This window comes from Pseudomonas xanthosomatis (genome assembly GCF_019139835.1).
GTDB classification, from domain to species: Bacteria; Pseudomonadota; Gammaproteobacteria; order Pseudomonadales; family Pseudomonadaceae; genus Aquipseudomonas; species Aquipseudomonas fakonensis.
In genome coordinates, this window is the sequence record NZ_CP077075.1 from 5,930,001 (window position 1) to 5,987,104 (window position 57,104).

Annotated in this window: 49 protein-coding genes and 1 pseudogene; 26 read left to right on the top strand and 24 right to left on the bottom strand. The window is 65.6% G+C overall.

Going from position 1 to position 57,104, the window contains the following annotated elements:
* Nucleotides 1-516 precede the first annotated feature (516 nt).
* Together KSS93_RS26175 and aptA are read right to left on the bottom strand one after the other, a co-directional pair.
* Entirely contained in the window at nt 517-2,010 is a 1,494-nt protein-coding gene (locus KSS93_RS26175) for a CoA-acylating methylmalonate-semialdehyde dehydrogenase (RefSeq protein WP_217886611.1), read from the bottom strand.
* A 71-nt stretch (nt 2,011-2,081) separates the two neighbouring features.
* Nucleotides 2,082-3,428 carry an omega-aminotransferase AptA gene (gene aptA, locus KSS93_RS26180; protein WP_217886612.1) on the bottom strand — a complete coding sequence of 449 codons (1,347 nt, stop codon included), beginning with the start codon at nt 3,426-3,428 and terminating at the stop codon, nt 2,082-2,084.
* Nucleotides 3,429-3,546: 118 nt separating this feature from the next.
* Between aptA and KSS93_RS26185 the strand changes: the two genes are divergently transcribed.
* From KSS93_RS26185 to KSS93_RS26205, 5 genes are all read left to right on the top strand, one after another.
* Nucleotides 3,547-4,464 (top strand): LysR family transcriptional regulator, encoded by a 918-nt coding sequence (locus KSS93_RS26185; RefSeq protein WP_217886613.1) that lies wholly within the window; start codon nt 3,547-3,549, stop codon nt 4,462-4,464.
* Between the two features lie 91 nt (nt 4,465-4,555).
* Complete coding sequence (locus KSS93_RS26190) at nt 4,556-5,218, top strand: TetR/AcrR family transcriptional regulator (protein ID WP_217840453.1); 663 nt, start codon at nt 4,556-4,558, stop codon at nt 5,216-5,218.
* A gap of 9 nt (nt 5,219-5,227) precedes the next feature.
* Nucleotides 5,228-5,812 (top strand): IMPACT family protein, encoded by a 585-nt coding sequence (locus KSS93_RS26195; protein WP_217886614.1) that lies wholly within the window; start codon nt 5,228-5,230, stop codon nt 5,810-5,812.
* A 373-nt stretch (nt 5,813-6,185) separates the two neighbouring features.
* Nucleotides 6,186-6,872, top strand: coding sequence for an SDR family oxidoreductase (locus KSS93_RS26200; RefSeq protein ID WP_217886615.1), 687 nt, complete (start codon nt 6,186-6,188; stop codon nt 6,870-6,872).
* 108 nt (nt 6,873-6,980) lie between these two features.
* The gene (locus tag KSS93_RS26205) at nt 6,981-7,928 is read left to right on the top strand and encodes an adenosine deaminase (RefSeq protein WP_217886616.1); all 948 of its coding nucleotides are present in this window, start codon (nt 6,981-6,983) and stop codon (nt 7,926-7,928) included.
* Here the strand turns inward: KSS93_RS26205 and KSS93_RS26210 are convergent.
* Complete coding sequence (locus KSS93_RS26210) at nt 7,925-8,641, bottom strand: ArsR/SmtB family transcription factor (RefSeq protein ID WP_217886617.1); 717 nt, start codon at nt 8,639-8,641, stop codon at nt 7,925-7,927. The two genes, KSS93_RS26205 and KSS93_RS26210, sit on opposite strands and share 4 nt — an antisense overlap.
* 451 nt (nt 8,642-9,092) lie before the next feature.
* On the opposite strand from KSS93_RS26210, the gene KSS93_RS26215 reads away from it, so the two are divergent.
* Nucleotides 9,093-9,290, top strand: a complete 198-nt coding sequence (locus tag KSS93_RS26215; RefSeq protein ID WP_217886618.1) for a hypothetical protein — start codon at nt 9,093-9,095, stop codon at nt 9,288-9,290.
* On the opposite strand, the gene KSS93_RS26220 is transcribed toward KSS93_RS26215, so the two are convergent.
* From KSS93_RS26220 to KSS93_RS26230, 3 genes are all read right to left on the bottom strand, one after another.
* Complete coding sequence (locus KSS93_RS26220) at nt 9,241-10,422, bottom strand: multidrug effflux MFS transporter (protein WP_217886619.1); 1,182 nt, start codon at nt 10,420-10,422, stop codon at nt 9,241-9,243. The genes KSS93_RS26215 and KSS93_RS26220 overlap by 50 nt on opposite strands.
* A gap of 295 nt (nt 10,423-10,717) precedes the next feature.
* Nucleotides 10,718-12,049 carry an IS110 family RNA-guided transposase gene (locus KSS93_RS26225; RefSeq protein WP_217886620.1) on the bottom strand — a complete coding sequence of 444 codons (1,332 nt, stop codon included), beginning with the start codon at nt 12,047-12,049 and terminating at the stop codon, nt 10,718-10,720.
* A 534-nt stretch (nt 12,050-12,583) separates the two neighbouring features.
* A complete protein-coding gene (locus KSS93_RS26230) occupies nt 12,584-12,790 on the bottom strand; it encodes a heavy-metal-associated domain-containing protein (RefSeq protein WP_217886621.1) in 207 nt (68 codons plus the stop codon).
* Nucleotides 12,791-12,947: 157 nt separating this feature from the next.
* Here KSS93_RS26230 and KSS93_RS26235 point away from each other — a divergent pair, with 157 nt between their 5' ends.
* The 5 genes and pseudogenes from KSS93_RS26235 to KSS93_RS27085 all read left to right on the top strand — a co-directional run bounded on the left by KSS93_RS26235 (nt 12,948) and on the right by KSS93_RS27085 (nt 18,416).
* Nucleotides 12,948-13,334 carry a hypothetical protein gene (locus tag KSS93_RS26235; protein WP_217886622.1) on the top strand — a complete coding sequence of 129 codons (387 nt, stop codon included), beginning with the start codon at nt 12,948-12,950 and terminating at the stop codon, nt 13,332-13,334.
* 54 nt (nt 13,335-13,388) lie between these two features.
* Complete coding sequence (locus KSS93_RS26240; protein WP_217886623.1) at nt 13,389-15,785, top strand: heavy metal translocating P-type ATPase; 2,397 nt, start codon at nt 13,389-13,391, stop codon at nt 15,783-15,785.
* A complete protein-coding gene (gene cueR, locus KSS93_RS26245; protein WP_217886624.1) occupies nt 15,782-16,186 on the top strand; it encodes a Cu(I)-responsive transcriptional regulator in 405 nt (134 codons plus the stop codon). The genes KSS93_RS26240 and cueR overlap by 4 nt, the downstream gene beginning before the upstream one ends.
* A gap of 286 nt (nt 16,187-16,472) precedes the next feature.
* A pseudogene (locus KSS93_RS27080) lies at nt 16,473-17,558 on the top strand (HAMP domain-containing protein); the annotation flags it as partial.
* Nucleotides 17,559-17,687: 129 nt separating this feature from the next.
* Nucleotides 17,688-18,416, top strand: coding sequence for a methyl-accepting chemotaxis protein (locus KSS93_RS27085; RefSeq protein WP_369992292.1), 729 nt, complete (start codon nt 17,688-17,690; stop codon nt 18,414-18,416).
* A 71-nt stretch (nt 18,417-18,487) separates the two neighbouring features.
* Here KSS93_RS27085 and KSS93_RS26255 read toward each other — a convergent pair whose 3' ends face one another.
* Nucleotides 18,488-19,765 (bottom strand): acetyl-CoA C-acetyltransferase, encoded by a 1,278-nt coding sequence (locus KSS93_RS26255; RefSeq protein WP_217886626.1) that lies wholly within the window; start codon nt 19,763-19,765, stop codon nt 18,488-18,490.
* Nucleotides 19,766-19,880: 115 nt separating this feature from the next.
* Between KSS93_RS26255 and KSS93_RS26260 the strand changes: the two genes are divergently transcribed.
* The 7 genes from KSS93_RS26260 to KSS93_RS26290 all read left to right on the top strand — a co-directional run bounded on the left by KSS93_RS26260 (nt 19,881) and on the right by KSS93_RS26290 (nt 26,696).
* Complete coding sequence (locus KSS93_RS26260) at nt 19,881-21,230, top strand: 3-oxoacyl-ACP reductase (protein ID WP_217886627.1); 1,350 nt, start codon at nt 19,881-19,883, stop codon at nt 21,228-21,230.
* A gap of 1 nt (nt 21,231) precedes the next feature.
* Nucleotides 21,232-22,083 carry a MaoC family dehydratase gene (locus KSS93_RS26265; RefSeq protein ID WP_217886628.1) on the top strand — a complete coding sequence of 284 codons (852 nt, stop codon included), beginning with the start codon at nt 21,232-21,234 and terminating at the stop codon, nt 22,081-22,083.
* A 168-nt stretch (nt 22,084-22,251) separates the two neighbouring features.
* Nucleotides 22,252-22,557 carry a MazG-like family protein gene (locus KSS93_RS26270; RefSeq protein WP_217886629.1) on the top strand — a complete coding sequence of 102 codons (306 nt, stop codon included), beginning with the start codon at nt 22,252-22,254 and terminating at the stop codon, nt 22,555-22,557.
* Nucleotides 22,554-23,303, top strand: coding sequence for a methyltransferase domain-containing protein (locus KSS93_RS26275; RefSeq protein ID WP_217886630.1), 750 nt, complete (start codon nt 22,554-22,556; stop codon nt 23,301-23,303). The genes KSS93_RS26270 and KSS93_RS26275 overlap by 4 nt, the downstream gene beginning before the upstream one ends.
* A 20-nt stretch (nt 23,304-23,323) precedes the next feature.
* Nucleotides 23,324-23,953 carry a DUF4136 domain-containing protein gene (locus KSS93_RS26280; protein ID WP_217886631.1) on the top strand — a complete coding sequence of 210 codons (630 nt, stop codon included), beginning with the start codon at nt 23,324-23,326 and terminating at the stop codon, nt 23,951-23,953.
* Between the two features lie 19 nt (nt 23,954-23,972).
* Nucleotides 23,973-24,533, top strand: coding sequence for a DUF4136 domain-containing protein (locus KSS93_RS26285; protein WP_217886632.1), 561 nt, complete (start codon nt 23,973-23,975; stop codon nt 24,531-24,533).
* Nucleotides 24,534-24,755: 222 nt separating this feature from the next.
* Nucleotides 24,756-26,696: a pilus assembly protein TadG-related protein gene (locus tag KSS93_RS26290; RefSeq protein ID WP_225917264.1), complete on the top strand. Its 1,941-nt coding sequence runs from the start codon at nt 24,756-24,758 to the stop codon at nt 26,694-26,696.
* Here KSS93_RS26290 and KSS93_RS26295 read toward each other — a convergent pair.
* A complete protein-coding gene (locus KSS93_RS26295) occupies nt 26,681-29,314 on the bottom strand; it encodes a PAS domain-containing sensor histidine kinase (RefSeq protein ID WP_217886633.1) in 2,634 nt (877 codons plus the stop codon). The two genes, KSS93_RS26290 and KSS93_RS26295, sit on opposite strands and share 16 nt — an antisense overlap.
* The gene (locus KSS93_RS26300; RefSeq protein ID WP_217886634.1) at nt 29,311-29,754 is read right to left on the bottom strand and encodes a TadE/TadG family type IV pilus assembly protein; all 444 of its coding nucleotides are present in this window, start codon (nt 29,752-29,754) and stop codon (nt 29,311-29,313) included. Before KSS93_RS26300 ends, KSS93_RS26295 begins: the two co-directional genes overlap by 4 nt.
* Nucleotides 29,755-29,829: 75 nt before the next feature.
* Between KSS93_RS26300 and KSS93_RS26305 the strand changes: the two genes are divergently transcribed.
* Complete coding sequence (locus KSS93_RS26305) at nt 29,830-30,300, top strand: A24 family peptidase (RefSeq protein ID WP_217886635.1); 471 nt, start codon at nt 29,830-29,832, stop codon at nt 30,298-30,300.
* Nucleotides 30,301-30,421: 121 nt separating this feature from the next.
* Nucleotides 30,422-31,198 (top strand): response regulator transcription factor, encoded by a 777-nt coding sequence (locus KSS93_RS26310; protein WP_225917266.1) that lies wholly within the window; start codon nt 30,422-30,424, stop codon nt 31,196-31,198.
* Nucleotides 31,199-31,457: 259 nt separating this feature from the next.
* Here KSS93_RS26310 and KSS93_RS26315 read toward each other — a convergent pair whose 3' ends face one another.
* From KSS93_RS26315 to cpaB, 8 genes are all read right to left on the bottom strand, one after another.
* Entirely contained in the window at nt 31,458-31,718 is a 261-nt protein-coding gene (locus KSS93_RS26315) for a DUF3613 domain-containing protein (protein ID WP_217886637.1), read from the bottom strand.
* A 15-nt stretch (nt 31,719-31,733) separates the two neighbouring features.
* Nucleotides 31,734-32,438, bottom strand: coding sequence for a tetratricopeptide repeat protein (locus KSS93_RS26320; RefSeq protein WP_217886638.1), 705 nt, complete (start codon nt 32,436-32,438; stop codon nt 31,734-31,736).
* A gap of 91 nt (nt 32,439-32,529) precedes the next feature.
* Nucleotides 32,530-33,417: a type II secretion system F family protein gene (locus tag KSS93_RS26325; RefSeq protein ID WP_217886639.1), complete on the bottom strand. Its 888-nt coding sequence runs from the start codon at nt 33,415-33,417 to the stop codon at nt 32,530-32,532.
* 2 nt (nt 33,418-33,419) lie between these two features.
* Complete coding sequence (locus KSS93_RS26330) at nt 33,420-34,301, bottom strand: type II secretion system F family protein (RefSeq protein WP_217886640.1); 882 nt, start codon at nt 34,299-34,301, stop codon at nt 33,420-33,422.
* Nucleotides 34,298-35,554, bottom strand: a complete 1,257-nt coding sequence (locus KSS93_RS26335; protein WP_217886641.1) for a TadA family conjugal transfer-associated ATPase — start codon at nt 35,552-35,554, stop codon at nt 34,298-34,300. The genes KSS93_RS26330 and KSS93_RS26335 overlap by 4 nt, the downstream gene beginning before the upstream one ends.
* Nucleotides 35,551-36,750, bottom strand: a complete 1,200-nt coding sequence (locus KSS93_RS26340) for a CpaE/TadZ family protein (protein ID WP_217886642.1) — start codon at nt 36,748-36,750, stop codon at nt 35,551-35,553. The genes KSS93_RS26335 and KSS93_RS26340 overlap by 4 nt, the downstream gene beginning before the upstream one ends.
* On the bottom strand, nt 36,747-37,973 hold the full coding sequence (locus KSS93_RS26345) for a type II and III secretion system protein family protein (RefSeq protein WP_437182080.1): 1,227 nt from the start codon (nt 37,971-37,973) through the stop codon (nt 36,747-36,749). Before KSS93_RS26345 ends, KSS93_RS26340 begins: the two co-directional genes overlap by 4 nt.
* 17 nt (nt 37,974-37,990) lie before the next feature.
* Nucleotides 37,991-38,935, bottom strand: a complete 945-nt coding sequence (cpaB, locus tag KSS93_RS26350) for a Flp pilus assembly protein CpaB (protein ID WP_217886643.1) — start codon at nt 38,933-38,935, stop codon at nt 37,991-37,993.
* 285 nt (nt 38,936-39,220) lie between these two features.
* On the opposite strand from cpaB, the gene KSS93_RS26355 reads away from it, so the two are divergent.
* The 3 genes from KSS93_RS26355 (at nt 39,221) to KSS93_RS26715 (ending at nt 40,034) form a co-directional block, all read left to right on the top strand.
* Nucleotides 39,221-39,403, top strand: a complete 183-nt coding sequence (locus KSS93_RS26355; RefSeq protein ID WP_217840483.1) for a Flp family type IVb pilin — start codon at nt 39,221-39,223, stop codon at nt 39,401-39,403.
* Between the two features lie 18 nt (nt 39,404-39,421).
* The gene (locus KSS93_RS26360) at nt 39,422-39,823 is read left to right on the top strand and encodes a response regulator (protein ID WP_437182081.1); all 402 of its coding nucleotides are present in this window, start codon (nt 39,422-39,424) and stop codon (nt 39,821-39,823) included.
* Nucleotides 39,824-39,908: 85 nt separating this feature from the next.
* Nucleotides 39,909-40,034 carry a hypothetical protein gene (locus tag KSS93_RS26715; RefSeq protein WP_263975040.1) on the top strand — a complete coding sequence of 42 codons (126 nt, stop codon included), beginning with the start codon at nt 39,909-39,911 and terminating at the stop codon, nt 40,032-40,034.
* A 9-nt stretch (nt 40,035-40,043) separates the two neighbouring features.
* Here the strand turns inward: KSS93_RS26715 and KSS93_RS26365 are convergent, their stop codons facing one another.
* The 4 genes from KSS93_RS26365 to pbpC form a co-directional block, all read right to left on the bottom strand.
* Nucleotides 40,044-40,670 carry a hypothetical protein gene (locus tag KSS93_RS26365; protein WP_217886644.1) on the bottom strand — a complete coding sequence of 209 codons (627 nt, stop codon included), beginning with the start codon at nt 40,668-40,670 and terminating at the stop codon, nt 40,044-40,046.
* Nucleotides 40,671-40,756: 86 nt separating this feature from the next.
* Nucleotides 40,757-42,427: a ShlB/FhaC/HecB family hemolysin secretion/activation protein gene (locus tag KSS93_RS26370; RefSeq protein ID WP_217886645.1), complete on the bottom strand. Its 1,671-nt coding sequence runs from the start codon at nt 42,425-42,427 to the stop codon at nt 40,757-40,759.
* 91 nt (nt 42,428-42,518) lie between these two features.
* A complete protein-coding gene (locus KSS93_RS26375) occupies nt 42,519-43,961 on the bottom strand; it encodes a collagen-like triple helix repeat-containing protein (protein WP_217886646.1) in 1,443 nt (480 codons plus the stop codon).
* 324 nt (nt 43,962-44,285) lie between these two features.
* Nucleotides 44,286-46,634, bottom strand: a complete 2,349-nt coding sequence (pbpC, locus tag KSS93_RS26380; protein ID WP_217886647.1) for a peptidoglycan glycosyltransferase PbpC — start codon at nt 46,632-46,634, stop codon at nt 44,286-44,288.
* Between the two features lie 59 nt (nt 46,635-46,693).
* Here pbpC and KSS93_RS26385 point away from each other — a divergent pair, with 59 nt between their 5' ends.
* Entirely contained in the window at nt 46,694-46,987 is a 294-nt protein-coding gene (locus KSS93_RS26385) for a hypothetical protein (RefSeq protein WP_217840487.1), read from the top strand.
* Between the two features lie 360 nt (nt 46,988-47,347).
* Here KSS93_RS26385 and KSS93_RS26390 read toward each other — a convergent pair whose 3' ends face one another.
* Entirely contained in the window at nt 47,348-52,252 is a 4,905-nt protein-coding gene (locus KSS93_RS26390) for an alpha-2-macroglobulin family protein (RefSeq protein ID WP_217886648.1), read from the bottom strand.
* Nucleotides 52,253-52,440: 188 nt separating this feature from the next.
* On the opposite strand from KSS93_RS26390, the gene KSS93_RS26395 reads away from it, so the two are divergent.
* Together KSS93_RS26395 and KSS93_RS26400 are read left to right on the top strand one after the other, a co-directional pair.
* The gene (locus KSS93_RS26395; protein ID WP_217886649.1) at nt 52,441-53,778 is read left to right on the top strand and encodes an MATE family efflux transporter; all 1,338 of its coding nucleotides are present in this window, start codon (nt 52,441-52,443) and stop codon (nt 53,776-53,778) included.
* 141 nt (nt 53,779-53,919) lie between these two features.
* Nucleotides 53,920-54,369: a hypothetical protein gene (locus tag KSS93_RS26400; protein WP_217886650.1), complete on the top strand. Its 450-nt coding sequence runs from the start codon at nt 53,920-53,922 to the stop codon at nt 54,367-54,369.
* 47 nt (nt 54,370-54,416) lie between these two features.
* Here KSS93_RS26400 and speA read toward each other — a convergent pair whose 3' ends face one another.
* Complete coding sequence (gene speA / locus KSS93_RS26405) at nt 54,417-56,330, bottom strand: arginine decarboxylase (protein ID WP_217886651.1); 1,914 nt, start codon at nt 56,328-56,330, stop codon at nt 54,417-54,419.
* A 150-nt stretch (nt 56,331-56,480) separates the two neighbouring features.
* Nucleotides 56,481-56,852, bottom strand: coding sequence for a translation initiation factor Sui1 (locus KSS93_RS26410; protein WP_217840492.1), 372 nt, complete (start codon nt 56,850-56,852; stop codon nt 56,481-56,483).
* Nucleotides 56,853-57,104: the final 252 nt, after the last annotated feature.

Genomic DNA, 57,104 nt, shown 5'->3' on the forward strand with positions numbered 1-57,104 from the left:
GTACTCACAAGCACCCACACGAATTGCTTGATTCAAGTTGTTAAAGAGCGTTTGGTTAAGAGCTTTTCGTCTCAACCGAGGCGCGCATTATACGCTTTCCTCATTTCGTGTCAAGCGTTTATTTTGAAGTTTTTTCCGAGAAGCTCGTTTAGCTTCAACCGCTTAACTCGCTGCGATCTCTCGTAGCGGGAGGCGAATCATACAGCGTTACAACTTGCTGTCAACCACCTTTTTCACCGCTTCGATCATTCGACTGCAGCACCTCCAGAACCTTCTGAATCGCTTAACTCATTGATTCTCAAGGAGTTTCGCGTTCCGTTGTCGCTGGAAGTGGGGCGCATTATAAGGGGATCTGAAACCCCGTCAACCCTTTATTTCAAATAATTGAAATATTTGGAGAAAAGGCTGGGAGACGATCCCTCAGCGGCCCGCCCTAATCCCTATCTATATAGAAGCCAAACCCCAGAACCAAAACGGGGAGGCCTGCCGGCCTCCCCGCTCTCTCACGCAATCCCCTTACAAACTAGGGAACGCAAACTGCGAAGCCTCATGGCTGGCCCTCTGCGGCCAACGCTGGGTAATCGCCTTGCGGCGGGTATAGAAGCGCACCCCATCCGGGCCATAGGCATGCAGGTCGCCAAACAGCGAACGCTTCCAGCCACCAAAGCTGTGGTAGCTCACCGGCACCGGCAGCGGTACGTTGACCCCCACCATGCCCACCTCGATCTCGTCGCAGAACAACCGCGCGGCCTCACCATCACGGGTGAAGATGCAGGTACCGTTGCCGTACTCATGCTCGTTGATCAGCTGCATGGCCGCTTCCAGGCTGTTCACCCGCACCACGCACAGCACAGGCCCGAAGATCTCTTCCTTATAGATGCGCATCTCTGGAGTCACCTTGTCGAACAAGGTGCCGCCCACGAAGTAGCCATCTTCATTACCCGCCACCCGCAACCCTCGGCCATCGACCACCAGCCTGGCACCGGCAGCAACGCCATCGTCAATGTAGCCCACCACCTTGTCACGGGCAGCAGCAGTGACCAGCGGCCCCATATCCAGGCCACAGGAGGTACCGGCACCGATCTTCAGCGCCTTGATCTGCGGCTCCAGCTTGGCAATCAGGGCATCGGCCACCTGATCACCCACACACACCGCCACCGAGATGGCCATGCAGCGCTCGCCGCACGAACCGTAGGCTGCGCCCATCAATGCACTGACCGCGTTGTCCAGGTCGGCATCAGGCATCAGCACCGCATGGTTCTTCGCGCCGCCCAAGGCCTGTACGCGCTTGCCACGCTTGGTACCCTCGGCATAGATGTATTCGGCGATCGGGGTCGAACCTACGAAGCTCAGCGCCTTGACCTCCGGCGCCTCGATCAACGCATCCACCGCTTCCTTGTCGCCGTGCACCACGTTGAGGATGCCCTTGGGCAGGCCAGCCTCCAGCAGCAACTGGGCAATGAACAGCGTCGAGCTTGGGTCACGCTCGGACGGTTTAAGAATGAAAGCGTTACCGCAGGCGATGGCCAGTGGGTACATCCACAGCGGCACCATGGCCGGGAAGTTGAACGGCGTAATACCGGCCACTACGCCCAGCGGCTGAAAGTCCGACCAGGCATCGATGTTCGGGCCGACGTTGCGGCTGTACTCACCCTTGAGCAGCTCTGGGGCCGCACAGGCGAACTCGACGTTCTCGATACCCCGCTTGAGCTCACCCGCAGCGTCTTCCAAGGTCTTGCCGTGCTCTTCGCTGATCATCTGCGAGATCTTCGCCTCGTTCTGCTCAAGCAGTTGCTTGAAGCGGAACATCACCTGGGCACGCTTGGCAGGTGGGGTATTACGCCATGCCGGGAAGGCGGCCTTGGCCGAATCGATAGCCTGCTGCACAGTGGCGCGGCTGGCCAGTTCGACCTTGCGTACGGCCTGGCCGGTGGACGGATTGAACACATCGGTTGTGCGCTCACCCTTGGAAACCAGTTCACCGTGGATCAGGTGCTGAACGATGCTCATGCAGAACTCCCTATAAAGAAGGTAGAAGCTGGCGCGCGAAGCTCACGCGCCAGGCGTCGAAATCGGAAAAGTCAGTCGACCTTGTTCAGGGCTTCGCCCACGGCGTCGAACAGGCGGTCCAGCTCCTGCGGCTGGGTATTGAAGGTCGGCCCGAACTGCAGGGTGTCGCCACCAAAGCGCACATAGAAGCCGGCCTGCCACAGTTTCATCGCGGCCTCATATGGGCGAACAATGGCGTCACCATCACGCGCGGCGATCTGGATAGCACCGGCCAGGCCGTAGTTACGGATATCTACGATGTTCTTGGTACCCTTGACGCCATGCAGCAGCTTCTCGAAGTGCGGCGCCAGCTCGGCGGCCGACTGCACCAGGTTTTCCTTCTGCAACAGGTCCAGCGCGGCAATACCGGCGGCGCAGGCAACCGGGTGCGCCGAATAGGTGTAGCCGTGGGGGAATTCCACCGCGTACTCAGGGGTCGGCTGGTTCATGAAGGTCTGGTAGATCTCGCCAGTGGCGATCACCGCGCCCATGGGGATGGCGCCGTTGGTCACCTGCTTGGCGATGCACATCAGGTCCGGGGTCACCCCGAACGCCTCGGCGCCGGTCATGGCACCCATGCGGCCGAAGCCTGTGATCACTTCGTCGAAGATCAGCAGAATGTTGTGCTGGGTGCAGATTTCGCGCAGGCGCTTGAGATAACCCTTGGGCGGAGGCAGCACGCCGGCGGAGCCAGCCAGCGGCTCGACGATTACCGCAGCAATGTTGGACGCATCATGCAGCTCGATCAGCTTGAGCATCTCGTCGGCCAGGGCAATGCCGCCCTCTTCCGGCATGCCCTTGCTGAAGGCGTTGGCCGGCAGCACGGTGTGGGGCAGGTGGTCGACGTCCAGCAACTGGCCGAACATCTTGCGGTTGCCGTTGACGCCACCCAGGCTGGTGCCGGCAATGTTCACCCCGTGGTAACCCCGGGCACGGCCGATGATCTTGGTCTTGCTGGCCTGGCCCTTCAGGCGCCAGTAGGCACGCACCATCTTCAACGCGGTATCGCAGCACTCGGAACCGGAGTTGGTATAGAAGACGTGGTTCAGGTCGCCCGGTACCAGGTCGGCGATCTTCTCGGCCAGCTGGAACGACAGCGGGTGGCCGAACTGGAACGCCGGGGAGTAATCCAGGGTACCGACCTGGCGCGCGACCGCTTCGGTGATCTCTTTGCGGGTATGCCCGGCACCGCAAGTCCAAAGGCCCGACAGGGCATCGAAGATCTTGCGCCCCTTGTCATCCACCAGGTAGTTGCCTTCAGCCGCCACGATCAGCCGTGGGTCGCGCTGGAAGTTGCGGTTGGCGGTGTAGGGCATCCAGTGGGCATCCAGCTTGAGCTGGCTGGCCAGACCGGAATGAGCGGTTTCGGGCATGTTCATCGGCGGTTCCTCGGAAGACGATCAGGCAACGATGGATGTTGTTGCAGCTAAATTCGCACGGGGATAAAGTCCGGAAAACCCAACATTTCTAACCTTCAGTCTGCAGCGTGCTAAACATATGAGCCGACGCCCCGATCCCCTTGCCCAGGTCAGCGATTTCGACATCCGACTGCTGAAAATCTACCGCAGCGTGGTCGAGTGCGGCGGCTTCTCAGCCGCCGAGAACGTGCTGGGCATCGGCCGCTCGGCCATCAGCCAGCAGATGAACGACCTCGAGCAGCGCCTGGGCCTGCGCCTGTGCCAACGCGGGCGCGCCGGTTTTTCACTGACCGAGGAAGGCCGCGAGGTCTACCACTCGGCACTGCAACTGCTCAGCGCACTCGAGAGTTTTCGCACCGAGGTCAACGGCCTGCACCAGCACCTGCGTGGCGAACTGAACATCGGCCTCACCGACAACCTGGTGACCCTGCCACACATGCGCATCACCCACGCCCTGGCCGAGCTCAAGGACCGCGGCCCCGACGTACGTATCCAGATCCGCATGATCGCCCCCAGCCAGGTGGAACAAGGGGTACTCGACGGCAGCCTGCACGTAGGCGTGGTCCCCCAGACCAGCCCACTCTCGGGCCTTGAGTATCAACCGCTGTACAGCGAACGTTCGCTGCTCTACTGCGCCGTCGGCCACCCACTGTTCTACGCCGATGACCAGCAGATCGACGACGATCGCCTGAACAGCCAGGACGCCATCGCCCCAACCTTCCGCCTGCCCGCGGAAATCCAGGCGCATTACCAGGCACTGCGCTGCACCGCCAGCGCCTCGGACCGCGAAGGCATGGCATTTTTGATCCTCACCGGGCGCTACATCGGCTACCTGCCCGACCACTACGCCAGTGTCTGGGTGCAGCAGGGCCGGCTGCGCGCCCTCAAGCCGGCGCAGCGCTTCTACGACCTCAGCCTGAGCTGGGTAACACGCAAGGGCCGGCGGCCAAATCTGGTGCTGGAAAGCTTCCTCGACAGCCTGGCTGCGACACGCTGATGCCAGTCCGTGCCGCAAATGCTTGTCACTTCGGCACAGGCAGGTAATCTGTCCGACAATCCGTTGCCAACGACCCTGTACGGAATCGTCCATGACCCTAGAAGTCCCTGCGCATCGCCTCCTGGCCTCGGGCAAGCCCGCCGGCCGCATCCGCCAGAAGAACGAACAGGCCATCATCCAGGCCGCCGAGGACGAGTTCGCCCGTCACGGCTACAAGGGTACGAGCATGAACACCATCGCGCTCAAGGCCAACCTGCCCAAGGCCAACCTGCACTACTACTTCACCAACAAGCTCGGCCTGTACATCGCCGTGCTGAGCAACATCATCGAGCTGTGGGACAGCACCTTCAACGCCCTGAGCGTCGACGACGACCCAGGCCAGGCGCTGAGCCAGTACATCCGCACCAAGATGGAGTTTTCCCGGCGCAACCCGCAAGCCTCGCGGATCTTCGCCATGGAAGTGATCAGCGGCGGTGAATGCCTCACCGAATACTTCAGCGCCGACTACCGCGAGTGGTTCCGCGGCCGTGCCGCAGTGTTCGAGGCGTGGATGGCCGCCGGCAAGATGGACCGGGTCGACCCCGTGCACCTGATCTTCCTGCTGTGGGGCAGCACCCAGCACTATGCCGACTTCGCCACCCAGATCTGCCAGGTCACCGGCCGCAGCCGCCTGACCAAGCAGGACATGGAAGAGGCCAGCAGCAACCTTATCCACATCATTCTAAAAGGCTGCGGCATCACCCCGCCCGCCTGATCCGGACCTATGCCCTCTACCCTCCTCGAGCTCTGCGAATTTCGCGAAGAAATCCGCAAGAGCCGCTTCATCACCCTCGCCGGCCCGATCAACACCCCGGCTGAGGCCATGGCATTCATCGAGCGCCACAGCGACCTGGCCGCTACCCACAACTGCTGGGCCTGGAAGATCGGCGGCCAGTACCGCAGCAGCGACGACGGTGAGCCCGGCGGTACCGCCGGGCGGCCGATCCTGGCCGCGATCGAGGCCCAGGACTGCGACCAGGTGGTGGTGCTGGTGATCCGCTGGTACGGCGGCATCCAGCTGGGCACCGGCGGCCTGGCCCGGGCCTACGGCGGTGGTGCCAACAAGTGCCTGCAACAGGCCCCCAAGCGCCTGCTGGTGCAACGCAGCGAATTCACCTGCAGTTGCACTTTCAGCGAGCTGGCCCTGGTCAAGCTGCGCCTGGCAGAAGTAGGCGGCCTGGTGATGGACGAACAGTTCACCGCCAACGGCGTCGACCTGCACATCGCCCTGGGTGAGGCACACCTGCATGGCCTGCAGCAGCAACTGGCCGACCTCAGCCGCGGTCGCATCCGGCTGGAACGCGCCTGAGCATTGCCCACAACTACTGTGGGCGTGCCTGTGGATAAGCTTGGGGTTTATCGATGCAAGCCTTGTGCGGCAAGGGCTAGAGAGCTTTGATCATATTTTGATCACAATTGTATGACTGCCGCTCAATACGAACGGGATCAGTAAGTTATCCCCAGCCCGAATGTCCGGAGCAGTCAAAACCGCACTATTCCAAGGCGCTGCGCTTGCTCACAGTTCCTGTGGAGCAGCCTGTGGATAACCGGTGAGGCAATGCGCCTGGCCCCGTCCTACAGGGCCTTGGCCCCAAGCGATCATTTTTTAACCAATGCACGGCAGCAGCCCCGACGCTGGAGTATGCTCCTGTGCCACGCCAAACCTTTTCAGGAGCCTCGCAATGACCGTACAGAAAACCGCACTGATCATCGGCGCCTCCCGCGGCCTTGGCCTCGGCCTGGTTCAACGCCTGCACGAGGACGGCTGGAACATCGTCGCCACCGTGCGTGACCCACAAAAACCAGGCGGCCTGGCCGAGGTTGCAGGTGTGCGCATCGAGCGCCTGGAAATGAACGACACCGCGCAACTGGATGGCCTCCAGCAGCGCCTGCAAGGTGAAGTGTTCGACTTGGTATTCGTCAACGCCGGCATCATGGGCCCCCTGCCCCAGGACCTTGAAAGCGTGCAGGTACAGGCAGTCGGCGAGCTGTTCATGACCAACGCCGTGGCACCGATCCGCGTGGCCCGGCGCCTGGCCGGCCAGGTGCGCCAGGGCAGCGGCGTGCTGGCCTTCATGAGCTCGATCCTGGGCAGCGTGACCATCCCCGACGGTGGCGAAATTTGCCTGTACAAGGCCAGCAAGGCCGCCCTCAACTCGATGATCAACAGCTTCGTGGTCGACCTGCAGCGCCCCGACCTGAGTGTACTGGCCATGCACCCGGGCTGGGTGAAGACCGACATGGGCGGTGAAAACGCCGAGATCGACGTGTTCACCAGCACCCGCGGCATGCTCGACCAGATCAACGCCCAGCGCGGCAATGGCGGCCTGCGCTTCATCAACTACAAGGGCGAAGCGCTGACCTGGTAAAACCGCCACACCCGATCACCGGTTGCACCGCAGAGCCTGGCCGGGCGCATTGCCCGGCAAGGCCCTGTAGAATGTCGGCCAACCGTATCCTGATCGAGATTAGTATTTATGTATGACTGGCTGAACGCCTTGCCCAAGGCGGAACTGCACATGCACCTGGAAGGTTCGCTCGAACCCGAACTGCTGTTTGCCCTGGCCGAACGCAATAAGATCGCCCTGCCCTGGGCCGACGTCGAAACCCTGCGCAGCGCCTATGCCTTCAACAACCTGCAGGAGTTCCTCGACCTCTACTACCAGGGCGCCGGCGTGCTGCGCACCGAGCAGGACTTCTACGACCTGACCTGGGCCTACCTGCAGCGCTGCAAGGCGCAGAACGTCATCCACACCGAACCCTTCTTCGACCCGCAAACCCACACCGACCGCGGCATCGCTTTCGAAGTGGTGCTCAACGGTATCAACCAGGCATTGAAGGACGGTCGCGAACAGCTGGGTATCAGCAGCGGCCTGATCCTGAGCTTCCTGCGCCACCTCAGCGAAGACGAAGCGCAAAAGACCCTCGACCAGGCCCTGCCCTTCCGCGACGCCTTCATTGCCGTCGGCCTGGACAGCTCCGAAAAAGGCCACCCACCGAGCAAGTTCCAGCGTGTGTTCGACCGTGCCCGCAGCGAAGGCTTCGTGGCCGTGGCCCACGCTGGCGAAGAAGGCCCGCCCGAGTACATCTGGGAAGCCCTCGACCTGCTGCAGATCAAGCGTATCGACCACGGCGTGCGCGCTATCGAGGACGAACGCTTGATGCAACGCATCATCGACGAACAGATCCCGCTGACCGTCTGCCCGCTGTCCAACACCAAACTGTGCGTATTCGACCACATGAGCCAGCACAACATCCTCGACATGCTCGAGCGTGGCGTGAAAGTTACGGTCAACTCCGACGACCCGGCCTACTTCGGCGGCTACGTCACCGAGAACTTCCAGGCCCTGCATGAACACCTGGGCATGACCCAGGAGCAGGCCCGCCGCCTGGCCCAGAACAGCCTGGACGCGCGCTTGGTCTAACCGGTTTGCCGGGCCGGCGGCCGGGCGATGGCACCAATCAGCCGGACCCCCACCGGGGGTACCCGCAGTGCCCGCCCGCCGTCCTGTTCCTGCACCCAGCCGGACTGCACGAACAGCTTGAGCAAGGCATGCCCCAGGCTGCCGCCCAGGTGCGGGCCCTGGTCGCTCCATTCGCTGCAGTGGCAGATCGCATGGCCGCGTTGCAGGCCCGGCGCCAGCGCCATCGCATCGATGAACACCCCCAGCGCCTCCAACTGAGCCTTGCCCTGCGGGGTGACCGACGGGCGTTGCGGGTCACCGTCCAGCCAGCCGGCCGCCAGCATGCGTTGAAGCAGCTCGGCTGCAAGCTCCCCGCCCAGGTGATCACTGCACAGGCGCGCCTTGCGCATGGACAGCGGTATCTGCAACGGCGTGCCCTGTCGCTCGCCAGTGCGGCTTTCCAGCTGGATGCTGGCCAAGGCTTCCACCGCCGCCCCGACCTCAGGCGTGGCCAGCCGGAAGTGACGCTTGCGCCCACGCACCTCGATACGCAACAAGCCAGCCGTGGCCAGTAGCGAAAGGTGCATGCACGCTGAAGAGGTGCTCAGGCCAGTGGTGACTGCCAATTCATCTGCCGCTCGCGGTATGCCATCGATCAGCGCCCAGAGCATGGCGCTGCGTTTGCGGTCGGCCATCATGCTGGCGACCTGCGTGATGCTGTTGACTGCATTCATGGTGCTCGAATCCCTGAGAGTACTTGTCTGGTTGCCACGACGGTGCACACCCCCATGCAGCCGCCGGCAATTGCCTGACGTCACTGATGAAAGGGAAATACCTCTCGCTTGTGCTGGCCGTCGGAGCCAGTATAAGCCGCACCTCAGAGAGGTTTTTGTAGGCAAAACGACCAACTTGCGTGGGCCGTTTGACGGTAGGCAGGGGCATGACAGCACTTGGCGAACACCAGCCAAACCCGCAACCCCGCAGCACAGCGGCTGCCTCTGAACAGGCGTAAAAATTCCCACATGCGGCCCGAGAAATTGCCCACAGCCCGTCGCAATAGATACGGCAAACAAAACAGAAACCTCTGCCGCCACGACCGTCAGTCAGGGCACTGACACAGGTCGTGGCGGGCGGAGAAGGCAGCGCTACACTTCATCCGCTCCCGCTCACTGGAGGTAGAACACGATGAAAATTGTCGTCAGTGCGTCGAACCGCAACCCCAACTGCCCCTGGCAGGTGCAGATGGACCAGCATCTGGTGAGTTTCCGCAGCGAAGCCGAGGCACGGGCCTTCGTGGCCCTGCTGGAAACCCGCCTGAAAGCCCCTCACCCCCTCATGCAGCACGCCTGGCCTGAGCGCGCCGGGTCAGCACTGCGACACTGACCACCAGTGCGCCGCACAGGCTGATTACCAGTGCCATGGGCACCGCGCTGCCATCATGCAGTACACCCACCAGTGCCGCCGCCCCTGCGGCGACGCTGAACTGCAGGCAGCCCATCAATGCCGAGGCGCTGCCGGCGCGCGCGCCCTGCCCGCTCATGGCACAGGCCGACGCGTTGGGGATGATGCAGCCCAAGCTGGCGATGCACACGAACAACGGCACCAGCAGCGGCCAGAGCACCGCCGGGCGCAGTGCCGCCACCACCAGCAAAGCCAAACCTGCCGCCAGGTACAGCCACACTGCACGGGCCAGCAAGAACGCCGGGCCCCGCTTGGCCAGCAGGCGCGCATTAACCTGCGCCATCAGGATGAAACCTGCGGCATTAGTACCGAACAACCAGCCGTAGTGCTCCGGCGGCACGCCATACAGCTTGATGAACACGAACGGGGAACCTGCGATGTAGGCGAACATCCCAGCGATGGCAACGCCGCCAGTCAGCGCATGGCCGACGAACACCCGGTCCCCGAGCAAGCGCAGGTACTGGCGCAGCGCCCCTGACAACGGCTGGCGCGGCACATGCGCCGGCAGGCTTTCCGGCAAGCCCAGGCTCACCGCCAGCAGGCACAGCGCGCTGAACAACCCCAGTACCAGGAAGATCGACTGCCAGCCCGCCACATTCACCAGCACGCCACCCAGCATCGGCGCGAGGATCGGCGCCAGGCCCATGACCAGCATCAGTTGCGAGAACACCTTGGCCGAAGCCACCGCGTCGCACTTGTCACTGACGATCGCCCGCGACAGCACCATGCCGGCGCAGCCACCCAGAGCCTGAACGAAACGCGCCAAAATCAGGCTGTCGAGGTTGGGTGCGAAGGCACAGGCCAGCGAGGCCAGGGTGAACAGGCCAACGCCGAACAGCAGCGGGATGCGCCGGCCAAAACGGTCGGCCACCGGCCCATAGGCCAGCTGGCCCAGCGACAGGCCAAGGAAGTAGGCGGCCAGGGTGGTCTGCACATGCTGCTCGTCAGTGCCGAATGCATGGGCCATGGCCGGAAAGGCGGGTAAATAGAAGTCGATCGCCAAGGGCCCGAACGCACTGAGTGCGCCGAGAATCAGCAAGGTACGCAGGTTCATGGAGAATCCATAGCAGGCTAAGCAAGTACGCTAGTCTACCTGCACCGCATCAACTGGCGATGAAAACCTTTGTAACAATCCCGCTGAAAGACGGCTCATCACTGTAGAAGATCACCCAGCCCTTCGGGCTGCGCTGTCGCGCAGAGCACCGGGCACGAGCCCGCCGCGGACCCTGTGGGAGCGGGCTTGCCCGCGAACACCGGCGAAGCCGGTGCCATACACCGCGTCGCCTGTTTCGCGGGCAAGCCGGCTCCTATCAAACAAAATCTAACCTGCTGTTTTAATTTGCTTTTATTCACGCCGCTTTCACCAGATCCATACCCAGTTTCCGGGCCTTGCGGAGCAAGGCCCGGTACTGACGTTCTTTGCTCTGCTCTTCGAAAGTCTCAATCCCACGTTCAGTGTATGGCTGCCCCTTGGTCAGCATCGTGTAGATCAGTCGTGCCAGTTGATGCGCTGTTGCCTTGATTGCGCAACTGGTGTCCATGCGAGCCAATCGGGCGCGATGACTTGCTCCGATAAAGCTTTGATCGTTACGCGCATTAGCAGCTGCTTGCTTCAGCGCTTGAGCCGCACGATTGATCGTTCTTGGTACTTTTCCAGGTAGTTGTTTTCCTCCTGAAATACGGGTGGGTGGGGCTACTCCCAACCAAGAACAGAAGTGCTTCATCGATGGAAACTTCGAAAGGTCTGGACCAATTTCACTGGCGAGTACCAGTGCGATGTCTACTCCGATGGTGGGAATGGCCGTCAAGTCCACCCCCGTCGTTTTCCACAGTGCTTGATGCAAGGCAGTTTGCTCGTTGGATGATCGATGTGGGCTGCGGAGTGCCTTTTTATTTGGCTGAGGGGTCTCTTCAAGCACGGGCAACAACGCCAGTACGTTGGTGATTTGCGCATCACAAGCAGCAATCTGAGCCTCCAGAAAGTCGTAACAGGCGACCTCCTGATCCAGCGCGTGTAGATGTTCTAACCGCCAATTGCCTCGCAGACTGCGAGCAATGGTCTCTTCATCCGCTTTGATTCGAGCATCTCGAAACTGCGCCAGCGTTACTGGGTTGCGCTCACCCTTAAGGATCGCACGTAGAATCTTCATTCCTGTCACGCCGGAAATGTCACTGATGACATTGGCCAGTTGAATATTCATCTGGGTCAGCGCCTTCTGGATTCGGTTCAGTGCCTTGGCTTGGTCTCGAACCTTCGTCGCACGCTGACGGACTAACGCTCGTAAAGAACAGATGTCATCTGCGGGCCTGAAAGCTCCCCTGAGCAAACCATGGCTCATCAACTGCCAGATCCACTGGCAATCAAGCACATCGGATTTTCTACCCGTAATCTGCCGAGTGGCTCGTGAGTTGACGAGATAAACCTCAAAACCCCGGCTATCCAGCAACTCGAACAAGGGAATCCAATAAACGCCCGTCGCTTCCATAGCAACAACCTTGATCTCTAGCGTTTCGAGCCAGTCGGCCAGCTTGATCAGATCGTCTGTGAAAGTGGAAAAGCTTCGGACAGCTTGCTCGTGGCGAGGGTCAACACCCACCCAATGCTCTCTGCTACCAATGTCGATACCGGCGCAGTCACGATGAATCAACTGAAAATGCCTTTGAGCCTTCTTGCGTGCCATGACAAATCCTCGCAGGATTATGGGCGCGCGGGGCACACGGCGGCGAAAAGGTCACTCTCCTATACGTGGTCACGGCTAGCCGTGCCTACAGTGACTCCACGCCGATGCCGTGCGGGCCACTCTCTCATGCGGGTGGTGAGACACCAGTGCGAGCGACGGCCTCTGTCCCGTGCACCTCAATCCTAGAGCAAGGAGGCTGCCCTTCGGGGCAACTTTCTTTGCTTTGACTGAACTGGCTGCATAGATAGCTCAAGCCATGCACCAACTGTTTGCTGCGCGACAGCGCGGCGCCAAGGCGGCGTGTGGGCTCTCATAGAACAAACTGCAAGCTATTGATTTAACACGGTTCCTGTGGGAAGCGGCCTTGTGTCGCGATGGGGCGCGAAGCGGCCCCAAGATCTCAGCTTCATGCAAAAATTGCCGGGGCTGCTGCGCAGCCCATCGCGACACAAGGCCGCTTCCCACAGGGGCCGCGGTGCATCTGCGAGACTGGTTCTCTGCGCGACAGCGCAGCCCGCAGGGCTGGGTGATCTCCTACAGGTTGCCAGCCACCTGCGCCTCATACCCCTCTTCACGAATCGCCGCCAGCAACTGCCCGGCGTCCAGTTCGCTCCTCACCCGTACCTGGCGCCCCGCCAGGTCCACCTCCACCTGCGCCGTCGCATCCTGCTCCTGCAGCGCGCGGGTCACCGCCTTCACGCAGTGGCCACAGGTCATGCCTTGCACGTTGAACACTTGCATCGCGTTTGCTCCTTCATGGTGAATGCTGCGGTTTGGCACAGTGTCGACCTTGCCATCAGGGCAAGGTCAAGTTCTGCTGTTAACGGCCGGGGTGGAAATAACCGCCGGGCTCAGCCAAGCTGCGCCTTTGACGATTTTTGCAAGCAGGAGATTCTTCATGATCAGGGCAGCATTGGGCCTTGTCGGGCTGTTGGGCGCGTTGGCCGTGGTGCCACCGGCCAGTGCCGAGGGCAACAGCGATTACAGCGTGCTGATCATTTCCCGGGAACGCCTGGAAGTGGCCACCAGCTGTGAAATCGGCGTCTATCTCAACGATCAGCTGTCCGGCCGGGTGTTCCAGGAGCAGTCGACCTCGTTCAACCTGCCGCCAGGCCCGGTCGACGTGCGCCTGCGCCTGCTGCCAGGGCAAGCCCCCGGTTGCCTGCCGGGCGTCGAGGACCAGCGCAGCACCCGGTTGAACCTGCAGGCGGGCCAGATCAACAAATACCGCATTGCCATGGGGCAGAATGGCCTGGTGCTCAAGCGAGCCAGCCTGGGCTATTGACCTTGACCGCGTGGCAAGGTTGATGCTGCAGGCCTGTCCACGGAGGAAAGAGCCATGCCCGCATCCACCACCTTCGACTTGCCCATCGCCGGCATGACCTGCGCCAGTTGCGCAGGCCGCGTCGAACGCGCCCTGCGCAAGGTTACCGGCACCGAGCAGGTCAGCGTCAACCTTGCTACCGAACAGGCCCGGGTCCAGGCCCCGGCCGACAGCCTGCCGGCACTGGTGGGCGCGGTGCGCCAGGCCGGCTACAGCGTCCCCACCCGCACCCTGGAGCTGCAGATCGGCGGCATGACCTGCGCCAGTTGCGCCGGCCGCGTCGAGCGCGCCCTCGGCAAACTTCCCGGGGTCGAGCAAGCCAGTGTCAACCTGGCCAGCGAACGTGCCCATGTCGAGGTGCTGCAGGGCATCGACGACAGCCTGTTGATAGCCGCAGTGCAAAAGGCCGGCTACAGCGCCAGCCTGCCGCGCAGCGCCGTCGATGAACACCAGCAGGCGCAGCGTCGCCTGCGCAACGAGCGCCTGGCCGTCGGCGCCGCCCTGCTGCTGGCCCTGCCCCTGGTGCTGCCGATGCTGCTGCAACCCTTCGGCCTGCACTGGATGCTGCCGGCCTGGGCGCAGTTCCTGCTGGCCACCCCGGTGCAGTTCATCCTCGGCGCACGCTTTTATGTGGCCGCCTGGAAGGCCGTGCGCGCCGGCGCCGGCAACATGGACCTGCTGGTGGCCCTTGGCACCAGCGCCGGTTACGGGCTAAGCCTGTACCAGTGGGCCAACGCCCCTGCCGGCATGGCGCCGCACCTGTACTTCGAAGCCTCGGCGGTGGTCATCGCCCTGGTGCTGCTGGGCAAATACCTCGAAAGCCGCGCCAAGCGCCAGACCGCCAGCGCCATCCGCGCCCTCGAGGCGCTGCGCCCGGAGCGCGCCCTGCGTATCGTCGATGGCCTGGAACAGGACGTCGCCATCAGCCAGTTGCGCATCGGCGACCTCGTCCTGGTCAAGCCCGGCGAACGCTTCCCGGTCGACGGCGAAGTGCTCGAAGGCAGCAGCCACGCCGACGAAGCGCTGATCAGCGGCGAAAGCCTGCCGGTGCCTAAACAGCCCGGCGACCCAGTCACCGGCGGCGCCATCAATGGCGAAGGCCGCTTGCTGGTGCAAACCCGGGCGCTCGGCACCGAGACCGTGCTGGCCCGTATCATCCGCCTGGTGGAAGACGCCCAGGCGGCCAAGGCGCCGATCCAGAAACTGGTCGACCGGGTCAGCCAGGTATTCGTACCCGCCGTGCTGGTACTGGCACTGCTGACACTTTTGGGTTGGTGGCTGGCCGGCGCGCCGCTGGAAACCGCGCTGATCAACGCCGTCGCCGTGCTGGTGATCGCCTGCCCCTGCGCCCTCGGCCTGGCCACCCCGGCCGCGATCATGGCCGGCACCGGCGTGGCCGCCCGCCACGGCATCCTGATCAAGGACGCCGAAGCCCTGGAGCGCGCCCACGCAGTCAACCGCGTGGTGTTCGACAAGACCGGCACCCTGACCTCCGGCAGCCCGCGCATCGTCCACCAACAGTCAGCTGCCAGCGACGATGAGGCCCTGATACTGGCAGGCGCACTGCAACGCGGCAGCGAACATCCCTTGGCCAAGGCCGTGCTGGAGGCCTGCAGCGAGCGTGGCCTGCACGTACCCCAGGTCAACGACAGCCAATCGCTCACCGGCCGCGGTATCGCAGGCAACGTCGACGGTCGCGATCTCGCCCTGGGCAACCGCCGCCTGCTCGACGAAAGCGGCGCCCAGCCCGGCGAACTGGCCAGCAGCGCTGCTACCTGGGAAGCCGAAGGCCGCACCCTGTCGTGGTTGATCGAACGTGGCGCGCAACCCCGCGTACTGGCCCTGTTCGCCTTTGGCGACAGCCTCAAGCCCGGCGCCGCCCAGGCCATCGACGCCCTGCACGCCCGCAGCATTTCCAGCCACCTGCTGACCGGTGACAACCGCGGCAGCGCCAAGGTAGTGGCCGAGGCGCTGGGCATCGACGACGTGCACGCCGAAGTGCTGCCTGCCGACAAAGCCGCCACCGTCACCGCGCTGAAACAGCACGGCGTGGTGGCCATGGTCGGTGACGGCATCAACGACGCCCCGGCCCTGGCCGCCGCCGATATCGGCATCGCCATGGGCGGCGGCACCGACGTGGCCATGCAGGCCGCCGGCATCACCCTGATGCGCGGCGACCCGCGCCTGGTACCGGCAGCGCTGGATATCAGCCGCAAGACCTACGCGAAAATCCGCCAGAACCTGTTCTGGGCCTTCATCTACAACCTCGTCGGCATCCCGCTGGCGGCGTTCGGCTTGCTCAACCCGGTACTGGCCGGGGCCGCCATGGCGCTGTCCAGCGTCAGCGTGGTGAGCAACGCCTTGTTGCTGAAAACCTGGAAACCCACCGCCATCGACCAGGAGGCGCCATGAACATCGGCCAGGCCGCCCGCCGCAGCGGGCTCAGCGCCAAGATGATCCGCTATTACGAGTCCATCGGCCTGCTGCGCCCCGCCCGGCGCAGCGACAGCGGCTACCGCCTGTACCAGCAGGATGACCTGCACAGCCTGGCGTTCATCAAGCGCTCGCGCGACCTTGGTTTTTCGCTGGACGAAGTGGCCCGGCTACTCACCCTGTGGCAAGACCGCCAACGCGCCAGCGCCGATGTCAAAGCCTTGGCCATGCAGCACATCGATGAGCTCAACCGGCGCATCGAAGAGTTGGTAAGCCTGCGCGACACCCTGGGCGAGCTGGTCGCCCACTGCCAGGGCGACGACCGCCCGGACTGCCCGATCCTCAAAGACCTGGCCAACGGCAAAGGCTGCTGCCACTAAAACGCCCCCCTGTAGGAGCCGGCTTGCCGGCGATGAGGCCGGCCCAGCGGGTATAAAAATCCACACTCTGTACAAGGGCTTGCGGCCCTATCGCCGGCAAGCCGGCGCCTACAGCGGGCGCGTCAGAGCAGCTATTGGTATGCCATATTAGCCTAATCGCGACCTTTTTCCCCTCAAACACGCCTTTCATCCAATAAGTACGGGCGTTGTCCTACAAAAAATCCCGCCCCTGCCGATGCCCTGTTACCTGCCTCGTGTCACGAAAAAAACAAATCTGGGAGCGTGGATGAACATCAAGCAAAAACTGACCTGGGCCTTCGCCGTCATCGCCGGGCTGCCCATCGTCCTGGTCGCCACCTTGGTGATCCTCAACCTGCGCGGCGAAGCCCGCGACGATTTCCTCGACAACAGCAGCCGGGAAATCCGCCAGGTCGGCAACGCCATGAACATCTTCTTCCAGGGCATCGACCAGAACGTCGCCTACCTGGCCTCCCAACCGCTGATCGCTTCCACCGGCAGCAACCTCAACAAGTTCATGAGCGCCAACCCCTCCTACGAGCTGGGCGAGCAGGACAAACAGCTGCTGGACTTCTTCACCCGTCTGGCCGACTCGCACCCCGCCTACGCCTATGTGTCCTACGGCGTCAGCGACGGCGGCTACATCGGCTGGCCGGCCGGGCAGAAGTTCGTCAACTACGACCCGCGCCCGCGCCCCTGGTACCAGCTGGCCATGGCCAACCCCGGCAAGACCGTACGCACCGGCGCCTACTACTGGGCCGCCGACGACGCGGTGCTGATCAGCACCGTGCGCGCCGTGCCCAACCAGCTCGGCAGCCCGGGCGGGGTGGTCAACATCGACGTGTCGCTCAAGGGCCTCACCGAGATCGTCAAGAAGATCAAGCTGGGCGAAAGCGGCTACCTGATGCTGGTGGAGAAAAACGGCAACGTGATGGTCGACCCGCGTGACGCCAGCCACAACTTCAAGCAGCTCGACAGCTTCGGCGCCGGCTACGCCGAGCTGGCCAAGGCCGGCAAGGGCCTGGCCGAGGTCGAGATCAACGGCGAGCGCTACATGGCCAACGTCTACCCCGACGAAGAGCTGGGCTGGACCTTCATCGGCCTGATCCACGAAAGCGAAGTGATGCAGACCACCACCCGCCTGACCTGGCTGATCGGCATCGTCGCCCTGGTGCTGGCTGCTGTGTTCGCCGTGGTTGGTGCCACCTTCGCCAAGCTCATCGTACGCCCGATCAACAGCGTCACCAGCGGCCTGGAAGACATCGCCCAAGGCGAGGGCGACCTGACCCGCAACCTGGAAATCCGTGGCCGCGACGAAACCGCGCAACTGGCCAGCTGGTTCAACCAGTTCCTCGGCGCCATCCGCAGCCTGATCCAGCACATCGGTTCGGCGGCCGGCAAGATCCTCAGCACCTCCAGCAGCTCCACCCGGGTGTCGGCCGACATGTCCGAGGCCGCCGGGCGCCAGCGCGAAGCCGTGGACATGGTCTCCACCGCCTTCCACGAAATGGTCGCCACCGCCAACGAAGTGGCGCGCTCCTGCAGCCAGGCGGCGATGTCCGCCGACAGCGGCCAGGCCCAGGCCCGTGAAGGCCAGCAGCAGATCGACGCTGCCGTGCAGAGCGTCGACCGCCTGAGCCAGGAGATCGAGCAGTCGGCGCAGTCGATCCAGCAACTGGAGCGCGACAGCAATGCCATTCAGTCGATTCTCGGCACCATCCGCTCGATCGCCGAGCAAACCAACCTGCTGGCGCTCAACGCCGCCATCGAGGCCGCCCGTGCCGGTGAGCAGGGCCGCGGTTTTGCCGTGGTCGCCGACGAAGTGCGCGCCCTGGCCAAGCGCACCGCCGACTCCACCGCCGAGATCGACGGCCTGCTGGGCAACCTGGCCAGCCGCACCGCCGAAGTGGCCCAGCAGATGCACGCCAGCATCGAGGTGTCGCAGCAGTCGGTCAGCCGCATTGGCCTGGCCCGCGACAGCTTCGGCCAGATCCGCGAGTCGGTGGACGTGATCCGCGACATGAACACCCAGATCGCCACCGCCGCCGAAGAGCAGCACCAGGTGGCCGAGGACATCAACCGCCACATCAGCCAGATCCACGGCGATGCGCAGTTGGTAGCGGAGTTGGCCCAGGCCGCCAGGCAGGACTCCGAAAGCCTGGCCGGGCTGTCCAACGAACTGGACGCCCTGGTACGTCGCTTCCGCACCTGACCGCATCCGGCTCCTACGGCACACGCCTGTAGGGGCCGGCTTGCCGGCGATGAGGCCCTAGGGTTTAACCTTCATCGCTCGACAATAGCGGTAACCCCCTGCCCCCCCGCCGCACAGATCGAAATCAACCCCCGCCCCTTGCCCCGCTGCGCCAGCAGCTTGGCCATGTTCGCCAGTATCCGCCCCCCCGTTGCAGCGAACGGATGCCCCGCCGCCAACGAACTGCCCTTCACATTCAACTTGCTGCGGTCGATGGCTCCCAGCGGCGCCTCCAGCCACAGCCGGGTACGGCAGTACTCGGCATCTTCCCAGGCCTTCAAGGTACACAGCACTTGGGCGGCAAACGCCTCGTGAATTTCATAGAAGTCAAAATCCTGCAGCGTCAGGCCATTGCGCGCCAGCAGCCGCGGCACCGCATACACCGGCGCCATCAGCAGCCCCTCATGGCCGTGGACAAAATCCACCGCAGCGGTTTCGCCGTCCACCAGGTAGGCCAATACCTTCAACCCCTGTGCTTCGGCCCAGGCCTCGCTGCCCAGCAGCACCAGCGAAGCGCCATCGGTCAGCGGTGTGGAATTGCCGGGAGTTAAGGTGCCCTGATCGCCCCGGTCGAACACCGACTTGAGTTTGGCCAACTGTTCCAGGCTGAGGTCCGGGCGCAGGTTGTTGTCGCGGGCAAGGCCCTGGTAAGGGGTGAGCAAATCGTCATGCCAGCCCTCGGCATAGGAGGCCGCCAGGTTGTGGTGGCTGAGCAGCGCCAGTTCATCCTGCGCCGCCCGCTCTATTTTCCAGGCCTGTGCCATGCGTTCACAGTGCTCGCCCATGCTCAGCCCGGTACGTGGCTCGCCATTGCGCGGCAGCGCAGGCATCAGGTGCGCCGGGCGCAGTTTCAGGAAGGGCTTCAAGCGTTCAGCCAAGGTTTTGCCACGGTTGGCCTGCAGCAGAATCTGGCGCAACCCCTCGCTGACCGCGATCGGCGCGTCGGAAGTGGTGTCCACGCCCCCGGCAATGGCGCAGTCGATCTGCCCCAGGGCAATCTTGTTGGCCACCAGCAGCGCCGCCTCAAGCCCCGTGCCACAGGCCTGCTGCACGTCATAGGCCGGCGTTTGCGGCGACAGCCGCGAGCCTAGCACGCACTCGCGTGCCAGGTTCATGTCACTGGAATGCTTGAGCACCGCCCCTGCCACCACTTCGCCCAGGCGCAGGCCGTGCAGGCGGTAACGCTCCACCAGCCCCTCCAGCGCAGCGGTGAGCATCGCCTGGTTGCTGGCGCGGGCGTAGGCACCATTGGAGCGGGCGAAGGGGATCCGGTTGCCACCCAGGATCGCCACCCGGCGAATTGAACCCATGCCTGTTCCTCCTGAAACAAATTGATCGGTAAGCCTAGGCGCTTTTCCCGTATTTCGAACGACCCTGCCACAAACCTGGTCCACACTGCATGCTTGCCTTCAGGGAGACCCGTACATGAGCGACCGCTATATCGGCTTTGCCAACTCCACCCTCGGCCGGCGCCTGGTCGATGCCCTCGGCCTGCCGCGCCCGGTACCGCTGGAACGCTGGCAGGCCGGCCGCCTGCGCCCGGTCGAGGGCGCACTGGTGCTCGGCGGCGGCCCGCTGGCCCGCGAGGTCGAGGCAATCGCCCCAAGGCTGACCGGCGAGTGCTACGCCTTCAACGACGAAAGCCTCGCCTCGCCGGCCTGGGTCGCGGGCCTCGGGCCCAAGCTCAAGGCGTTGGTATTCGACGCCAGTCACCTGTCCGACAGCGACCAGCTGCGCCAGTTGCGCGAATTCTTCCAGCCGTTGCTGCGCAGCCTGGCGCCCTGCGCCCATGTGGTGATCCTCGGCCGCCCACCGCAAGGCCTCAGCGCACAGGCCAGCATCGCCCAGCGCGGCCTCGAAGGCTTCAGCCGTTCGTTGGGCAAGGAGCTGCGCAACGGCGCCACCGCCAACCTGCTGTATGTCGCCGAAGGCGCCGAGCAAGGGCTCGAAGGCGCGCTGCGGTTCTTTCTGTCACCCAAAAGCGCGTTCGTTTCCGGCCAGGTGCTGCACCTGGGCAACTGCGCCACCCAGGTCGAGGACTGGACCCGCCCGCTGGCCGGGCGCCATGCCCTGGTCACCGGCGCCGCCCGCGGCATCGGTGCGGCCATCGCCGAAACCCTGGCCCGCGACGGCGCCTCGGTCACCCTGCTGGACGTCCCCCAGGCGCAACAGGACCTCGACGCCATCGCCGCGCGCCTGGGCGGCCGCGCCCTGGCCCTGGACATCTGCGCAGGCGATGCCGCCGCGCAACTGGTCGAGGCACTGCCCGACGGCCTGGATATCGTCGTGCACAACGCCGGCATCACCCGCGACAAGACCCTCGCCAACATGACCCCCGACTACTGGGACGCGGTGCTGGCGGTCAACCTCAAGGCCCCGCAGGTGCTCACCCAGGCGCTGCTGGACGCAGGCAAACTGCACGACGCCGCGCGCATCACTCTGCTGGCCTCGGTCAGCGGCATCGCCGGCAACCGCGGCCAGGCCAACTACGCCGCCAGCAAGGCCGGGCTGATCGGCCTGGCCCAGGCCTGGGCACCCACCCTGGCCGAGCGCGGCATCAGCATCAACGCCATCGCCCCAGGCTTCATCGAAACCCACATGACCGCCGCCATGCCCATGGGCCTGCGCGAAGCCGGGCGGCGCCTGAGCTCGCTCGGCCAGGGCGGCCTGCCGCAGGACGTGGCAGAGGCCATCGCCTGGCTCAGCCAGCCCGGTTCCGGGGCGGTCAATGGCCAGGTGCTGCGAGTCTGCGGCCAAGCACTGATGGGGGCCTGACATGACCACCCACTGGCTCGACCTGCACCACCCGGATTCGCGCGCCAGCCTGTACCTGCGTGCACTGGGCAAACGCAAGATCAGCGGCGAGCGCCTGCCCGACCAGGGCCTGCGCTGTTTCCTGCGGGTAGACCCGGCGAACCTTGCGGCCTACCGCAGGCTCTGCCACTTCGCCGACGACGGCCGCCTGCCGGGCACCTACCCCCACGTGATGGCCTTCGCCCTGCAACTGCAGTTGCTCACCGCCCGCGACTTCCCCTTCCCGCTGCTGGGGCTGGTGCACCTGCACAACCGCATCGAGGTGCTGCGCCCGCTGGGCGGCATCGACGGGTTGCGCTTTGCGGTGCATGCCGACAACCTGCAGCCCCACGCCAAGGGCGGCACCTTCGACCTGGTGACCGAGGCCGAGGACGGCCTGGGCCTGCTGTGGCGCGAGACCAGCCGCATGCTGGTGCGCGGGCTCAAGCTCGACGCCGGGGCAGCACCCTGCGACGAAAACCAGCCGCAGGCGCTGCCCGAGGCCACCCGCTGGTACGCCGACAGCGATATCGGCCGACGCTATGCCCGGGTGTGCGGCGACTACAACCCGATCCACCTCAGCCCCCTCAGCGCCCGGCTGTTCGGCTTCCCCAAGGCCATCGCCCACGGCATGTGGACCAAGGCCATGGCCCTGGCCGCGTTGAAAGGCCACCTGCCCAAGGCCGGCTACGCCTTCGAGGTGGAGTTCCACAAGCCGGTACGCCTGCCGTCCGAGGTCATGCTCGGCGCCAGCGAGGCCGGCCCGTCGGGCCAACTGCGCCTGGACGGCCACGGCGCCCTGCTGCACATGACCGGCAGCTGGCGCACCCTGTAAGAGCTCGTACAAAGAACAACGTGGGGCGGGCTTGCCCCGCGATTGGATTACTCCCGCATCGCGGGGCAAGCCCGCTCCCACGGTTTTCACATTGCAGGTACAGGTGACACCCCCCCCTTGCTTTACATCGGCCCCCCCCGGAAGCTATGCAGCATTAGGAGACCCCCGATGAACCTGCAAGAACTCACCGAACGCCTGCACCGCATCCGCGACACCAACGACTGGCGCGGCTTCCACAGCCCGAAGAACCTGGCCATGGCCGCCAGTGTCGAAATGGCCGAGCTGGTGGAGATTTTCCAGTGGCTGACCGAAAGCGAGTCACGCCAGTTGCCGGCAGACAAACTTGCCCACGCCGGGCAAGAGGTCGGCGACATCGTCCTCTACCTGTTGCTGCTGTGCAGCGAACTGGGCCTGGACATGGATGAGGTGGTGCGGGCCAAGCTGGCCGACAGCGAGAGGCGCTTCGCCAAATGAACGACCGTCATTTCGATGAACTGGCCACCCGCTTCGCCGAGAAAATCTATGGCGGCGCCAAGGGCGCCATCCGCTTGGCCGTGTTGCAGGCCGACCTCGCCGAAACCCTGCCCGACCGCCCGCTGCGGGTGCTCGACATCGGCGCCGGCCTTGGCCACATGGCCTTGTGGCTGGCCCAGCGCGGCCACCAGCTGACCCTCGCCGAACCCGCCGCGCCCATGCTCGAAGGTGCCCGCGCGCGTTTCGCCGAGGCCGGCCAGCAAGCCACCTTCATCCAGGCCCCCTGGCAGGACCTGCTGGGCCAGCTCACCGAGCGCTACGACCTGGTGCTGTGCCACGCCGTGCTTGAGTGGCTGGCCGAACCCGAGGCCATCCTGCCGGTGCTGCAACAGTTGACCGCCCCCGGCGGCTGGCTGTCGCTGGCCTTCTACAACCGCGACGCGCTGGTTTACCGCAACCTGCTCAAGGGCCATTTCCGCAAGCTGCGCAGCAACCGCCTGGCCGGTGAAAAACAGAGCCTGACCCCGCAAAAACCCCTTGATCCACGCGACCTCAAGGCGCAACTTGAAGCGCTGTGGCAGGTCGAAAGCGAAAGCGGCATTCGCGTTTTCCACGACTACATGCCCAAAGAGTTCCAGGACAAGGCCGAACTGCTCGACCTGCTGGAAATGGAGCTGGCCCACCGCCGTCACCCAAGCTTCGCAGGGCTTGGCCGCTACCTGCACTGGGTTTGCCGCCCGCTCTGAACCAAAGGCCAGGAGGACCCATGCGCTACCGCCCACTCTGCCTGGCCCTGCTTCCCCTGTTGCTGGCAGCCTGCCAGGGCAGCAACCCGTATGTCGCCAGCGGCAACCCCATCCCGCCGGCGCCGCCGCAGGCTGCCAACACCTTCGACGCCAGTGCCTACCCGGCCCCCGCCCGCGACTATGGCCGCTACCGTAGCTGGCGCTGGCATGACGGCCAGCAGCCTGGCGGGCTGGCCAGCACCGACCCAGGCCAGCTTGCCGCAGCAGTCAGCAGCGCATTGGACCAGCACGGCCTGCGCCCGGCCCATGGCAGCACCGCCGACCTGCTGGTAAGCGCCGACATTCGCCTGGAGCGGCGCCTGCGCCAGGTCCGCGACTACGACTATTACGACCCCTACTACGGCCCCAGCGCCGGTGTCGGCTTCGGAGGCTACCGCAACGGCTACGGGGCCTACGGCAGCGTACCCATCGTGCGTACCTACGAGGTGGAAGTGATGGTGGTGCGCATCGATCTGTTCGACGCCCGCAACGGCCAGCCGGTGTGGAGTGCCAGCGCCGAGAGCGGCAGCGCCAAGGACTCGCCACGGGACCGCGAAAACGCCTTGCGCGAGTCGGTGAGCAAGGCGCTGAGCGGCTATCCTCCCAGTTAATCGTCTACGGAGAACCATCATGTTGCGCCGTCTTGTTCTAGTGTCATGCGCCCTGATGCTGGCCGCCTGTGCCAGCAACAACGTGCAGCAGGACTTCGATGCCAGCCGCGATTTCGCCGCCTACCGCAGTTGGGCCTGGCAGGAGCCGGGGCTGCAGTACCGCCCGGACGACCCGCGGATCAAGAGCGACCTCACCGAGCAGCGCATCCGCCAGGCGGTTGCCGGCCAGCTCGACCAGCGCGGCCTGCGCCCGGCCCAAGGCAACGCCAAGCCTGATGTGAAGGTGCGCGCCTACCTGATCGTCGAGCAGCGCCAGCAGCAGATCACCACCAACTACGGCGGTGCCTGGGGCGGCTATTGGGGAGGCTACTGGGGCGGACCGATGTACAACGAAACCCGCAGCGTCGACTACAAGGTCGCCACCATTCAGATCGACCTGTTCGACGGCAAGGACGGCAAGCTGGTCTGGCGCGGCAGCGCCGAGCAAATCATGAACAACTACCCGCCCAGCCCCGAAGAGCGCAACGCCGCCATCCAGAAAACCGTGACCCAGGTGCTGAGCAACTACCCGCCGCACTGAGCCGGCGCTCCTGGTCATGCGGTCCCTGTAGGAGCGGCTCAGCCGCGAACACCGGCGCAGCCGGTGCCAGGCACCGCGTTGCCTGCTTCGCGGCTAAAGCCGCTCCTACAGGATATGCGTTGCGCCCCGCAAGACAGCAGGCAAGGCAACCTGCCATCACCTTGACTACACTCCTCGCACAGCAGCTGCGCTGCCAGGCCTGTGGCCGGCAAAGGAGTGCCCGTGGTTCCCCGTTTCGCTGTGCGCCAACGCGGCGCGATCGGCCTGATGGCCACGCTGACCCTGGGTATCGCCTTGCTGTTCATGCTGCTGGCCGTCGATAGCGGGCGCCTGTACCTGGAGCAACGCAAACTGCAACGCATCGCCGACATGGCTGCCCTGGAAGCCGCCGGGCAAGGTGGCGTGTGCAGCGGCAGCGGCCCCCAGGCCACCACCCTTGCCCGCGCCGCCGCCACCCGCAACGGCCATGCCACCAGCAACCCGCTGGTGGCCAGTTGCGGCTACCTGCAGACCGGCGCCGGCAACCTGCGCAGCTTTACCAGCGACAACAGCCGCAACGAAGCGATCAAGGTCGAGGTGCGCAACACCGTCACAACCAGCGTCGCCGGTGGCCTGTTCACCCTGGTCGAAGGCGACTTCCAACGCTCCAGCACCCTGCACGCCAGCGCCGTGGCCGCCAGCCCCATACCGCCCCAGGCCATGCTCAGCATCCGCACCACCCTGGCCACCGTCAGCTCAAGCCAGGGCGCGCTGCTCAACGCCCTGACCAAGGCCCTGGGTGGCAACCTGCAACTCGACCTGCTGGGTTGGCAGGGCATGGCCAACACCCAGCTGAACCTGCTCAGTTACCTCGACCAGTTGGCCATCGACCTGAACCTGGCCGCCGGCGACTACCAGCAACTGCTTGGCCTGGACACCAGCGCCACAGTGCTGCTGCAAGCCGCAGCCAAGGTACTGCAGCGTGGTGGCGCCGCAGCCGACGTGGTCACCAACCTCGGCCGCCTGGCCGCCGACCTGCCTGCCGGTGGCCTGCAGCTGGGGCAACTGCTGGACCTGCAAAACGGCACCGCCAAGGCCGGCCTGGACGCCAACCTGCAACTGCTGCAACTGGTGCAGGGGGTAATCCAGCTGGCGGCCAGCGAACGCGCCGCCTATGCCGAGCTGCCGATCAGCGTGCTGGGGCTGGTCAATGGCAAGGTGCAACTGCGGGTGATCGAGCCGCAGCAGGTGTCGGCGGTGGGCGACCCACGCAGCGACGACCTGCGCGTGCATACCGCCCAGGTACGCGCGCTGATCTCCCTCGACCTGCCCGTGCTCAACACCGTCAGCGGGTTGGTCAATGCCGTGCTGGACCTGGCGGCGCCGCTGACCAACGTGCTCAACAACCTGCTCAGCCTGAACCTGCTGGGCACTGTGCAATCGCTCACCTGCGCTCTGGGGGTGCCGTGCAAGGTCGGCGATATCAAGTTGCTCGACGGCGTCACCCATATCGATATCGGCCTGGAAGTCGCCGAAGCCACCAGCCGCCTGCGCCCACTGCCACCCGCCGCCTACACCTGCTCGCCCAAGACCCTGGCCACGGTCACCCAGCGTTCGGCGGCGAAAATCGCCATCGGCAAGTTCGACACCCCCCAGGACTTCCTCAACCAGGGCACCACCACGGTCAAGGCCCTGCCGCTGATCGACATCGGCACCAACGTCTGCAGCCGCTTGCTGATCCTGCAGCCCTCCTGCGGCACCCGCGTTCCCTTCGCCGGCGGCGGCATCGGCCTGCGCATCGACAGCAAGGTGCTGGCCAGCAGCCCCAGCGAAAAACCACTGGTGTTCAACAACCCGCCGAACATCGGCCTGGCGCCAATGTTCCAGAGCATGGACACCGATCAGTCACAGGTGGTCGCCAGCCTTGCCGACACCCTCGGCGGTATTCACCTGGAAGCCTACAGGCCCACCGGTAACAGCGGCCTGGGCCAGGTGCTAACGCTCACCGCCGGCCTGCTCGACGGGGTGAAGAACATCCTCGAGCCGCTCATCAAGAACCTGCTCAGCCCCTTGCTCGACCCGCTGCTCAACACCCTGCTCAAAACCTTGGGAGTAGACCTGGCCAACGCCCAGGTGGGGGCCAACCTGAGTTGCAGCAGCGGCCACGCTCAACTGGTGCTGTGAAGCGGCAGCTCCACCCGGAAGCACGCCCCCTCCTCGCCGTTGGCCACCGTCAGGCGCCCGCCCATGTGGCTGACGATGCCGTGGCTGACCGACAGCCCCAGGCCCGTACCAACGCCCGCCGGCTTGGTGGTGAAGAACGGCTCGAAGATGCGCTCGTGCAGGCCCTCGGCAATACCCCCACCGTTATCCTCCACCAGCAGGCTCAGGCGCCCGCCGTGCAGCTCCTGGCGCACGCGGATCCACGGCTGCACGCGGCCTTGCTCCAGCAGTGCGTCGCGGGCATTGACCAACAGGTTGATCAGCACCTGCTCCAGCTGGTCCTGATGGCCGAGCACCTGGCTTTGCTCACCCGGCGGCTCCAGGCACAGGCTCACACCCTTGCCGCGCAAGCCCTCCTCGAGCAGCGCCCGGGCGCCCTCCACCGCGCCCCAGGCTGCGAAGCTCTGGGTTTCCACCAACGAGCGGCGGCCATACACGCGCATGTGCTGCACCAGCCGTTCGGCTCGCGCCACCTGGGCCTCGATACGCCGCAGCTTGGCCTCCAGCCATTCAGGCTCGGCCGTACCCTGCTCCAGGCGCGTGAGGGCGTTGGCCACGGCCATGCGCATCACGTTCAGAGGCTGGTTGATCTCGTGCACAAGGCCTGTGGCCAGCTCGCCCAGGGTGGCCATCTTCGCGCCCTGCAGCAATTGCTGCTGGCTGCGGCGCACCTCGGTGTTGTCACGCCCCACGGCCTGCACTTCCAGCAACTGGCCATTACCATCGAACAAACCGCGGTCGGCCCATACCCACCAGGCATGCTCGCGCCCCGGCAATTGAAGGCAGATCTCGGCACTGCTCACTGGTTGTTCGGGCGTAAGCGCAGCCAGGCGCTGCACAAACGCTTCGCGCTGGCTGTCGGACAACCACTGCCCCAGGTTTTCGCCTTGCAGTTGCTCCGGTGTGCGCTGCAGGTAATCGGCCAGCGGGCGGTTGGCGTATTCCAGGGTCAGGTCGGGCCGGTAACGGCAGATCATCGCCGGCGAGTCCTCCACCAGCACCCGATAGCGCTCCTCGCTCTGGCGCACGCGCTCGGCGGCATCGGTGGCCTCGCTGACATCCAGCCACAGGCCCACCACCTCGCGCGGCTGGCCCAGGTCGTCACGCAGCAGGCGCGCCTCATCGAGCATCCAGTGGTAGCCACCACGGGCATCGCGCAGGCGGTAGCGGCAGCGCACCTGGCCGTCGCGCAACAGGGCACGGGTGCGCTCCAGCCATAGCGGGCGGTCGTCGGGGTGCACCGCCAACGCGGGCTGGCGCGCCTGCTCGCTGTCGGCGCCCCAGCCCAGCAGCGGCGCCAGGCTTGCGCTGAAAAAATCGCTGTGCAGCGCGCCGTCGACATAGCGCTGCACGTAGATCACCGCAGGCGAGCTGGCGATCAGGTTTTCAAGCCGCGCCTGGGCGGCGTCGGCCTGCTGTTGCTGCTGCTTGAGTGCGCTGATGTCCAGCACGAAGCCTCGCAGGCAGTTGCCCTGGCGCTGGCCGGCCCAGTGCAGCCAGCGCTGGCCACCTTCGGCCAGGCGCACGCCAAGGCCCAAGGCATGCCCGTCGCGGGCCTGGGCCAAGGCCAGTTGCGCCGGCTCCCGGTCAGCAGGGTGCAACTGCGCCAGCCACTGCACCAGGTTCATCTGCCGGGGCAGACCGAACGACGCCGCCGCCGCCGGGTCCAGTTGCAAGTCACCGTCCAGCGGCCACTCCCAACCGCCAGCACCCAGTTGCTGCTGCAGGTGGTCAAGCTGGCGGCTCTGCTGTTGCAGTTGCTGGTGGCGCAGCCGCGCCAGCAGCGGCTCGGCCAGGGTCCGCGCCAAGGCCAGCGCCATGTCGTCCGGCGGGGGCTGCAGCACGTCCGCCCCCAGCAGCCAGGCTTCGGCATCCTGGCCCTGGCGGTAGGGCACCAGCAACAGCGAGGCGCAGCCACACAACGCCAGCAATTCGGGCTCCTTGTGTACTTGATTGTGTATTTGCACCGGGGCTACGGCCGGCCTGTGCGTCAGCCAGCCCTGCAGGCGCGTATCGTCCGGCCATGGCCATAGCGGGTCGCTGCCGGCATAGCGGCGCCAGCCATCGGCGGTGCGCAGCATCAGGCACAAGGCGCTGGCCTGCCAGTGCCCGGCCAGCACCTGCAACTGCTCGCAGGTGGTCTGCGCCAGGCGCTCGGCGCCGCACTCGCGCAAGGCATGGCCGATTTCACCGAACAGCGGGCGCTGGCGGTCCCAACGCTGCTCGCGCAAAAGGTCGCCGATATCGAACAGCTGCAGCACCCAGCCCTGGCCATGGCCATGGCGCTGCAGCCAGCCACGGGTCTGCAGGGCATGCCCGACCACCGTACGGAAGGCCAGGTCCAGGGGTTGCCCCTGCCAGTCGTGCGGCTCACCTTCCAGCACCAGCAGGCTGTGCGGCTCCAGGTAGTCCTGCACCCGGGCAGCGGCCTGGGTCGGGAGCGCCAGCAAGGTGCGCAGCGGGCCGGCCAGGCGCTGCACCCGGGCCTGGTCGTCGAGCCACAGCTGCAAACCGACCGCAGGCGGCGCCTGGGGCTCATCGGGCGCCGCGCGCCAGCGGTCGAACAGGCTACCGCTCATAGTTGCAGGCTCGCTTGTGCCTGCAGGCGCTCGGGCAGCTTCGGCACCTCGCCGATCAGCGGCAGCACCAGCACCGGCAGCACCCGTTCAAGGCGTTCGCGGGGGTAGTCGATGGCCACCGTCAGCAGCTTGTCTGCGCCCAGCGTCACCCGGGTGTCGGTGGCCACGCTGAAGCCAAGGCTGGCCGGCATCCAGGCCAGTTGCTGGCCGATCACCTGGCGCGCCAGGCCCTGCACGTCCTGGCTGTAGGTGGCGCTGGCCGGGTCCACCGCCACGCAGCGGCGCACTGCCTCGCTGCTGGCCTGGTTGAACGACTGCAGCATCAGCATCGGCAGGGCATAGCTGACCAGCCCGTAGAACACTGCAAAGAACACCATGAATACCGCGACAAACTCGATGGCTGCCGCGCCTTTTTGCTGCCTTGCCGGGCTGGCTTGCATGTTCGCGTCTACCCTGACGTTGAAACCTGTTGCAAAGCATAGAACCGTTCAACGAATAGGGATGGCGATTTGCCAATGCAAAGCATTGTTCTGCTGATGTGGCTTGCCTTGTGCACCGAACAAGATGTCCGTGAACGGCAGATTTCCAACACCCTCACCCTGGGGGTGGCCACCGGCGCGCTGGTGTGGCTGTTCGCTACCGGCCACAGCTGGATTGGCGCCGATGCCAGTGACGCCGGCTGGGCCCTGGCCATCGTCATGCTGCTCACCCTGCCCGGCTACATGCTCGGGCGCTTCGGTGCCGGCGACGTCAAGCTGATGGGTGCCCTGGCCCTGGCCACCAGCCCGCAATACGTGCTCGGCACCTTCATCGGCGCCGGCCTCACCGTGGTCGCCTGGCTACTCGGGCGGCGCCGACTGTGGACCCTGCTCAACCCCAAGCTTAAAAAACGCCTGCAAAAGCTGGCCGAAGAGGTCGGCGACAAACAGCCCTTCGCCCCTTACGTGCTGGCGGGCTTTTTGCTGACGGCGGTATGGATCCAATAACCGGCTGAACCGCCGGATGGCGTCTACAGTCCATGTACATAGTTGCAAAGTGCGACTACCTTTGTTGCTGCCAGAGCGACTTGGCCCGGGAGCAGGGCCGGAACAACAGGGAGTTGAGCTTGTGAACAAGTCCGTCAGTGAGGTGAAAGTCCTGGTTGTCGACGACCAACCGCTTATCGTCGAAGAGCTGTGCGAGTACCTGGAAGGCGAAGGCTACCGCTGCGTGCCGGCCCACTCCACCGACCAGGCCATCGAACGTTACCGGGCCGATGACCATATCGGCCTGGTGCTGTGCGACCTGCACATGCCCGAGCGCGATGGCATAGAGCTTGTGCGTGCACTCAAGCAGATCGCCGGCAACCAGCGCATGTTCGAAGCCATCATGCTCACCGGGCGGGCCGAAAAGCAGGATGTGATCCGCGCCCTGCGCGAAGGTTTTGCCGACTACTACCAAAAGCCCATGGACCTCGACGAGTTGCTGGAAGGCCTGCGCCGCCAAGAAGAAGTGCTGCTGGAGCGGCGCCGCAACTTCCGCGAGCTGGGCAGCCTGAACCAGCGCCTGCAGGAACTGGCCGAGTCGATCGACGACCTCTACCAGGACCTGGAAAAGGCCCGCGGCCAAGGCACCCATCGGCGCGCCACCGACACCGACGACAGCGAGCCGGAGCTGCCAGCGGCGTTCGAGAAGCTGTCACCACGCCAGCTGGAAGTGGCCCGCCTGGTCAGCAAGGGCAAGACCAACTACCAGATCGCCTGCGAGCTGGGCATCACCGAAAACACGGTGAAGCTGTACGTGTCGCAGGTGCTGCGCCTGACCCACATGCACAACCGCACGCAGTTGGCGCTGGCACTGACGCCGCGCTCGTCGCCGGTGCATCAGCGCTTTACCACCCATTAGTGCGGCTCCTATGGAACAAATAACACCTCGTTGATTTAACGCGGCCCCTGTGGGAAGCGGCCTTGTGTCGCGATGGGGCGCGAAGCGGCCCCAAGGCCTTGGTCTCATGCAAAATTGCCGGGGCTGCTGCGCAGCCCATCGCGACACAAGGCCGCTTCCCACAGGGGCCGCGATACATCTGCGAGACTAGTTCTCTGCGCGACCGCCCAGCCCCAAAGAGCTGGGTAATCTCCTCCAGGGCCAGCAGCCTGCAAAGGCTTCAATTGTTCGAAGAATCCACCTTGCTCCAGCGATAGAAATCCGGAATCGCATACTTGTAGCTGTCCAACCAGCGCTGCATGGCCTGATCGCGCTCCTTGTCGGTCTGCACCTGCGGCGTCGGCGAGGCCTGGCGGTTGCTGGCCTGTACCTTCAACCAGGTTTCAGTGGCCGTCTCATCCTGTGCCTGGCGCGGCGGCTCTTGCGCCAGCGCCGCCACAGGCATCAGCAAACAGGCCCACACAGTCAACGGTTTGATCATCACTCAGCTCTCCGATCAGTTGAGCACTGCAGCCGGCGGCTGCGCACTGGCGGCCAGCGCCCCGCGCCCGCTGGCCTTGAGCTGGCGGGCACGGGCCTGGGCTTCGGCAAACTGTGCAGGCCCCAGGCGCAGGCGCTTGACCAGGTCCTCGGCCTGGCTCCAGTTGTCCTGCACCAACGACAACGTCACCAGGTTGATCGCCGGCAGCGGGTTGTCGTCTTTCAGCTCGATGGCCGTGAGGAACTCGAAGCGCGCCTGTTCGTGGTGCCCCAGGTTCATCTGCACCACGCCCAAGTCGTTGCGCACCTTCTCGTCGGTGGGCGCCAGGCGTACGGCCCGTTGCAGGTTGCGCAGCGCCTGCACATCGTCGCCACGGGCCGAGGCCAGCTGGCCAAGGCCATGCTCGCCTTCGGCCGCCAGGCAGCCGCCGAGCAGGCTGCGGTACAACGGCTCGGCCTCGCTGCGCCCGAGCACGCGCGAAACCCGCGCCTTGCGCAGGCGCACCTGGTCAAGGCTGTCCGGCAGTTGCTCCAGGTGCGCAAGGCCTGCGTGGGGGCGGCCCTCGTTGATCATCTGGTCGGCCAGGTCCAGGCTCATCTGCTGGTCGGCGTCGGGCTTGGCGCAACTGCCGCCGCCGAACACCCGGGCCAGGCCGTCGGGTTGCTGGCCGGCGCAGCCGGTGAGCAACAGCAGGCCGCTGAACACAAGGATCGCTTTCATCGCATCTCCCTTTTTTACACACCCTGTAGGAGCGGCTTCAGCCGCGAACACCGGCAAAGCCGGTGCCATCCACTCAGGCCCCATGCAGGCATCACGACCCCAACGCCCGCGCCAACGCCGAAAGCCCAGGCCCGGCCAGTACGATCAGCAAGGCCGGGAACAGGAACATCATCATCACCGCCGACATCTTCGCCGACATCTTCGACACCCGCTCCTGCAGCCCGGTCAGGCGCCGGTCGTCGAGCAACTCCTTGAGCGCCTGCAACGACTTCATCGAGCCGCTGCCCTGCACCAGCAACTGCTGCAGGATCACGCAGGTATCGATCAACTCGTCCACCGCCAGCAGCCGCGCAGCCTTTTCCAGCTCCGGCCCCAGGGCCAGCCCCGAATCGACCCGCTGCAGTACCTGGCGCAGCTCGGCGCTGATGTGCGGCACCAAGGTGCGGCCCTCATGGGCGAGCACCCGCAGCGCCTGTTCAACGGCAAGGCCGGTCTCGAACAGGATGCGCAGCAGCGGAATCATCAGCCCCACCTCGACGGCGATCCTGCGCTGGCGCCTGGCAGCGGCAGCGGCCAGCAGGCGCTTGGGCAGCAGGTAACCGGCCCCCAGCGCGCACAGCACCAGCACGCTCCAGTGCCCGCGCCGCTCGCCCGGCAGGCCATGCACCATCAACAGCACCGCCCCGGTGGCCAGCAGCGGCAGGCCCAACTGCACCGCCGCAAACAGCGCGCGCTGGCGGGTGCGGCGCCAGCCCAGGCGGTCGAGCAAGGCCTGGGTTTCGCTGTCCAGCCGTTGCAGGCGCTGGCCCAGCGGGCTGCTGCCCAGCCAGTGCAACCACTCGCCCAAACGCTCGTCACGCCCCAGCCGGCCCTGCAGGCGCCGCGCAATGCGCTGCTGGCCGCGCCATTGCCGGGCGGCGTGCATGGCCAGAAGGGTGAAGCCTGCAAACAGGCACAGTGCGCAAACCAACAGGGCCATGCTCACAGGCTCCTCATCATGCGCCACAGCACCAGGCAGCCGAGTGCCTGCAGGGCGAAGGCGAACAGCAGCATCATCTGGCCGTGGCTGTCGCGCCACATGGCCAGCAGGTAACCGGGGTTGGCCATCAGGAAGTAGCCGACCATGGCCAGCGGCAGCACACCCAGAATCCAGGCGGTGATGCGGGTTTCACCGGTCATCGCACGCAACTGCCGGCCACCCTGCTCGCGCTCGCGAATCAGCTTGATCAGGTTTTCCAGCAATTCGCTGGCGTTGCCGCCATGGCGCTGGTTGATGCGCAGGCCCAGGGCGAACAGGCGCAGCTCGTCCTGGCGGTACAGTTCGGCCAGCTCATTCACCGCATCGTCCAGCGGCACGCCCAACTGCACGTTGCGCCGCACCCGCAGCATGGCCGAGCGCAGCGGTTCGCGGGTGGCGTCGATACCGCCCAGCACGGCGTCGTTGAGGGTGCGCCCGGCCTTGAGGCTGCGCACGCTGTAGTCGAGCAGGCCAGGCAACTGCTGGATGATCCGTTGCAGCCGGCGGCGGCAGCGCCAGCTCAAGGCAAGGTAACCCAACAGCGGCAGCCCGAGCAGCACCAACAGCGCCGCCGCCCCGCCCACCAGCAGGGCCGCCAGCAGCACCGCCCCCAGCCAGGCCAGCAGCCACGGCCGCAGGCTGAACTCGCCCTGGGCCAGGCCCGCCCGTTGCAGCAGCGGGTCGAGCCAGTCGCACCGGGCGCTGGCGCTGCGCACCACGCGGTAGGCCTGGCCCAGGCGCAGGAGAATGCGCTCCTCGCTGCGCTTGTGCAGGCCCAGGCGCAGCAAAAACAGCGCCGCGCCCAGCAGCAGCGGCGCCAGGGCCAACAGCAGCGGCCCCATCAATACAGGCCCTCGTGGCGCAGTTTCTCGCCGGCCGGGTTCGGCGCCTCGCGCAAAAAGCCTTCGCCGCTGCGCCGGTCAAGGCGGAACAACACGTTGGTGACGTACACGTCGTCACGCACCCCGACCACTTCGAGAATTTCGCTCACGCAGCGCCGGCCATCCGCCAGCCGCGTCAGTTGGATCACCACATCAAGTGCTGCACAGACCATCTGGCGCAGGGTCTTCTCCGCCACCTGGCGGCCGGTCAGCCCCACCAGCGTCTCCAGGCGCAGCAGCGCATCCTGGGCACTGTTGGCATGCACCGTGCTCATCGAGCCATCGTGGCCGGTGTTCATCGCGGTCAGCACATCGACCACCTCGGCTCCGCGAATCTCGCCGAGGATGATGCGGTCAGGGCGCATGCGCAGGGCGTTGCGGATCAGCTCGCTGGCCTTGATCTCGCCATGGCCCTCGGCGTTGGGCGGGCGGGTTTCCAGGCGCACCACATGGGGGTGGTGCAACTGCAGCTCGGCCACATCCTCGATGGTCACCAACCGCTCCTGGGGGGCGATCATCTGGCTGAGGATGTTCAGCAACGTGGTCTTGCCGGTGCCGGTGCCGCCGCTCACAAGAATGTTGCAGCGCCGGCCGACGGCGCGCTCGAAAAAGTCGAAGATGGCCTGGTCGATGGCCCGGGTGGCCAATAAGTCGGCGCTTTTGAGCATGTCCTGGCGGAACTTGCGAATCGACAGGCACGGCCCGTCCAGCGCCACCGGCGGGATGATCGCATTCACCCGGCTGCCGTCGGGCATGCGCGCATCGACCATGGGCGACGATTCATCCAGGCGCCGCCCCAGGGGCGCAAGGATGCGCTGCATCACCCGCTCCACGTGGTGCGCGTCGATAAAGCGCAAATCGGTCAGTTGCAAAAGGCCGGCGCGCTCGACGAACACCCGGTACGGGCCGTTGACCAGAATCTCGGTGACGCTGGGGTCGCGCAGCAGCACTTCCAGCGGGCCGTAGCCGGTCAGCTCATCGACGATCTCCTCGCCCAGGCGCTCCATTTCATAGCGCGACAGGGCCAGGCGCAGGCGCGCCACATAGTCGCCCACCTGCTCCAGAACGAACTGCGCCAAGGCTGGCCGCGCGCCTTCGAGCAGGTTGCGGCCGCTGTCCTCGATGGCATCGATCACATGCCGGTGCAGCGCGCGCTTGAGCACATGCGGGTCGTTGCTGGCGTGGCGCGCGCCACCGAAGGGTTGTTCCTGGCTCATCGGCTCCCCCACAGGCGGCGCAGCCAGGTATTACTGGGCTTGCCGAGGTTCTCCGAACGCCGCGCCAGGCGCTCGCCCAAGCTGCGCAGGGCCTGGGTAAGGGGCTCGCGCGGGGCCAGTTCGAACAGGCTCAGGCCCTGGTTCTTGGCATTCAGGCGTACCTCGGGGCTGAACGGCAGCACCCTCAGCAACGGCAGCCCGTAACGCCTGGCCAGGGCCTCGGCATCGGGCGCCACCTGGCGCATGAAGCGGTCCACCAGCACGCTCGCATGCTCAAGCTTGATGCCGCGGTCGCGCCAATGCTCGAGCACCTCCAGGTTGCGCCGGCAATCGAGGATGTTCTGGTCGGTGTACAGGATCAGCTTGTCGCAGTGGCTGATGATGGTACGCAGCGCCTCGCTGTCGATCTGCCCGGTGAGGTTCACCACGATGTGCTGAAAGTGTTGGCGCAGGGCGCTGAGCAGCATGTACAGCTCGGCGGCGCTGGTGTTTTTCATCGGTTCGTCGGCGCTGGCGTAGGCAAGGATGCGCAGGCCGCACTTGTCGCGGGTGAAGGCACTGTCGATCAGCGTGGCGTCGAGCCTGCGCAAATGGCGCAGGGCATCGCCGAAGTGGAACGAAGCCTCCAGCCCCAGCAACGCCAGGCTGTCGCCGCGCGGCAGGCCGAGGTCGAGCAGCAGGGTCTGCTGGCCGCTCTCCTGTACCACCCGCGCCAGGTGCGTGGTCAGCAGCGCGCCGTCGGCGCTGCGCGGGGCCCCGAACAACACGGTCAGGCCGCCCAGGCTGGGGTTGCTGGTGACCGTCGGCAAGCGCTTGCCCAGGCGCCGCACCAGCCCGGCCACTTCGCTGGCCCGTGAGCCGTAGGCGACGAAATCCCGCGCCCCGGCGCGCATGGCGTGCAGCACCAGCTGGTTGTCCATGCCGTCGCCCAGGGCGACGATGGCCAGCATCGGCTTGGCCTCCAGCATGCCTTCGATCAACGCGCACTGGCTGACCAGTTGCTCGCGGTCCAGGCCGATGAACACCAGGTTGCTGAACGTTACATCGACCAGCGCCAGCAATTCGTCGAGGCTGCCGCCGCTGCCGCCGCTGGCGCCGATCACCTGCCCCAACGGCGCCAGCGCCCCCTGCAGCCAGCTCAGGTCGTCCTCGTTGCGGGTCAGGGCGAGGTAGGTGTGGTTTGCGCGTTCGCTCATTGGGACAACCCGCCACGGCCTTCGAAGTTGCCGTTCTCCATGAAGTACAAGCGTCCCCAGCTGGGGTCGTAGGTGCGCAGCGCCTCGCCGGGCAGCTCGGGCAGGCGGGCAGTGGCCGCCAGTGGCTGCACCAGGTGCGGGGTGACGATCATCAGCAGCTCGGTCTCTTCGCGGTTGAGGGTCGACTGGCGGAAGAACGCGCCGATGATCGGCAGGTTGCCCAGCCCCGGCAGCTTGTCCACGTTCGAGCGCACGCTGCTGCTGATCAGGCCGCTGATGACGAAGCTCTCGCCGTCGGCCAGGGAGATGCTGGTATCGGTGCGCCGCACGGTGAGCGCGGGCACCTGGGTGCCGGCGATGGTCACCGCGTTGCTGAAGTCCAGCTCGCTGACCTCGGGCGCCACCTTGAGGGTGATGCGGTCGCGACTGACCACGGTGGGGGTCAGCGCCAGGCGTACGCCGAACTCCTTGTACTCGATCGAGACGTTGTCGCTGCCACTGCTGGGCACCGGTATCGGCACCTCGCCGCCGGCCAGAAAGCTTGCAGTAAGGCCGCTGAGCACGGTCAGGCTGGGGCGCGCCAGGGTGTAGGCGAAGCCGCTGTTCTCAAGGGCGTTGATCATCGCCAGGAAGCGCCCGTTGTTGCCACCCAGGACAATATTGAAGACGTCGTCATCAAGCACTGCGCCCGGCAGCACGGTCGGGCGCACCGTCGCACCGGGCACTGTGCCAGGGGAGCCGATCAGGCTGTTGGAGCCCTTGAAGAACAACCGGGTGCCGGCCTCCTTGTACTTGGTGCGGCGCACCTCGACAAAACGAATGTCGGCCTGCACCTGGGTCGGCAGCTCGGCCTGGGCCCCTGGCAAGGGCTGCACTTCGGCCATGTCGGTGCTGGCCCGGCCCTTGACGAACAGCATCGCCCGGTGCGGCGCCGAGGTGCAGGCGGTCCACAGCATCAGGCTGGTAGTGCCCTGCCCCACGGCGGTCAGCAACACGGCGCGCTCGCCACTGGGCTGCACGTCGGCCACCTTGGGCTCACCCACTGCGGCCCGGGTAATGGCCACCGGCAGGCGCAGCTCCTGCTGCAGCCCCTGGTCCATCTCGATCACCGAAGGCAACTGGTCAAACCCGGCGCAGCTCTTGCTGGCCGCCTGGGCAACGGGCAGCAAAGCCAGGCACAACAGCGGGGAAAGCGGCATCAATCGACGCAACATACTACGCATGGGTGCATCCTTGCCGGTCAGGGTGTAGTGGGCTGGCCGCCCGCCTGGGCGCCACGAATGATCTGCATGGCCGGGGCGCCAGCCACAGCCGCCGGGCCCGCCAGGGGCACCTGGGACAGCTGGCTGAAGCGGTAGAGCTCGCGGTTGGCGGCCTGCACCTGGGCGCCTGCCTCGGTGCCTGACCAGTAGCGCGCCAGCAGCCCTTCCTCGGCGCTGCGCACCGCCAGGCGCAAGGTGCCGGCCTGGGCCGCCAGCATCAGCCGGCTGGCCAGGGCCTGGGGCACGGCCAGGCCCACGGTACGCACGGCATTGCCGCCGACCGTTTGCTGCTCGCGTCGGGCCTTGAGCTCTTCGGCGGTCTGCGCCGGGCGGCCATCGTTGCCAAGGCCGGTCTGCTGGTCGACGCTGAGCACGCGCAAGGCCGGCAACACCACCTGCGCCGAGGACTGCGGGTTGTTGTTCTCTTCACGCAAGAACAGCAGCACATCCACATAGTCGCCGGGGCGCAACTGGCCACCGGCGCCGACCACATCGTCCACCGCCACGGCCAGCGCGCGCTCGCCAGGGCGAATCATTCGCGCCAGCGGCCCGCCGGCCTGAAAGTTCGAGGCGTCCAGCCAGGTTCCGGGAGCCAGCGGGCGCGTGCTGCTGCGCCCGATCACCTGCTCAACCTGCTGGTAGGCGCCGGCAGGCACCACCTGCAGCTGTTCGACCAGCAGGTCATCGGCGGTGATGGGGGTATCGGCCGGCACCGCTTTACGCAGCACCACGATGGGGAAGCGCGCAGGTTCCGGTGGGGCCGCTGGCTGCGGCGGGGGGATTGGCGCAGGTTGCTCACCAGGGGCGGCCACCGGCACCGGCAGAGGCTCGGCCGGGCGGCTCAGGCGCAGGCCCCAGTATCCGGCCAGCAACGCAGCGAACAGGAACAGACCAGCCAGAATCATGGTCAAGCGACTGCTCATTTGCGCCCTCCCTGTGCCTGGCCACATGCTGGCAAAAAGTAACTATTTGGCTATTTCACCCTAGCCGAGCCCTGCCAATTCGCCATTAAGTGAGGGGCGATTTTCGAGCCACGAAATTGACGCACCGATAAAACAGAAACTTACAAGGGCTGGCGTTTACCCCTACTTTCCGACTATCACCTTGTTACATTTGCAGGCCGCCACAGGCGAGCGAAGCTCTGATGGCAAAGGGGCATCAACTGAGCCGCCCCACCACCGGCGCACCTGTGCGCAAGGAGCCTCGCCATGTTGCTGCAACAGATCTACCTGCACTGCAAAACCTTCCTTCAACGCAAAGATGGCGCCTCCGGTATTGAATACGCGGTCATCGCCGCCATGGTGGCGGTGGTGCTGGCCGGCTTCGTCACCCCGATCTCGGCCGAAGTCACCAACATCATGAACACCATCAAGACCGCCATCACCCAGTGACCTTTTCGGGAGCTGCCCATGCCGACGTTGCGTCAACAGATACTGCTGGTGGACGACGAGGAAGAGGCCCTGGAGGAACTGGCTGAACTGCTGGAAAACCAGGGGTTCTGCTGCCACACCGCAAGCTCGGTGAGCGCTGCCTTGCAGCAGCTCACCCGCTACCCGGACGTGGCCCTGGTGATCACCGACCTGCGCATGCCCGAGCACAGCGGCATCGCGTTGATCCAGCGGCTGCGCGAGCACACGGCGCGCCAGCACCTGCCGGTGATCGTGATGTCCGGGCATGCCGACATGGATGACGTCAGCGACCTGCTGCGCCTGCAGGTGCTCGACCTGTTCCGTAAGCCGATCTACCACGCGCGCCTGCTGGAAACCCTGGATAACCTGTTTCCCAAGCCGCTGCTGCACGCGGTCAGGTAATAAAGCTGCAAAGCCTGTACGGGCGACAAGCCCGGCGCCCTCGCAGGTATACCCGGTCAGCGGCAGCCTGGACGGCTGTAACCTGGTGTTGTTCGAAGGGCGTGGTGCGCAGTTGCAGGGACTACGGCACCAGTTGCTGGAGGCGTTACTGCTGAGTACCGACGAGACCGTTGGCGAGGCCCTGCTGCGCATGCAGGTGCCGGTGGAATGAAGCGCCTGGTCAGCGCCCCATCTGCAGCCTGTTGGTGAAATCGCGAACGATGATGGCTAAGGCGCCAGGCTCGTCGAGCAACTGGTAGCGCGGGTGTATATGGGCAGGCTCGCCAGGGTTGGCGTAGTCCATGTCCTGCAGTAGAAAACCCAGCAGCAGGTTCACCTGCGCAGCATCCCGCGGCTCGATGGCCAGCACCCGCACCAGCTCGGCCACCTCGGGTAGCACGGCGTTGTCGACGAACTGGAACGCCGGGTAATGCTTGCGCGGCCCTTCGCTGTAGGCCAGCACCTGCCCCTGCAGCAAGCGCTTGTTCAAGGCCTGGCGAGTGATGCCAAGCAGGGCGCAGACGGTTTTCGAGTCGAGCAGCTCATAGCCGTTGCAGATCTGCTCGAAGGCCAAGGCCTTGCCCTTGGCATAGGCAAGCTGGTTGCGCACCTGCCGGCTGGCCGGTTGCTGGCTAGGGCGCGACAGGGTGGCTCGTAACGCCTCGAAGCAATCACCTTCAGCCAACGCCTCGAGCTGTGGCTGAGAGAGTTGTCCGAGAAACTGCTCGAAGTCTTCACGCAACGCGGCCTTGGTCGCTTCGCTGGCGGCGCTGGGAAGATAACGGGAGGGGGCTTCGGCGATTTTCATGGCAAGGCCTCACAGGCAGTTGCGGCAATGCACCCAGCCTAAGGCGGCGCAACCCTATCGTCAACCTGTCAACTTGTCCACTCGTCTCACAGCTGATAACTGAAGCTCAAAGTCAACCGCGGCCGGCGGTTGAGGCTGTCCAGGGCGATGTCGGACATTGGCTTGGCCACCTCGACGGCGATGTTGTAGTAGTGCATGTCGCCAAAACGTAGGCCCAGCGCAGCTGACGACATGCGCGCCTTTTGCACGTCCAGCTCGTTGAACCAGGCCCGGGCCGCGTCCAGCACCACGTAGGGCTGCAGCACTTTCACCCAGGCACCGTCACGCTTGAAGCTGTAGTTGACCTCGTAGGCCAGCCCCCAACCCTTGTCGCCGGAGGCCTGGTCGGTGGGGTAGCCGCGGCCGAAGTTCTGCCCGCCGAATACTGCCCGTTCGCTGTCGGGCAGGCTGTCGTTGCTCCAGTAGCCCGCCGCCGAGGCCACGCCCTGCCAGTTTTCGCTGAAATTGTCGCTTTGCACCCCGGCCAGGCGCAGGCGCAAGAAGTCTAGGTCAAGGTCGGCGTTGCTGCGCGCGCCGAAGTGGTCCAGCCCCTGGTACACCCCGGCACTGAGAATGCGCAGGCGCCGCGCCTCGGCCTTGCGCCAGTCGCCTTCGAAAGACAGCGCGCGAATGTCGGTCTGGCTGTCGAACTTCAGGGGTGCGCCAACCACCTGGTAGTCGATGCGGTCGTTGACTGCATAAAAGCGCCCGAGCACTTCGAGCCACTCGTTGGGCGATGCGATCAGCGGCTGGCTGAGGCCGATGGAATAGCGCTCGTTCTCGCGGTGCTGGGTGAGGTCGACGCCATCGCCCAGGCGAATGCGTGCGCTGGGGTCGCTGCGGTAACGTGAGGCCGACAGCTGCAGGCGCGAGCCCTCGTCATCGACGAACTGGCTGTAGTCGAGGCGGTAGTAGTGTTCCTTGTCGTCCCCCGGCGGCGCCAGCACGCTGGCGCTCAGTTGCTCGCCAAAACGCGTCTGGGCGTTACTGTTGGCACCCAGCAGCGCCTGCAGGTCATCGCGGCTGCCGTCGTTGAGGCTCAAGGTGGTGGTGAAAGCTTGCCGCGCGGCCACCGCCACCAGGCGCGTAGCGCCATCGGTGGTACCCGGTGGCGGTACTTCGGCGCGGAAGGTCACGCCCGGAATGCGAGTGACCAGGCTGGTGTAGCGCTCGAAGGTCTTGCGCGTCAGCGGGCGCTCGGCCTTGAGCTTGTCCAGCAGGCGTTCGACATAGGCCCGGGACGAACCGATATCGCCCTCGACCTGATAATCGCGGATGTACCCCTCCACCAGCACCACCCGCACCCGACCATCGGCGAAGTCCTGGGGCGGCAGGTAGGCGTAGGAGAGCAGGTAGCCGTCATCCTGGTAGCGCTGGGTGAGGCGCCGGGTCAGGTCGATCAGTGCAGCCAGGGAGGTCGTGTGGCCGATCACCGGCTGGTAGTGCTCGCGCAACTCGCCAAGCGGGTAGACCGTACCGCCTTCGAAACGCACCTTGCGTACCTGCACCTGAGTGCTCATCAGCAGCGGTTGCTGCTGGGCTGCAGCAGGTGCCGGCACCTGCAGGCCCGGCGCCCCGGGACGGTAGGCATCCACCGGCAGGTTCGAGGTTGGCAGCCGGCGCTCGGTGTCGTTGCTGTTGAGAAAACTGGGCAGGGGTTCGGCGTGGGCCAGGCCGGCCCAGCAAAGCATCAAGATCGTCACGGCCAACGGGCGCATGCGGACACTCCATGATCCGGTGAAAGCCGGGGCGCCCCCCGGCGCCCCTGATACTGCTGCAAAGCGTAGGTGCTACGCCTGCGATCGGCCACTAACGGTTGCCAGCCAGCCCTCCGAGCACGCCACCCAGGCCAGTGCCACCGGTGGCGCCGCCATTGACCAGCGTGCCGGCCTGGCCAACGGTGTTGCCCAAGGTGCCGACCGTGGTGCCCAGCTGGCTCACCACCGGGTTGGCGCTGGCGCTGTTCAGTTGCGAGCCGACGTTGCTCACCGCGCCACCGACCTGGTTTAGCAGCCCGGCCACCGGCGTACCCAGCCCGGTGCTGGCGCCCACTCGCTGGGTCAGGCTGGCCACACCACCCACGACCGGGTTGAGCCCGCCGCCGACCTGCTGGGTCAGCGCAGCTACCGGAGCACCTGCGGCCGTATTGGTCACACCATTGCCGCCGAGCACCGTACCCAGGCTGGCCACGGTGTTGCCCACCTGCACGGTGCTGCCGGCTACACCACCCACGGCCGTATTGCTGGTACCCGCGCCAAGGCCGCTACCCACCCCGGCGACTACGCCGCCGACGGTTTCCAGCAGGCCGGTACGCGCGCCGCCAGTGGTTGGCGACAAGCCAGCCGTGGTGCCGACCACGGTGCCCAGGTTGCTGACCAGTTGGCCTGCGGTATCGGTGACCGGGTTACCGTTACCCGCTTGTTTCACGTTCTGACCGGTCTGGTCCAGGGCATTGCCGAGGCCATCGAGGGTTTGGTTCAGCGGGCCATTGAGGCCGGTCTGGCGGGTGGCGTTGGCGGTGGTGTTCTCCACCAGCGAGACCACCGGCACCAGTGCATCGCTGACGCCTTGGGTAGCCCCGGCCAACGGGCCGCTGGTGCCGATCGGGGTCAGGGTGTCACCAAGCATGGTCACCGCCTGGCCGACACGATCAACGCCCTGCCCGGCCCCGGCCACCACCTGGTTGACCAACGGCACCTGCTCCACTGGCGAGCCCGTCGCCAACGCCTGCAGGCCTTGCCCCAGGCCGGACACACCGGTGCCCAGGTCCGCCGTGGCGGCGCCGACCACACCTACGGTGGTGCCCACTGCGTTGTTGCCGGTACCCAGTTGGCCGAGGCCGTCGCTCAGGCCGCTGCTGACCGAGTTCAGCGCCGTGCCCGCGGACGATACCAGCGCCCCGACGCCACCGGTCAGCGCCGTGCTGCCGGCCACCGGCAGCGAGCCGATCACCTGGCCGAGGTTGCTGACCCCGTCGCCCAACCCCGACACGGTGGTGCCGAGCTGGTCGGCCACCTGCGCGACCACCAGGCCGTCACCCACGCTGCCATTGCCAGTGCCGCCACCGGTACCGCCGCCCGTGCCACCGCCAGTACCGCCGCCGCTACCGCCATCGCCGCCTCCGGCAGTACCCGATGATGATCCATCCACTTCGCTGTGGTGCCCGCCACCGCCGCTGCTGCATCCCGCAAGGCCCAGCGCCATGACCATCGTCAGCGCCGTAGCCGCCTTCATCCACGCTTGCGTGTTCATGGGAAGACTCCTGCTGCTGGTTGTTATTGGAATTGCGCGGCGTCAGATCACGCCTGCGTACTCCTACAGTCAGCAGTGAAGTCCCCGGGGTTCGAAACCGATAGCTCCCAACTTGGTATTAACCCTGGCGGCAGGGGGCCAGTACCGGGTGAAAAGGTGCGCAGTTTCAGTGGGTTGGCGAGGCGGTCGAGGTGGGTATTACGAAGGGTGTAGCGCCAACAGATTAGTTACCTGGCTGGTTTTGATTGGGTTAGGGCTGGCAGGTGTTCGCCAGAAACCTTTCGCCGAACACCCTCCCCCATAACCATAAAAGGATGGTCGCGCTCACTCCCCCACCTGAAACTCCACCCGCGCCGTCTCGCCACTTTCATCCAGCACACTCAACTCAACCCGCCCGGTCTGCTCGAAATGCACCTGCAAGCTGTCCTGCCCCTGGGTCTCGCCCAGCGGCTGGCCATTGACGAACCACCAGCGCCGGCCATTGCCACCCAAGGCCGACACCCGCAACTGCAGCGGCTCACGGCTGGTGGCCGGGCGGCGCAGGTTGTCGCCCGGGCGCACGCCAACGATCGACAACGGCGGCGCCATGGCCGCCACCTGCGGCGGGCAAGCCGGGTCAACAGCGGGCAGCCTCGCCGCCCGGCGCTCGGCCCGTGGCAACCAAGGCTCCAGCGGCGCCGGCCACAGGGCGATATCACGGGCCACCGCGCCTGGGCAGCTGGCATCCACCCGCAGCCCATCGGCATTGACCCACACCGTGTCGCGCAGCCCCAAACCCAGCGGCTGGTCGGCAGCCTGCAAGGTCGGTGGCGTGGTGCCGTCGAGGGTCCAGGCAAAGCGCTGGCGCCGGCAGTTCGGGTCCTGGCGGTTCATCGGCTGGCCCAGCGGCCAACAGATTGCCGCCACCCCCACCGAGGCCGGCACCGGCTCTACCGGCATCTGGATACCGCGCTGCGCATCGCGGTTGCTGAGCAAATCGTGCACCTGCAGCATCAGCGGCGCCGCCGAGGCCAGGCCGAACTGCCCCGGCACCGGGGTGCCGTCCGGGCGGCCGATCCACACGCCGATCAGGTAACGCGGCCCCACCCCCACCGACCAGGCATCGCGAAAGCCATAGCTGGTGCCGGTCTTCCAGGCCAGTTGCGGGCGCTGCACCAGTTCGGCGTTGGGGTCGCGGTCTGGGCGTGCCAGGCCGCTGAGAATACGCCGGGTGATCCACGCCGAACCTGGCGACAACAGGCGCTGCTCCACCAGCGGGTCCTGGGGTTGCAGGCGAATTTTCGCGCTGCGCCCTTCACGGGCAAGCGCCGCATAGCCGCCTACCAGTTCTTCCAGGCGGCTGCCGGCACCACCAAGAATCAACGAAAGGTTGGGCTCGGCCAGCGGCGGCAGCACCAGCGGCACTCCGCCCACGCGCATCTGCGCGGCAAAGCGCTTGGGGCCGTAGGCCTCCAGCAACTGCACCGCCGGCAGGTTCAGCGACAGTGCCAGCGCCGAGCTGGCCGATACCGGCCCGCTGAAGCCCATGGAGAAGTTGCCGGGCCGGTAGTCGCCGTAGCGCCGTGGCACGTCCTGCAACAGCGACTCGGAATGGATCAGGCCATCGTCCATGGCCATCGCATAGAGAAACGGCTTGAGGGTCGAGCCCGGCGAGCGCAGGGCGTGAACCATGTCCACATGGCCAAAGCGGTGCGCATCGCCCAGGTCGATGGAGCCGAGGTACGCGCGCACCGCCATGTTCTGCGTCTCCACCACCAGCAACGCCGCCGAGGTGCGCTCGGGCAAGCGCGCACGCCAACCCAGCAGCAGGTCTTCGAGCCGGCGCTGCAGGGCTGCATCAAGGGTGGTGCGGATCAGTGGCGGGCTGCCTGCGGTGTTCAGCCGCCGCGCCAGCAATGGCGCCAGCGCCGGCTCCTGGCGCGGGGCCAACAGCAAGGGTTCTTCACGGGCCTCGGCGATACGCGCTGCCGGCCACACCTGGTACTCGTCCAGGCGCTGCAGCACCTTGTCGCGGGCCCGCTGGGCACGCTCGGGGTGACGGTCCGGGCGCAGCCGGCTGGGGGCCTGGGGCAGCACCGCCAGCAACGCCGCCTCGGCCGGGGTCAGGTGCAGCGGCGACTTGCCAAGGTAGGCCCAACTGGCCGCAGCCACGCCCTGCAGGGTGCCGCCGAACGGCGCGCGGTCGAGGTAGATCTGCAATATCTCGCGCTTGGACAGGTGCCATTCCAGCTGCGCCGTGCGCCACAGCTGGCGCAGCTTGCCGGCCAGGGTGCGGTCGTGGGGGTCGAGCAGGCGCGCCACCTGCATCGACAACGTGCTGCCACCCGACACCACCCGCCCGCCGCGCAGGTTCAGCCAGGCCGCCCGCGCCAGGGCCATGGGGTTGACCCCGGGGTGCTGGTAGAACCAGCGGTCCTCGTAGGCCAGCAGTGCCTCCAGGTACAGCGGCGACACCTCTTCCTGGCTGACCGGGTAGCGCCACACCCCCTCGGCATCGGCAAAGCGCCACAGCGGCGTGCCGTCCTCGGCCAGTACCACCCGGGCCAGGTCATCGCGGGGCAGTGGCAGCGGCCAGATGCGGTCGGCCAGCCACAGCCCGGCGACCAGCAGCAGGCCGCCCAGGGCCGCGCGGCGCAGCATTCTTTTCAGGCGCGGGCGGGCTAAGCTTGGCATCGGGAACCGACCGGGTCGGGTGATGGCCAAAGGCTTGAAGTGTTCATCAGGAAGCAACCATGCAAGTAGAAGGTTTTTTCGATTGGCTGGGCCAGGTACTGGGTTCGGTGATCCGTTTCATCGTCGATGGCCTGAGCGGGTTGTTCAACCTGCTGGCCAACGCCGGCGGCAATTTCATCGACGGCCTGGCGCGCGCGCTGGGCATGGACACCTCGCTGGTGAGCATCCTTGCGCTGATCGTCGGCTTGATGCTGCTGTACTCGGCGGTGCGCGCGTTCATGCGCGCCTCGATCGTGCTCGGGATCATCTGGGCGTTGCTGGGGTTGTGGGTGTTGAGCTGGGTGGTGCATTGAACGACTGATACCCCATTCTCTGTATGAGATCACCCAGCCCTTTTGGGCTGCGCTGTCGCGCAGAGAACTAGTCTCGCAGATGTACTGCGGCCACTGTGGGAAGCGGCCTTGTGTCGCGATGGGGCGCGAAGCGGCCCCAAGGCCCCGGCCTTATGCAAAATTGCCGGGGCTGCTGTGCAGCCCATCTCGACCGGACGGCGCCCCGGCAAGGCCGCTTCCCACAGCGACCGCGTTAAATCAATGAGTTGTAGTTTGTTCTATGAGAACCGGCTTGCCGGCGATGGGGCCGTCAGCCAGAGCACCATCGCCTGGACTGACGCCATCGCCGGCAAGCCGGCTCCTACAGGTGGGTGCATCGCATCAGCGGGCGCGCACCGTCATCTCACCCTGGCTGTCCCCCACTGCCTGCAGGTTCGGCCGGTACATCGATTCCACCTGCGGCGGCGGAATGCGGTAGCTGCCCGGGGTCACGGCACGAGCCAGGTACAGCAGGTGGGTGGTGCCGTAGCTGTCCAGCTTGAGGGCGGCGACGTAGCGGTCATCGCGGTACTCCTGGTGCACCACGCTTGCGTTCTGCATCGAGTCGCGCCACTGCTTCACCGCGCTGCTGGCGTTGTCCAGGCTGCCAGCGCTCTGGGCAAGGTTCTGGTTTTCCAGCTCCAGGCCCGCCGGCAGCATGTCCACCACCAGCGCATCCGGCACGCGGTCCTGGGCCTTGAGCGCCAGATGCACCAGCACCAGGTCGCCGCTGCGCAGGTTGCGCACATCCAGCGGCTGGCCATTCATGCCCAGGTACTCGCGGCGGATCTCCATGCCGTTGCCGCTGGCAGCCGGAGCCTGGCGCGGGTAACCGGACAGGGTCAGCTGCTGGTACAGGGTGTCGCTACCCTCGTTCTGCACGGTCAAGGGGGAGACCAGCAGCGGCCCTTCGAGCTTCATGCCCGAGTCGGTGTTATTGAACTCGCGAACTTCACCGGCACTGTCCAGGCGCGCCTTCCAGTTGCCTTCCGGTTTGCCCAGCAGGCCACGCCCGGCAAGGAACAGCGCATTACGCTCCTGGGTCGACAGCCAGCGGTTGGCCGCCAGTTCATCAGACAAGCCGAACAGGCGCTGGTCGACCTGGTTGCCAGCCAGGTTGTTCTCCTGCAACAGCGCCAGGATCAGCGCCTGGTCACGCAGCGCACTGCCGTAGTCGGCCATCCAGCCCTTGCTGCGGGTGATCGCAAGCCCGGCCTGCAGCGCCTGCTGCGAGCGTGGCTTGTCGCCCATCTTGTCCAGTGCCACCGCCAGTTGCACCAGCGGCAGGCCCGAGCGGGCGTCGGCGCGGCGCTCGAACAGGCTGCGCAGGGCACCCAGCGGCGCCTGCTGGCTGCGGGCAAGCACCAGGCCCGCATAGGCCTGCACGGCGAAGCGGGTGTGGTCGGCGTTCTGGCTGTAGTCCACCTCGATCAGGTTGCGCTCCTGCACATAGCGCAGCAGGCGCTCGCTGGCCTTTTTCAGCACCTCGGCCGGCACGCCGTAACCTTGCTCGCGGGCGCGCAGCAGGAAGTCGGTCACGTAGGCGGTCAGCCAGTACTCCTCCTCGCTGTCCGAACTCCACAGGCCGAAGCTGCCGTTGTAGCGCTGCATGCCCAGCAGGTGCTCGATGCCCATCTCGATCTTGCGCTTGCGCACATCGGCCGGCTCGCCCTTGATGCCTAGGCGCTTGAGGCTGTCGGCATCGGCGTACAGCGAGGGGTACAGGCCGCTGGTGGTCTGCTCCAGGCAACCGTAGGGGTAGGCTTCGAGGGCGCGAATCTGCTCGGCCAGGTTCAGCGGCGGGCGGCTCGACAGCGCAAGGCTGGCCTCAAGGCCCGCGGGTTCGAACTCGGCCAGGTCGCTTTCCGGCAGGCTCCACGACTGGTCCTTAAGGGCCACGCGGTAGTGCTTGAGCATGGCCGGGTAGGCCGGGCGGATGCCCAGGGTCCATTCACGCTCGAAGGCGTTGGCCGGCTCGCCGGGCAGTTGCAGGCCATTGACCTGCACCTTCACCTTGCCCTGCCCCAGGCCGCCCTGGGCCTGCACCGGGATCATCAGGGTAGTGCGCTGGCCCTCGGCCAGGGTGATGCTCTGCTGGGCGTTGCCTGCAAGGTTTAGCTGGCCTTCGGTGCTCAGTTGCACGCTCATTTGCTGGGCGCGGCCGGACAGGTTGGCCAGGTCCAGCGCCAGGCTGGTGCGGTCGCCGCCGGCCAAAAAGCGCGGCGCCGACAGCTCGGCGATCAGCGGCGCGGCCACCACGGTCTTGCCCTCGGCCATGCCGAAGTGCTCGTCGGTCCAGGCCTGGGCCATCAGGCGCAGTTCGCCGTTGAAGTCGGGGATATCCACCGTGGCCTGGCCTTCGCCCTTGTCATCCAGGGTGACCGGCAGGCTTTGCTGGGCAACGATGGTCACCGTGGTGTTGGGGCGCTTGCCGCCCTTGGCCATGGCGGCGTCACCCCCGAAGGCCAGGCTGGCCAGGCGGCCCTGGCCGGCTTCGATCAGCTGGCCGTAGATGTCCAGTTGGTCGGCGCCGTAGGCCTTGCGGCCGAACAGGCTGGCGAACGGGTCGGGGGTCTTGAAGTCGGTGATGTTGAGAATGCCCACGTCCACTGCCGACAACAGCACATGGATTTGCTTGGGCACGCTGCCGTCGGCATTGGCGGCCTTGAACTTCACCGTCAGCGGTTGTTTAGGGCGCATTTTCTCCGGTGCCTGCAGGGTCACGGCAAGCTTGCGCTCGGCGCGGTCCAGCGGCAGGTGCAGCACGCCCACGGCGCGTTTCGGGGTGGCGTTGGCCTTGCGCTCGCCCGGGCGGATCACCAGGGCACTGATGTACAGGTCGTGGCGCGCCCATTTTTTGTCCAAAGCAACGTCGAAGGTCTTGCCTTCGGCCGGTACGTCGATCTCCTGCCACCACAGCGGGCCATCAGAGGACTCGATCATCAGGTAGCCAGTACCTGCGGCCGGCGGGGTGACGGTAACCTTGGCGGTGGCGCCATCGGCATACGCGGGCTTGTCGAGGGCGATCTTCACCTGGTCGGGGCGCACGGCGCCGCCTTCGGCGTTGTCCTGGGCGCGGTAACCGGCCCAGAAGCGCTCGCTGGAAACGATACCGGTCTGCGGGTCTTCCACCTCGACGCGGTACGGGCCCCACTCCACCTGGAAGTTCAGCTTGGCGGTGGAGCCGGCCTTGACGCTGATGGTCTGTTCATCCTGGGTGAGGAACTTCTCGTTGTAGTTGTAGCTCCAGCCATCGCTTTGCGAGTAGTTCCAGTAATAGTCGCGGCGCTCGCGAATCAGCCGCACCTTGAGGTTGTCGGCGGCGAGCTTCTTGCCGTCGCGGTCAGCCAGCAGAAACTCGAATTCGACCGGGCCGTCGCCGTCGGTTTCTTCACCGTCGAACAGGCCGCGCAGGCCCGGCAGGCGGTCGGCTGGCCAGATAGGTTGCTCAAGCCGGCGGGTGATGGGGCGGCCACCGGACTCCTGCAGGCTGGCCTGCACGGTCAGTTGCAGCGGCGAGCGGGCTTCGCTCCAGCGGCTTTCGATATCGATGCGCGCCTTGCCGTTCTGGTCGAGGGTGACTTCGTCCAGCTCCAGGTCCTGGTTCAGTTCGGTTTCGGTCACTGCACCAAACTGGTAGCCGGGCAGCGCTTTGACCGCTTCGCGCAGCGGGCGCACGTAGGCCTGGCCGCTCAGGCGGTTGCCGGCGGCCGGGGCGCCGTAGAGGTAGCGGCCATTGACCTGAATGGTCGCGGTTTGTTCAGGCGACAGCGGCGTGCTGCTGCCCTTGAGCTCCAGCGCCAGGCGCTCGGGCAAAAAGTCCTCGACGAGGAATTCGTACACCTGCTTGCGCCCGCCGCCGAAGTCCAGCAGCAGTTGCCAGCGGCCGGTGGGGGCTTCGGTGGCCAGTTGCAGCTGGTACTGGAACAGGCCGTTCTGGTCGGCCTCCCAGACGAACTTGCGGCTGACCTGCTCATCGGGGCGGCGCACTTCCACGTTCACCGGTTGGGCTTTGACCGGCTTGCCGTCCTGGTCACGCAGCAGGCCGTTGAGCAGTACCGTCTCGCCCGGGCGGTACAGGTCGCGCGGGCCGAAAATGAAGAACTGCAGCGGGTTGGCCTGGGGGCCGGTGATGTCGAACTCGGCCAGGTCCAGGGCGGCAGTGTTCAGCCGCAGCAGGGTGGTGTGCACCCCTTGCGTGGCGATCAGGGTATCGGCCTTGGCGGTGATCGGCAGTTGGGCGTGGCCGTCGCCATCGGTCTTGGCCTGGGCCAGCAGCTTGCCCTTTTCGTCGTGCAGCTCGAGGGTCACGCCGTTGAGCGCCTTGCCGCCTTCCAGCGCCTGGGCGAACACGTCCAGGCGGTCGCGGTAGCGGTGGGCCGACAGGCCGATATCGCTCAGGGTGAACAGGGTTGCCGGCTGCGAATAATCATAAGTGCCCGAGGCACGCATCACCGCCAGGTAAACGCCCGGCTCTTGCAGCGGCTTGATCCCGGCAATCGGCAGCAGCACGGTCTCGCGGGTGTTGCGCGCCGGGTTGAGGTCGAAGCGGCCACCGTAGACCAGGTCGGCCATGTCCAGGGTTTCTTTGGACTGGTAGTAGTACAGGCTGGAGTTGCGGCCCCAGTTGGCCAGGAAGGTCGAGAGCATTTCAGGTTTGACCCGGAAGAACTCGACATCGACCTTGTCGACGTTCAGCGCGATCACCGGCAAGCCTTCGGCCAGGCGCGTGGGCAGCAGCGAGCCGCGGCTGGCGAAGCCGATGGTGGGCTGCATGTCACGGGTTTCGAAGCGGCTGACCGACTCGGCCTGCAGGCTGTTGCCGTTGACCGACAGCAGGCCCTTGTCGATGGTCAGGACCATCTTGCGCTGCGGCTCCAGGTGGCGCAGGCGCAGCTCCATCTGGTTGTCGGAGAGTTCCCAGGCGCCGTCGACCTTGCCCTTGACGGTGTCCACCAGGTGCAGCTTGGCGGCGAAGTCCTGGTTGGCGTCCAGCGGCGCAGACAGGCTGACCGACAGGGTGCTGGCGCCGTCCAGTTGCACCTCGGAGACATCCAGCACCGTCAGTTCACGGCCGGCATAGCGCTTGGCGAGCACGGCCGGGTCTTCGCGCTTGGCGGCCGGTTTTTCGGCAGGCGCGGTGGCGGCGGGTTTGTCTGTGGGCGCCGATGGCTTGTCCGGCGTGGAGGAATCACAGGCACTGAGCAGGGCCAGCGCGCAGGCCAGCAACAATCCTTTGTTGAGCATTTGAGTGGGAACTCTTTGGCGGTGTGTACGTGAGGGCAGCAACTATAGCGCAAGGCCAGGCGGGTTACCTGGCAATGCGTGGCAAGTGAGACCCTGTTCGCGCGGTTTGGTTGCCTGGCCGGTACAATGCCTGCCCAATCGCGGGGCACTCCCCTGCCCGATTGCCCCACTGTTCCGCTGGAGCCCGCATGCCTTCACTGTCCACCGCCTGGCAGCACCGCCCGACCCACCGCAAGGTCTGGGGCCTGGCCGCACCGATGATCCTCTCCAACATCTCGGTGCCGTTGGTGGCCTTGGTCGACAGCACGGTGATCGGCCACCTGCCCCATGCCCACCAGCTCGGCGCGGTGGCGGTGGGCGCCACGCTGTTCACCTTCATGGTCGGGCTGATGGGCTTTTTGCGCATGGGCTCCACCGGCTTTGCCGCCCAGGCCGCCGGCCGCGCAGACGGCGCCGCGCTGCGCCAGGTGCTGGTGCAAGGGCTGTTGCTGGCGCTGGGCTTTGCCCTGCTGATCGGCCTGCTGGCGCTGCCCTTCAGCCAGCTGGCGCTGCATGCGATGCAACCGAGCGAGGCGCTGCATAGCGCCACCGAAGCGTTCTTCCATACACGCCTGCTGGGGCTGCCGGCGGCGCTGGCCAGCTATGCCCTGGTGGGCTGGTTCCTCGGCACCCAGAACGCCCGGGCGCCGTTGGCCATCCTGCTGACCACCAACCTGCTGAACATCGCCCTGAACCTGTGGTTCGTGCTGGGGCTGGACTGGGGTGTGGCGGGCTCGGCGCGGGCTTCGGTGATCGCCGAATGGAGCGGTGCGCTGCTGGGCCTGGCCCTCACCCGCCCGGCGCTGCGCGCCTACCCGGGGCGCATCGCCTGGGCGGCGCTCAAGCGCTGGCAGGCATGGCGGCCATTGCTGGCGGTGAACCGCGATATCTTCCTGCGCAGCCTGGCACTGCAACTGGTGTTTTTGCTGATCACCGTGCAGGGCGCACGCCTGGGCGAGGCCACGGTGGCAGCCAACGCGCTGCTGCTCAACGGCCTGCTGCTCACCGCCTACGCCCTCGATGGCCTGGCCCATGCAGTGGAGGCGCTGTGCGGCCACGCCATTGGCGCGCGCGACCGCGAAGCGCTGCAGCGCTCGCTGGTGGTGGCCTGCGGCTGGTCACTGATCGTCAGCCTGGGCTTTGCCGGGCTGTTCCTGCTGGGTGGGCACCTGTTCATCGACCTGCAGACCGACATTGCCAGCGTGCGAGAGGCGGCCTACCCCTACCTGCCGTACCTGGCCCTGCTGCCGTTGATCGCGGTGTGGAGCTACCTGCTGGACGGGCTGTTCATCGGCGCCACTCGGGCGCGGGAGATGCGCAATGCGATGTTGGCTGCGGTGCTGATCGCCCTGCCCTTTGCGCTGGGGTTGAGCGGGTTGGGCAACCATGGGTTGTGGTTGGCGTTTTTGGGGTTCATGGGGTTGCGAGCGGCTACCTTGGTGTGGGTTGGCATGCGATTGCACAAGAACGACCAATGGCTTGGGTAGAGCTGGACTACAACGCCAAACACCTTGTTCATTGACGTTCGGCAAGCGCCGGTTGAAGACTGAAAACCCCATGGACGGGGTTCACGTTCAACCAATGAGCAAGGACCGTCATGTACCCACCTTCCGCCCCTGGAATCGAGTATGCAAAATCCATGGGTTACTAGATCAGCACTAATAGCGCTCAGCCTTGTGGTGGTTGCACAGGTCCTGTGGATGCTTGCCACCCGAGAAAGTCGCCCATCCCTGGACCGGGTCATCACTACGACCGCCATTGGCCAGAACAGCGCCGTCTATGAAGTACTGAGCGACAACGCCGGGGCCACGGTGGGCATGACTTACTTCTACTTCGTCCATGAAAAGGTCGACGACGAAAGCCAGTTGCTCACCCGTCTCGACCCCCGGTCCGCCTTTCTGGTTACCCGACAATCCAAGGCTGTCATTGCCGTGAATGGCACCCAGGTTCAGGCTCGTACCCACGACACCGTTTATCGCTACTCAAGCCTCGCGGTACTGCACGAAGGCGACGAGGCCATACCGGTAACGGTTGACCTGGATAGCAAGATGAACCAGGCGACACCCCATGCACCATGAACCCCTCGAATGAAAAAGCCCGCGATCAACGCGGGCTTTTTCATTCATCAGGACGACAGGTACGAAGACCGGGTCAGCCCCAACCGCAGCGCATCCAGGTACTGCGTACGCTCACGCGCGGTGATCTTGGCGCTGGCCACCTTGTCGCGGTAGTGAGTCATCAACTCCTCCGGCGACAGGTGCACGTAGCGCAGCATGTCCTCGATGGTGTCGTGGGTCTCGATACCGGCGTGGTACACGCTGCCGTCGGCGTTCTGGTAGATGTTCACCGAATCGGTGTCACCGAACAGGTTGTGCATGTCGCCGAGGATTTCCTGGTACGCCCCCACCAGGAACACGCCCAGCAGGTAGTCCTCGCCCTCTTTTACCGCATGCACCGGCATGCTGGTCTCGATGCTCTGCTCGTCGACGTACTGGTTGATCTTGCCGTCGGAGTCGCAGGTCAGGTCCTGCAGCACGGCGCGGCGCATCGGCTCTTCGTCCAGGCGGTGCAGCGGGATGATCGGCAGCACCTGGCCGATGGCCCAGGTGTCCGGCAGGCTCTGGAACACCGAGAAGTTGCAGATGTACTTGTCGGCCAGCTTGTCGTTGAGCTCGTCCAGCACCTGGCGGTGCGAGCGCTGGCGCGCCTTCAGCGAGTTGTGCAGGCGCCGGCACACGGCAAAGTAGCACTGCTCGGCCAGGGCTTTTTCAGCCAGGGTGAGCTTGCCATCGGCGTACTGCGCGGCCACGTCACCCATGTAGTGGGTGGCGCGCCAGTAGGTCTCGGTGACCATCTCGATATCGGTAGGGCCAAGCAGGTCGGCCAGCCACTGCACGGTCTCGGGCAGCGCCTCCTTGTTCTCGATGGTCGGCACGTCGTCGTTGTGTTTCTCGACGTCGGTCACCTGGATCACCAGCATGGCGTGGTGCGCGGTCAGCGAGCGGCCGCTCTCGGAGAAGATGTGCGGGTGCGGCAGGCCCTGCGCGTCGCAGAACTCCTTGAGCATGCCCACCACCACGCCTGCGTAGTCGTCCATGTCGTAGTTGATCGAGCTGGCATTGCGCGAGTGGGTACCGTCGTAGTCCACCCCCAGGCCGCCGCCGACATCGACATGGTCGACCGGCAGGCCCAGCGCACGCAGCTCGCCGTAGTAGCGAATGGCTTCCTTGAAGCCGTGCTGGTAGTCGGCCAGGTTGGCGATCTGCGAGCCCATGTGAAAGTGCAGCAGGCGGATGCCCTGGTCCAGGCCGGCATCGCGGAAGCGCTGCACCACCGAGATCAGCTGCGCGGCAGACAAACCGAACTTGGACTTCTCGCCACCGGTGTCAGCCCACTTGCTCGAAGCCAGCGACGACAGGCGCACGCGCAGGCCGACCTGCGGCTTGACCTTCAGCTCCGCGGCTTCTTCGATCACCAGGGCCACTTCGGACTCTTTCTCGATGACGATGAACACGTTGTGGCCAAGCTTCTGGCCCATCAGCGCCAGGCGGATGAATTCGCGGTCTTTGTAACCGTTGCAAACGATGGTGCCGCCCTTTGGCGCCAGCGCCAGCACTGCCAGCAGCTCGGGCTTGGAGCCGGCTTCAAGGCCGATGGACACGTTTTGCGTGGCGATGATGTTCTCTACCACCGCTTCCTGCTGGTTGACCTTGATCGGGTACAGCGCGGTGTACTGGCTCTGGTACTCAAGGCGCGCGATGTTGGCATCGAAGGCGCCGGTCAGCTGGCGCACGCGGTCCTGCAGGATGTCCGGGAAGCGCACCAGCAGCGGCAGCGACAGGCCGCTCTGGCGCAGCTCGTCGACCTGCTCGTACAGGTCGATCGGCGCGCTGTGCGGGCCGTTGGGGCGCACTTCGACGCGCCCGGCTTCATTGATGGCGAAATAACCAGCGCCCCAATGGCGGATGCCGTAAACACTGCGGCTGTCGGCCACGGTCCATTGGCTACCATCGTCTTTGCGTGTGCGTCGTACGGACATTCAAGTCCCCCATAGAAAAGTCGAAGACACTGCCCCGCATGGGGCGGGCGCAGTGTAAAAGCTGAAAATGACGATTCGCCATGCCCAGGGGTAGACCCTGGCCACCGCAACGAGTTTAGAAAGCACTGGGCAAAAAAGCGCGCAGGCGGATCAGCCGCCGGACTTTTTCGCCTTGAAGCCCTGTTTGGTCAGCTCACCGATCAGCAGTTCGACATGGTCGCCCTGGATCTCGATGACCCCGTCCTTCAGCGCACCGCCCGTACCGCAGCGGCGCTTGAGGGTGGCGGCCAGCTCTTTGAGCTGGTCCGGCGGCAGCGGCACGCCGCTGACGGTGGTCACGGTCTTGCCGCCACGGCCTTTGCTTTCACGGCGCACACGGGCAATGCCGTCGCCTTCGGGAATGGTTTGCTGCTTGCAGGTGCAGGCGTCCACCGGCTGGCCACAGTCGGGGCAGTGCCGACCGGCATCGGTGGAATACACGAGACCGCCAAGGGCGGAAAAGGAAGAAGCTTTCTTGGCCACTTTTGATCCTCGGTGCTGAGGACAAAAACTGGTCGACCCCTGAGCCAGGGCCCGACCGCGAAGCCCCACTCTGGCAGGGGCGGCGCTACTGCCGCAAAGCGTTGCGACAGCCCGAAAAGGGCGCGCAGTGTAACGATAAATCAGGCGGTTGCTAAGTACCGGATTGCGGCATTTTGCGCAGTTTTTGCGACCCGGCTCTCGTAGAACAAATTACAACTCATTGATTTAACAAGGTTCCCGTGGGAAGCGGCC

Coding starts and splice junctions, on each gene's coding strand:
- KSS93_RS26395 (WP_217886649.1), top strand. CDS start 52,441: ATGCCTTCACTGTCCACCGCCTGGCAGCACCGCCCGACCCACCGCAAG.
- KSS93_RS26210 (WP_217886617.1), bottom strand. CDS start 8,641: ATGAATGCAGTCAACAGCATCACGCAGGTCGCCAGCATGATGGCCGAC.
- KSS93_RS26230 (WP_217886621.1), bottom strand. CDS start 12,790: ATGCAAGTGTTCAACGTGCAAGGCATGACCTGTGGCCACTGCGTGAAG.
- KSS93_RS26320 (WP_217886638.1), bottom strand. CDS start 32,438: ATGAAAGCGATCCTTGTGTTCAGCGGCCTGCTGTTGCTCACCGGCTGC.
- KSS93_RS26335 (WP_217886641.1), bottom strand. CDS start 35,554: ATGAGCCAGGAACAACCCTTCGGTGGCGCGCGCCACGCCAGCAACGAC.
- KSS93_RS26240 (WP_217886623.1), top strand. CDS start 13,389: ATGCCCGCATCCACCACCTTCGACTTGCCCATCGCCGGCATGACCTGC.
- KSS93_RS26390 (WP_217886648.1), bottom strand. CDS start 52,252: ATGCTCAACAAAGGATTGTTGCTGGCCTGCGCGCTGGCCCTGCTCAGT.
- KSS93_RS26275 (WP_217886630.1), top strand. CDS start 22,554: ATGAACGACCGTCATTTCGATGAACTGGCCACCCGCTTCGCCGAGAAA.
- KSS93_RS26255 (WP_217886626.1), bottom strand. CDS start 19,765: ATGGGTTCAATTCGCCGGGTGGCGATCCTGGGTGGCAACCGGATCCCC.
- KSS93_RS26280 (WP_217886631.1), top strand. CDS start 23,324: ATGCGCTACCGCCCACTCTGCCTGGCCCTGCTTCCCCTGTTGCTGGCA.
- KSS93_RS26360 (WP_437182081.1), top strand. CDS start 39,422: ATGCCGACGTTGCGTCAACAGATACTGCTGGTGGACGACGAGGAAGAG.
- KSS93_RS26400 (WP_217886650.1), top strand. CDS start 53,920: ATGCAAAATCCATGGGTTACTAGATCAGCACTAATAGCGCTCAGCCTT.
- KSS93_RS26205 (WP_217886616.1), top strand. CDS start 6,981: ATGTATGACTGGCTGAACGCCTTGCCCAAGGCGGAACTGCACATGCAC.
- KSS93_RS26340 (WP_217886642.1), bottom strand. CDS start 36,750: ATGAGCGAACGCGCAAACCACACCTACCTCGCCCTGACCCGCAACGAG.
- KSS93_RS26200 (WP_217886615.1), top strand. CDS start 6,186: ATGACCGTACAGAAAACCGCACTGATCATCGGCGCCTCCCGCGGCCTT.
- KSS93_RS26285 (WP_217886632.1), top strand. CDS start 23,973: ATGTTGCGCCGTCTTGTTCTAGTGTCATGCGCCCTGATGCTGGCCGCC.
- KSS93_RS26265 (WP_217886628.1), top strand. CDS start 21,232: ATGACCACCCACTGGCTCGACCTGCACCACCCGGATTCGCGCGCCAGC.
- KSS93_RS26300 (WP_217886634.1), bottom strand. CDS start 29,754: ATGCAAGCCAGCCCGGCAAGGCAGCAAAAAGGCGCGGCAGCCATCGAG.
- KSS93_RS26345 (WP_437182080.1), bottom strand. CDS start 37,973: ATGCGTAGTATGTTGCGTCGATTGATGCCGCTTTCCCCGCTGTTGTGC.
- KSS93_RS26295 (WP_217886633.1), bottom strand. CDS start 29,314: ATGAGCGGTAGCCTGTTCGACCGCTGGCGCGCGGCGCCCGATGAGCCC.
- KSS93_RS26375 (WP_217886646.1), bottom strand. CDS start 43,961: ATGAACACGCAAGCGTGGATGAAGGCGGCTACGGCGCTGACGATGGTC.
- KSS93_RS26220 (WP_217886619.1), bottom strand. CDS start 10,422: ATGAACCTGCGTACCTTGCTGATTCTCGGCGCACTCAGTGCGTTCGGG.
- KSS93_RS26260 (WP_217886627.1), top strand. CDS start 19,881: ATGAGCGACCGCTATATCGGCTTTGCCAACTCCACCCTCGGCCGGCGC.
- KSS93_RS26355 (WP_217840483.1), top strand. CDS start 39,221: ATGTTGCTGCAACAGATCTACCTGCACTGCAAAACCTTCCTTCAACGC.
- KSS93_RS26235 (WP_217886622.1), top strand. CDS start 12,948: ATGATCAGGGCAGCATTGGGCCTTGTCGGGCTGTTGGGCGCGTTGGCC.
- aptA (WP_217886612.1), bottom strand. CDS start 3,428: ATGAACATGCCCGAAACCGCTCATTCCGGTCTGGCCAGCCAGCTCAAG.
- KSS93_RS26365 (WP_217886644.1), bottom strand. CDS start 40,670: ATGAAAATCGCCGAAGCCCCCTCCCGTTATCTTCCCAGCGCCGCCAGC.
- KSS93_RS26385 (WP_217840487.1), top strand. CDS start 46,694: ATGCAAGTAGAAGGTTTTTTCGATTGGCTGGGCCAGGTACTGGGTTCG.
- KSS93_RS26305 (WP_217886635.1), top strand. CDS start 29,830: ATGCAAAGCATTGTTCTGCTGATGTGGCTTGCCTTGTGCACCGAACAA.
- KSS93_RS27085 (WP_369992292.1), top strand. CDS start 17,688: ATGGTCTCCACCGCCTTCCACGAAATGGTCGCCACCGCCAACGAAGTG.
- speA (WP_217886651.1), bottom strand. CDS start 56,330: ATGTCCGTACGACGCACACGCAAAGACGATGGTAGCCAATGGACCGTG.
- KSS93_RS26225 (WP_217886620.1), bottom strand. CDS start 12,049: ATGGCACGCAAGAAGGCTCAAAGGCATTTTCAGTTGATTCATCGTGAC.
- KSS93_RS26370 (WP_217886645.1), bottom strand. CDS start 42,427: ATGCGCCCGTTGGCCGTGACGATCTTGATGCTTTGCTGGGCCGGCCTG.
- KSS93_RS26315 (WP_217886637.1), bottom strand. CDS start 31,718: ATGATCAAACCGTTGACTGTGTGGGCCTGTTTGCTGATGCCTGTGGCG.
- KSS93_RS26195 (WP_217886614.1), top strand. CDS start 5,228: ATGCCCTCTACCCTCCTCGAGCTCTGCGAATTTCGCGAAGAAATCCGC.
- cpaB (WP_217886643.1), bottom strand. CDS start 38,935: ATGAGCAGTCGCTTGACCATGATTCTGGCTGGTCTGTTCCTGTTCGCT.
- KSS93_RS26270 (WP_217886629.1), top strand. CDS start 22,252: ATGAACCTGCAAGAACTCACCGAACGCCTGCACCGCATCCGCGACACC.
- KSS93_RS26175 (WP_217886611.1), bottom strand. CDS start 2,010: ATGAGCATCGTTCAGCACCTGATCCACGGTGAACTGGTTTCCAAGGGT.
- pbpC (WP_217886647.1), bottom strand. CDS start 46,634: ATGCCAAGCTTAGCCCGCCCGCGCCTGAAAAGAATGCTGCGCCGCGCG.
- cueR (WP_217886624.1), top strand. CDS start 15,782: ATGAACATCGGCCAGGCCGCCCGCCGCAGCGGGCTCAGCGCCAAGATG.
- KSS93_RS26190 (WP_217840453.1), top strand. CDS start 4,556: ATGACCCTAGAAGTCCCTGCGCATCGCCTCCTGGCCTCGGGCAAGCCC.
- KSS93_RS26325 (WP_217886639.1), bottom strand. CDS start 33,417: ATGGCCCTGTTGGTTTGCGCACTGTGCCTGTTTGCAGGCTTCACCCTT.
- KSS93_RS26215 (WP_217886618.1), top strand. CDS start 9,093: ATGAAAATTGTCGTCAGTGCGTCGAACCGCAACCCCAACTGCCCCTGG.
- KSS93_RS26185 (WP_217886613.1), top strand. CDS start 3,547: ATGAGCCGACGCCCCGATCCCCTTGCCCAGGTCAGCGATTTCGACATC.